Origin of the sequence: Aphanothece hegewaldii CCALA 016 (genome assembly GCF_003007785.1) — a bacterium.
Taxonomy (GTDB): Bacteria; Cyanobacteriota; Cyanobacteriia; order Cyanobacteriales; family Microcystaceae; genus Chroococcus; species Chroococcus hegewaldii.
On sequence record NZ_PXOH01000015.1, the window covers coordinates 57,672 to 114,299 of the forward strand.

General features: G+C 37.6%; 61 protein-coding genes and 1 tRNA gene (1 of these 62 cut by a window edge). 32 read left to right on the plus strand and 30 right to left on the minus strand.

Features of this window, described 5'->3' with window-relative positions; all coding sequences use genetic code 11:
- Positions 1-99: 99 nt before the first annotated feature.
- Both C7H19_RS14220 and C7H19_RS14225 read left to right on the plus strand, forming a co-directional pair.
- The gene (locus C7H19_RS14220; RefSeq protein ID WP_106457546.1) at positions 100-663 is read left to right on the plus strand and encodes a hypothetical protein; all 564 of its coding nucleotides are present in this window, start codon (positions 100-102) and stop codon (positions 661-663) included.
- Between the two features lie 27 nt (positions 664-690).
- A complete protein-coding gene (locus C7H19_RS14225) occupies positions 691-1,146 on the plus strand; it encodes a gamma-glutamylcyclotransferase family protein (RefSeq protein WP_106457547.1) in 456 nt (151 codons plus the stop codon).
- Here the strand turns inward: C7H19_RS14225 and C7H19_RS14230 are convergent.
- The 4 genes from C7H19_RS14230 to C7H19_RS14245 all read right to left on the minus strand — a co-directional run bounded on the left by C7H19_RS14230 (position 1,139) and on the right by C7H19_RS14245 (position 3,686).
- The gene (locus C7H19_RS14230) at positions 1,139-2,110 is read right to left on the minus strand and encodes a tetratricopeptide repeat protein (RefSeq protein WP_106457548.1); all 972 of its coding nucleotides are present in this window, start codon (positions 2,108-2,110) and stop codon (positions 1,139-1,141) included. The two genes, C7H19_RS14225 and C7H19_RS14230, sit on opposite strands and share 8 nt — an antisense overlap.
- 133 nt (positions 2,111-2,243) lie before the next feature.
- Positions 2,244-2,447, minus strand: coding sequence for a phycobilisome linker polypeptide (locus C7H19_RS14235; protein ID WP_106457549.1), 204 nt, complete (start codon positions 2,445-2,447; stop codon positions 2,244-2,246).
- A gap of 195 nt (positions 2,448-2,642) precedes the next feature.
- Positions 2,643-3,128: an allophycocyanin subunit beta gene (gene apcB, locus C7H19_RS14240; protein WP_106457550.1), complete on the minus strand. Its 486-nt coding sequence runs from the start codon at positions 3,126-3,128 to the stop codon at positions 2,643-2,645.
- Between the two features lie 72 nt (positions 3,129-3,200).
- On the minus strand, positions 3,201-3,686 hold the full coding sequence (locus C7H19_RS14245) for an allophycocyanin subunit alpha (protein WP_106457551.1): 486 nt from the start codon (positions 3,684-3,686) through the stop codon (positions 3,201-3,203).
- 529 nt (positions 3,687-4,215) lie between these two features.
- Between C7H19_RS14245 and C7H19_RS14250 the strand changes: the two genes are divergently transcribed.
- The 4 genes from C7H19_RS14250 (at position 4,216) to C7H19_RS14265 (ending at position 9,094) form a co-directional block, all read left to right on the plus strand.
- Positions 4,216-6,537, plus strand: coding sequence for a ribonucleoside-diphosphate reductase subunit alpha (locus C7H19_RS14250; protein ID WP_106457552.1), 2,322 nt, complete (start codon positions 4,216-4,218; stop codon positions 6,535-6,537).
- Positions 6,538-6,616: 79 nt separating this feature from the next.
- Positions 6,617-7,057, plus strand: coding sequence for a DUF29 domain-containing protein (locus C7H19_RS14255; RefSeq protein ID WP_106457553.1), 441 nt, complete (start codon positions 6,617-6,619; stop codon positions 7,055-7,057).
- A gap of 115 nt (positions 7,058-7,172) precedes the next feature.
- Positions 7,173-8,207 (plus strand): ribonucleotide-diphosphate reductase subunit beta, encoded by a 1,035-nt coding sequence (locus C7H19_RS14260; RefSeq protein WP_106457554.1) that lies wholly within the window; start codon positions 7,173-7,175, stop codon positions 8,205-8,207.
- Positions 8,208-8,308: 101 nt separating this feature from the next.
- The gene (locus C7H19_RS14265; RefSeq protein ID WP_219907655.1) at positions 8,309-9,094 is read left to right on the plus strand and encodes a hypothetical protein; all 786 of its coding nucleotides are present in this window, start codon (positions 8,309-8,311) and stop codon (positions 9,092-9,094) included.
- 101 nt (positions 9,095-9,195) lie between these two features.
- Here the strand turns inward: C7H19_RS14265 and sigC are convergent, their stop codons facing one another.
- Entirely contained in the window at positions 9,196-10,425 is a 1,230-nt protein-coding gene (sigC, locus tag C7H19_RS14270) for an RNA polymerase sigma factor SigC (RefSeq protein ID WP_106457555.1), read from the minus strand.
- A gap of 249 nt (positions 10,426-10,674) precedes the next feature.
- Entirely contained in the window at positions 10,675-11,556 is an 882-nt protein-coding gene (gene lipA / locus C7H19_RS14275) for a lipoyl synthase (protein ID WP_106457556.1), read from the minus strand.
- A gap of 257 nt (positions 11,557-11,813) precedes the next feature.
- On the opposite strand from lipA, the gene hemL reads away from it, so the two are divergent.
- A complete protein-coding gene (hemL, locus tag C7H19_RS14280; protein WP_106457557.1) occupies positions 11,814-13,115 on the plus strand; it encodes a glutamate-1-semialdehyde 2,1-aminomutase in 1,302 nt (433 codons plus the stop codon).
- A gap of 83 nt (positions 13,116-13,198) precedes the next feature.
- Here hemL and C7H19_RS14285 read toward each other — a convergent pair whose 3' ends face one another.
- Together C7H19_RS14285 and C7H19_RS14290 are read right to left on the minus strand one after the other, a co-directional pair.
- Entirely contained in the window at positions 13,199-13,861 is a 663-nt protein-coding gene (locus tag C7H19_RS14285; protein ID WP_106457558.1) for a C40 family peptidase, read from the minus strand.
- Between the two features lie 13 nt (positions 13,862-13,874).
- Positions 13,875-14,117: a S1 domain-containing protein gene (locus C7H19_RS14290; protein ID WP_106457559.1), complete on the minus strand. Its 243-nt coding sequence runs from the start codon at positions 14,115-14,117 to the stop codon at positions 13,875-13,877.
- A 139-nt stretch (positions 14,118-14,256) separates the two neighbouring features.
- Between C7H19_RS14290 and hpnR the strand changes: the two genes are divergently transcribed.
- Positions 14,257-15,801 (plus strand): hopanoid C-3 methylase HpnR, encoded by a 1,545-nt coding sequence (gene hpnR / locus C7H19_RS14295; protein ID WP_106457560.1) that lies wholly within the window; start codon positions 14,257-14,259, stop codon positions 15,799-15,801.
- Positions 15,802-15,872: 71 nt separating this feature from the next.
- Here hpnR and C7H19_RS14300 read toward each other — a convergent pair whose 3' ends face one another.
- Both C7H19_RS14300 and tatA read right to left on the minus strand, forming a co-directional pair.
- Positions 15,873-17,309: a slr1306 family protein gene (locus tag C7H19_RS14300; protein WP_106457561.1), complete on the minus strand. Its 1,437-nt coding sequence runs from the start codon at positions 17,307-17,309 to the stop codon at positions 15,873-15,875.
- A gap of 775 nt (positions 17,310-18,084) precedes the next feature.
- Positions 18,085-18,243 (minus strand): twin-arginine translocase TatA/TatE family subunit, encoded by a 159-nt coding sequence (tatA, locus tag C7H19_RS14305; protein ID WP_106457562.1) that lies wholly within the window; start codon positions 18,241-18,243, stop codon positions 18,085-18,087.
- Positions 18,244-18,322: 79 nt separating this feature from the next.
- Here tatA and C7H19_RS14310 point away from each other — a divergent pair, with 79 nt between their 5' ends.
- A complete protein-coding gene (locus tag C7H19_RS14310; protein WP_106457563.1) occupies positions 18,323-19,075 on the plus strand; it encodes a phycocyanobilin:ferredoxin oxidoreductase in 753 nt (250 codons plus the stop codon).
- Between the two features lie 129 nt (positions 19,076-19,204).
- Here the strand turns inward: C7H19_RS14310 and C7H19_RS14315 are convergent, their stop codons facing one another.
- Positions 19,205-19,447, minus strand: a complete 243-nt coding sequence (locus C7H19_RS14315; RefSeq protein WP_106457564.1) for a DUF4327 family protein — start codon at positions 19,445-19,447, stop codon at positions 19,205-19,207.
- 230 nt (positions 19,448-19,677) lie between these two features.
- On the minus strand, positions 19,678-20,652 hold the full coding sequence (locus C7H19_RS14320; RefSeq protein ID WP_106457565.1) for a Gfo/Idh/MocA family protein: 975 nt from the start codon (positions 20,650-20,652) through the stop codon (positions 19,678-19,680).
- Positions 20,653-21,131: 479 nt separating this feature from the next.
- Here C7H19_RS14320 and C7H19_RS14325 point away from each other — a divergent pair, with 479 nt between their 5' ends.
- Positions 21,132-21,425, plus strand: coding sequence for a ferredoxin (locus tag C7H19_RS14325; protein WP_106457566.1), 294 nt, complete (start codon positions 21,132-21,134; stop codon positions 21,423-21,425).
- 85 nt (positions 21,426-21,510) lie between these two features.
- Here C7H19_RS14325 and C7H19_RS14330 read toward each other — a convergent pair whose 3' ends face one another.
- The 3 genes from C7H19_RS14330 to C7H19_RS14340 form a co-directional block, all read right to left on the minus strand.
- Positions 21,511-22,437, minus strand: coding sequence for a class I SAM-dependent methyltransferase (locus tag C7H19_RS14330; RefSeq protein WP_106457567.1), 927 nt, complete (start codon positions 22,435-22,437; stop codon positions 21,511-21,513).
- A gap of 185 nt (positions 22,438-22,622) precedes the next feature.
- Complete coding sequence (locus tag C7H19_RS14335) at positions 22,623-22,892, minus strand: GlsB/YeaQ/YmgE family stress response membrane protein (RefSeq protein ID WP_106457568.1); 270 nt, start codon at positions 22,890-22,892, stop codon at positions 22,623-22,625.
- A gap of 139 nt (positions 22,893-23,031) precedes the next feature.
- Complete coding sequence (locus C7H19_RS14340; RefSeq protein ID WP_106457569.1) at positions 23,032-24,345, minus strand: hypothetical protein; 1,314 nt, start codon at positions 24,343-24,345, stop codon at positions 23,032-23,034.
- Between the two features lie 193 nt (positions 24,346-24,538).
- On the opposite strand from C7H19_RS14340, the gene C7H19_RS14345 reads away from it, so the two are divergent.
- Entirely contained in the window at positions 24,539-25,165 is a 627-nt protein-coding gene (locus C7H19_RS14345) for a TetR/AcrR family transcriptional regulator (RefSeq protein WP_106457570.1), read from the plus strand.
- A 77-nt stretch (positions 25,166-25,242) separates the two neighbouring features.
- The gene (locus C7H19_RS14350) at positions 25,243-26,367 is read left to right on the plus strand and encodes a WD40 repeat domain-containing protein (protein WP_106457571.1); all 1,125 of its coding nucleotides are present in this window, start codon (positions 25,243-25,245) and stop codon (positions 26,365-26,367) included.
- A gap of 13 nt (positions 26,368-26,380) precedes the next feature.
- On the opposite strand, the gene C7H19_RS14355 is transcribed toward C7H19_RS14350, so the two are convergent.
- The gene (locus C7H19_RS14355; protein WP_106457572.1) at positions 26,381-27,673 is read right to left on the minus strand and encodes an RNA-guided endonuclease InsQ/TnpB family protein; all 1,293 of its coding nucleotides are present in this window, start codon (positions 27,671-27,673) and stop codon (positions 26,381-26,383) included.
- A 250-nt stretch (positions 27,674-27,923) separates the two neighbouring features.
- Between C7H19_RS14355 and C7H19_RS25710 the strand changes: the two genes are divergently transcribed.
- The 4 genes from C7H19_RS25710 to C7H19_RS14370 all read left to right on the plus strand — a co-directional run bounded on the left by C7H19_RS25710 (position 27,924) and on the right by C7H19_RS14370 (position 30,202).
- Positions 27,924-28,097 (plus strand): hypothetical protein, encoded by a 174-nt coding sequence (locus tag C7H19_RS25710; protein ID WP_181280614.1) that lies wholly within the window; start codon positions 27,924-27,926, stop codon positions 28,095-28,097.
- Positions 28,094-29,140: a DUF3326 domain-containing protein gene (locus C7H19_RS14360; protein ID WP_106457573.1), complete on the plus strand. Its 1,047-nt coding sequence runs from the start codon at positions 28,094-28,096 to the stop codon at positions 29,138-29,140. Before C7H19_RS25710 ends, C7H19_RS14360 begins: the two co-directional genes overlap by 4 nt.
- 62 nt (positions 29,141-29,202) lie before the next feature.
- Complete coding sequence (locus C7H19_RS14365; protein WP_425428909.1) at positions 29,203-29,736, plus strand: CPBP family intramembrane glutamic endopeptidase; 534 nt, start codon at positions 29,203-29,205, stop codon at positions 29,734-29,736.
- Positions 29,737-29,755: 19 nt separating this feature from the next.
- On the plus strand, positions 29,756-30,202 hold the full coding sequence (locus C7H19_RS14370; protein ID WP_106457575.1) for a DUF3531 family protein: 447 nt from the start codon (positions 29,756-29,758) through the stop codon (positions 30,200-30,202).
- Between the two features lies 1 nt (position 30,203).
- Here the strand turns inward: C7H19_RS14370 and C7H19_RS14375 are convergent, their stop codons facing one another.
- A complete protein-coding gene (locus C7H19_RS14375) occupies positions 30,204-31,397 on the minus strand; it encodes a glycosyltransferase family 2 protein (RefSeq protein WP_106457576.1) in 1,194 nt (397 codons plus the stop codon).
- 208 nt (positions 31,398-31,605) lie between these two features.
- Between C7H19_RS14375 and C7H19_RS14380 the strand changes: the two genes are divergently transcribed.
- The 3 genes from C7H19_RS14380 (at position 31,606) to ftsH (ending at position 35,441) form a co-directional block, all read left to right on the plus strand.
- Entirely contained in the window at positions 31,606-32,343 is a 738-nt protein-coding gene (locus C7H19_RS14380) for a dienelactone hydrolase family protein (RefSeq protein WP_106457608.1), read from the plus strand.
- 95 nt (positions 32,344-32,438) lie between these two features.
- Complete coding sequence (locus C7H19_RS14385) at positions 32,439-33,302, plus strand: S1 RNA-binding domain-containing protein (RefSeq protein ID WP_106457577.1); 864 nt, start codon at positions 32,439-32,441, stop codon at positions 33,300-33,302.
- Between the two features lie 186 nt (positions 33,303-33,488).
- Positions 33,489-35,441, plus strand: coding sequence for an ATP-dependent zinc metalloprotease FtsH (ftsH, locus tag C7H19_RS14390; protein ID WP_106457578.1), 1,953 nt, complete (start codon positions 33,489-33,491; stop codon positions 35,439-35,441).
- A 72-nt stretch (positions 35,442-35,513) separates the two neighbouring features.
- On the opposite strand, the gene C7H19_RS14395 is transcribed toward ftsH, so the two are convergent.
- The 7 genes from C7H19_RS14395 to hemC all read right to left on the minus strand — a co-directional run bounded on the left by C7H19_RS14395 (position 35,514) and on the right by hemC (position 42,263).
- Positions 35,514-36,155: a Uma2 family endonuclease gene (locus C7H19_RS14395; protein WP_106457579.1), complete on the minus strand. Its 642-nt coding sequence runs from the start codon at positions 36,153-36,155 to the stop codon at positions 35,514-35,516.
- A gap of 89 nt (positions 36,156-36,244) precedes the next feature.
- Entirely contained in the window at positions 36,245-38,050 is a 1,806-nt protein-coding gene (locus tag C7H19_RS14400) for an aspartate kinase (RefSeq protein WP_106457580.1), read from the minus strand.
- 159 nt (positions 38,051-38,209) lie between these two features.
- The gene (locus C7H19_RS14405) at positions 38,210-38,605 is read right to left on the minus strand and encodes an ACP S-malonyltransferase (protein ID WP_106457581.1); all 396 of its coding nucleotides are present in this window, start codon (positions 38,603-38,605) and stop codon (positions 38,210-38,212) included.
- Positions 38,602-38,970 (minus strand): DUF433 domain-containing protein, encoded by a 369-nt coding sequence (locus C7H19_RS14410; protein WP_106457582.1) that lies wholly within the window; start codon positions 38,968-38,970, stop codon positions 38,602-38,604. Before C7H19_RS14410 ends, C7H19_RS14405 begins: the two co-directional genes overlap by 4 nt.
- Positions 38,971-39,014: 44 nt before the next feature.
- Complete coding sequence (locus tag C7H19_RS14415; protein WP_106457583.1) at positions 39,015-41,090, minus strand: AAA family ATPase; 2,076 nt, start codon at positions 41,088-41,090, stop codon at positions 39,015-39,017.
- Positions 41,087-41,260, minus strand: coding sequence for a hypothetical protein (locus C7H19_RS25715; protein WP_181280615.1), 174 nt, complete (start codon positions 41,258-41,260; stop codon positions 41,087-41,089). Before C7H19_RS25715 ends, C7H19_RS14415 begins: the two co-directional genes overlap by 4 nt.
- A 40-nt stretch (positions 41,261-41,300) precedes the next feature.
- Positions 41,301-42,263, minus strand: coding sequence for a hydroxymethylbilane synthase (gene hemC / locus C7H19_RS14420; RefSeq protein WP_106457584.1), 963 nt, complete (start codon positions 42,261-42,263; stop codon positions 41,301-41,303).
- A gap of 237 nt (positions 42,264-42,500) precedes the next feature.
- On the opposite strand from hemC, the gene C7H19_RS14425 reads away from it, so the two are divergent.
- Positions 42,501-43,118, plus strand: a complete 618-nt coding sequence (locus tag C7H19_RS14425; RefSeq protein WP_106457585.1) for a YdcF family protein — start codon at positions 42,501-42,503, stop codon at positions 43,116-43,118.
- Complete coding sequence (locus C7H19_RS14430) at positions 43,115-43,627, plus strand: hypothetical protein (protein ID WP_106457586.1); 513 nt, start codon at positions 43,115-43,117, stop codon at positions 43,625-43,627. The genes C7H19_RS14425 and C7H19_RS14430 overlap by 4 nt, the downstream gene beginning before the upstream one ends.
- On the opposite strand, the gene C7H19_RS14435 is transcribed toward C7H19_RS14430, so the two are convergent.
- Together C7H19_RS14435 and C7H19_RS27210 are read right to left on the minus strand one after the other, a co-directional pair.
- Complete coding sequence (locus C7H19_RS14435; RefSeq protein ID WP_106457587.1) at positions 43,613-43,828, minus strand: DUF6887 family protein; 216 nt, start codon at positions 43,826-43,828, stop codon at positions 43,613-43,615. The genes C7H19_RS14430 and C7H19_RS14435 overlap by 15 nt on opposite strands.
- An 83-nt stretch (positions 43,829-43,911) precedes the next feature.
- Entirely contained in the window at positions 43,912-44,022 is a 111-nt protein-coding gene (locus tag C7H19_RS27210; RefSeq protein WP_425428910.1) for a DUF6888 family protein, read from the minus strand.
- Between the two features lie 48 nt (positions 44,023-44,070).
- Between C7H19_RS27210 and C7H19_RS14440 the strand changes: the two genes are divergently transcribed.
- Positions 44,071-44,550, plus strand: coding sequence for a TolB family protein (locus C7H19_RS14440; RefSeq protein ID WP_106457588.1), 480 nt, complete (start codon positions 44,071-44,073; stop codon positions 44,548-44,550).
- A 97-nt stretch (positions 44,551-44,647) separates the two neighbouring features.
- On the opposite strand, the gene C7H19_RS14445 is transcribed toward C7H19_RS14440, so the two are convergent.
- Complete coding sequence (locus C7H19_RS14445) at positions 44,648-45,739, minus strand: mechanosensitive ion channel family protein (protein ID WP_106457589.1); 1,092 nt, start codon at positions 45,737-45,739, stop codon at positions 44,648-44,650.
- Positions 45,740-46,334: 595 nt separating this feature from the next.
- Here C7H19_RS14445 and C7H19_RS14455 point away from each other — a divergent pair.
- The 8 genes from C7H19_RS14455 to sppA all read left to right on the plus strand — a co-directional run bounded on the left by C7H19_RS14455 (position 46,335) and on the right by sppA (position 52,857).
- Positions 46,335-46,706: a roadblock/LC7 domain-containing protein gene (locus C7H19_RS14455; protein WP_106457591.1), complete on the plus strand. Its 372-nt coding sequence runs from the start codon at positions 46,335-46,337 to the stop codon at positions 46,704-46,706.
- Between the two features lie 120 nt (positions 46,707-46,826).
- Complete coding sequence (locus tag C7H19_RS14460; protein ID WP_106457592.1) at positions 46,827-47,366, plus strand: GTP-binding protein; 540 nt, start codon at positions 46,827-46,829, stop codon at positions 47,364-47,366.
- A 26-nt stretch (positions 47,367-47,392) separates the two neighbouring features.
- Positions 47,393-48,241, plus strand: a complete 849-nt coding sequence (locus C7H19_RS14465) for a DUF4388 domain-containing protein (protein ID WP_106457593.1) — start codon at positions 47,393-47,395, stop codon at positions 48,239-48,241.
- 35 nt (positions 48,242-48,276) lie between these two features.
- Complete coding sequence (locus tag C7H19_RS14470) at positions 48,277-48,615, plus strand: P-II family nitrogen regulator (RefSeq protein ID WP_106457594.1); 339 nt, start codon at positions 48,277-48,279, stop codon at positions 48,613-48,615.
- 182 nt (positions 48,616-48,797) lie between these two features.
- Entirely contained in the window at positions 48,798-49,277 is a 480-nt protein-coding gene (locus C7H19_RS14475; RefSeq protein WP_106457595.1) for an orange carotenoid protein N-terminal domain-containing protein, read from the plus strand.
- Between the two features lie 152 nt (positions 49,278-49,429).
- Positions 49,430-49,966 carry a bifunctional pyr operon transcriptional regulator/uracil phosphoribosyltransferase PyrR gene (pyrR, locus tag C7H19_RS14480; protein ID WP_106457596.1) on the plus strand — a complete coding sequence of 179 codons (537 nt, stop codon included), beginning with the start codon at positions 49,430-49,432 and terminating at the stop codon, positions 49,964-49,966.
- Positions 49,967-49,998: 32 nt separating this feature from the next.
- Positions 49,999-51,027, plus strand: coding sequence for a type 2 isopentenyl-diphosphate Delta-isomerase (gene fni / locus C7H19_RS14485; RefSeq protein ID WP_106457597.1), 1,029 nt, complete (start codon positions 49,999-50,001; stop codon positions 51,025-51,027).
- A gap of 30 nt (positions 51,028-51,057) precedes the next feature.
- Positions 51,058-52,857, plus strand: a complete 1,800-nt coding sequence (sppA, locus tag C7H19_RS14490) for a signal peptide peptidase SppA (protein ID WP_106457598.1) — start codon at positions 51,058-51,060, stop codon at positions 52,855-52,857.
- Between the two features lie 72 nt (positions 52,858-52,929).
- Here sppA and C7H19_RS14495 read toward each other — a convergent pair whose 3' ends face one another.
- The 3 genes from C7H19_RS14495 to C7H19_RS14505 all read right to left on the minus strand — a co-directional run bounded on the left by C7H19_RS14495 (position 52,930) and on the right by C7H19_RS14505 (position 55,182).
- Positions 52,930-54,045, minus strand: a complete 1,116-nt coding sequence (locus tag C7H19_RS14495; protein ID WP_106457609.1) for an RNA-guided endonuclease InsQ/TnpB family protein — start codon at positions 54,043-54,045, stop codon at positions 52,930-52,932.
- A 224-nt stretch (positions 54,046-54,269) separates the two neighbouring features.
- Positions 54,270-54,677: an MAPEG family protein gene (locus C7H19_RS14500; protein WP_106457599.1), complete on the minus strand. Its 408-nt coding sequence runs from the start codon at positions 54,675-54,677 to the stop codon at positions 54,270-54,272.
- 1 nt (position 54,678) lies between these two features.
- The gene (locus tag C7H19_RS14505; protein ID WP_106457600.1) at positions 54,679-55,182 is read right to left on the minus strand and encodes a DNA recombination-mediator protein A; all 504 of its coding nucleotides are present in this window, start codon (positions 55,180-55,182) and stop codon (positions 54,679-54,681) included.
- Positions 55,183-55,322: 140 nt separating this feature from the next.
- Between C7H19_RS14505 and C7H19_RS14510 the strand changes: the two genes are divergently transcribed.
- Positions 55,323-55,396: transfer RNA gene (locus tag C7H19_RS14510), tRNA-Val, on the plus strand.
- A gap of 562 nt (positions 55,397-55,958) precedes the next feature.
- Positions 55,959-56,628: the 5' portion of a three-Cys-motif partner protein TcmP gene (gene tcmP, locus C7H19_RS14515; protein WP_106457601.1), read on the plus strand. The gene runs 617 nt beyond the window's last position; only the first 670 of its 1,287 coding nucleotides appear in the window; its start codon is at positions 55,959-55,961; its stop codon lies off the right edge, out of view.

Consider the following 56,628-nt stretch of genomic DNA (forward strand, 5'->3'; position numbering starts at 1 on the left):
TGGGTCGGGTTGATTTGAATGCTACTACCACAATAACTCGCAATGAACTCGCAATGACCCCTCATATACTGAAAAAGTCAACATAAATAGAAAACAGTTATGGAAGACTTAATTCAGAACTCACAAGGTAAGTTAACCAATCTTCTACAACAAATTGAGAAAGGTCAATTTAAAAAGGCTAGAGAATGGGGCGGTGCGGATGTTATTATCACCACAACTCCTTTACAGCCTAGTCAATCTGAACAAAATTTTTATCCTGACCCTGCTACTTCAAACATCATTGTTATTACTCGTCATGCACAATGCTTAAGTTGGTTATTTTGTCAACTTGGCAGTATTCTAGGCTGGAGTTATGATTCTCTTACTAAATATGCTTTTTTTAGTAGTCTTGCGATCGCAGCCCTTCGTTATCAGTATGAACATCTACACCTTGACGTTAAAGAAAGTCTAACTAACCAAGAGCAAGAAATCTTAAGCAAAATACTAGCTAATCCTGAAGAAATTGCCGCTTATCAAAGTCAGCCTGTTATTATTAGCCATTTTGGCGTACAAATTCCCGCTTTAATGGCAGGTGATGGAACTCAACCACAAGGAATTTTACTTGCTGTTGTTCATGAAGCAGAGAAATGGCTTACACAAATTAATCAAGCTACGGAATATTAATCATTAATTATTGAGGAGACAAGCATTATGACTCATGCAATCTTTATGTACGGTTCAAATTTAGATCGTGAGCAACTCAAAACAAGAGCAAAAAATTGGGATTTGAAAGCTCAAAAAGCATACTTACCTAAACATGAATTACGTTTTAATAAGCGTAAACAGGATAAATCTGCTGCGGCTAATATTTGTCCTCATCCAACACGTTCAGTCTGGGGAATCATCGTAAAATTAAATAATGAGGATTTATATGAAATGGATTTTCGTGAAGGACATCCAAAGCATTATGCTCGTAAACCTCATACTGTTTACACATTTGATGAGCAAAAAGCGGTTGAGGTTGATATATATATTGCTCAACCTAAGTTTATTGATGATACTTTGCACCCCAGTCGAGAATATTTACAAAAAATAATTGATGGCGGACATTTCTGCGGGTTGCCTGGCGATTATCTTAAAGCGATTGAACAACAAAGACTTATTTAATCTGGACTAAATCTTTAACTATTAAATAGGGGCAATTTATGCGGTAGACAAACTCATTATTTTCCTGCCTATCGCATTTAATATTATTTTTATCTCCTAGTAAGTCATTAATAATTTTTTTGCAACGAGATAAGTTGCTCTCCCAACCTTTTTCATCTGCATTACTATCAAGGTATTTATTTTGCAAAGCTTGTAGTATTGTTGAACGTAAGGGGGTCTTTTTTTCAGCTATCAATGTGAAAAAACTTTTAACAACAGTGGGTCGTATTTTGTTATTGCTAGTCGCACTCGGTAATTGAGTTTCTTCAATTTTGGGCAAGCTTTTATCTTCTCTCATATCAAAAATTAAACAATTTTGCTGGTCTTGTATATCTTGTACTAGAGACTTTAATCGAAAGTCACTAATCGATTGCCATCTGTGAGGTCTCTGATTGGTTAGAATCAAATAAACTTTCATTGAACCATGTTTAAAGTAAGGATCTAAATCTTCATAAGATAAATCATCACAAGCATAGACAAGCATTTCTAAAAGATTATATTTTTGTTCTTGAACTAATCTTGATTCAAATTTATCTTGCTCTGGTTCTAAGCTAAGTTGTTTTGCTATTTTAGAAATTACTTGTTTGTCTCCTAACTTATATCTACATAATGCTATGTAAATCAAAGCTTCTGTTTGGTAATAAAAATTTTCATCTAGCTGATGTAATATGTTATCCGCTTTTTGCCAGTTTTTTTGTCTTAGATAGAGATGAGCCAAACGATAATATAAATCGTCTAGTGGAATCTTTTCTAGATAATTTTCAAATTTTTCAATAACTTCTTCTAACTGAGTGGTTAGCTTAGAACAATTAGTGTGTAATAATTTTTGCTCGAAAGTGTAATGTAAAGCATCAGCAGCCAATAGCTGTAATTCTATTTCAGATTGTTTTGATTGTAATTTTGACAGAACATTCGGTAAACTCATTGGAAATCTACTAAAACTCAATAAATTAGTCTATTTATAGATTTCCCAATTGCTGCCAACGAATTAACTTCAATACCTTAAAACAACAAAAAGAGGTCATTTGACCTCCCCTTGCTTCGTATCAAACCTAAGATTATAGTAATCCAGTGTTTGCACCTGGTTTACCAGTAGCTAACTGAACTTTAACAATTTTTCCGCCCATTTTCATAATGCGTTGTTGTTCCTGAAACCAGTTGTCATAAGGAACTAACTTAGTGAAATAGGTATTTTGTAATTCGCGTTGAGTTCGGATGCGGCTTTGGCTAGGAACACACGCAGTAATTTTAAACATCCGCATGGGTATAAATTCTCCTGATTCTGATAAAAGTCTTGTAGTGAGAGTCTATCTTAATCTTATATGACAAAGGTCGGGAGTCAGAAGTCAATACTAGATCGTCAAAACCGATAAATTCAGCCTTTAACCAGCTAGCACTCACTCTTGACTTCCCGAACCTTAATTGACTCCTTAATTACGGGGTCTTGCGCGGGTTGTCTAGCTTAAGCCAGAGCAAATGTAGTCGAAGTATACACCCATTTCTTTACCAGCATCAGCACCGGTTAAACTAGCGGTAACTTCTTTCATAGCTTGGATCGCTTGAACGGTGGAAGAAACGGGAACTCCTAATGAGTTGTAGGTTTCTTTTAAGCCGTTGAGAACGCGCTCATCAAGAATGGAAGGATCGCCAGCTAACATAGCATAGGTAGCATAACGGAGGTAGTAGTCTAAGTCGCGGATACAAGCAGCATAGCGACGGGTGGTGTACATATTGCCACCTGGACGGGTAACATCAGAGTACAACAGAGATTTAGCAACAGCTTCTTTAACGATACCAGCAGCATTAGCACTGATTACGCTGGCTGCACGTACGCGCAGTTCTCCAGAAGAGAAGTAGTTTTTGAGTTTGTCGATCGCAGATCCATCAAGGTATTTACCTTGAACGTCAGCAGAGTTGATTACAGAGGTGATTGCGTCTTGCATAGTTATGCTTCCTTATTTTTTGTCTAGTCTGAAAAATCGTTACAAACCAAAGTGACGGTCTTTCACAGTCAATTACTGCATTGCGCCGATCACATAGTCAAAGTATGAAGAAGCTTCTGAAGCATCGTCAGCAGACATTAAGCCTGTTGCAACTTCTTTCATTTCACGAACGCTTTGAGCAACAGCACCGATGTCAGTTCCCAAAGATTTGTACATTTCACGTACACCGACTAAACCAATTTCTTCGATGGGGGTGATATCACCTGAAACTACACCGTAAGTGATTAGACGGAGGTAATAGTCCATGTCGCGTAAACAGGTAGCGGTCATTTCTTCGCCGTAAGCATTTCCACCAGGAGAAACTACGTCAGGACGTTTTTGGAAAAGACGATCGCCTGCTTGCTTAACAATTGTTTCACGTGCGCCAGTTAGAGTTTCAGCGATCCGTAGGCGGCTTTGTCCGCTAACTACGAAAGCTTTGATTCTATCTAGTTCGCCCGGGCTGAGATAGCGGGCTTCGGCATCTGCATTCACGATAGACTTCGTGACGATACTCATTGATGAATTCCTCCCAGTAGATGAGAATTTAAAAACTTAAGCTGATATCTTATACCAGAATCGGCTACTGTGGCGAGCTAGTTAATATTAACTTTTGCCATATTTTTACTGAGTTGCTTGACAAATCTTTATTTTTGTGATTTGTTTCACTTTTCAGTTGTCTAGTCTCACAGCAGCCTGACCCAATCATTTTCAGGCATTCTGTTCACATTCGCTGTCATTTCGTAATACTTTTTAACATTTTCCTCAGAAAACCCAGAGAAGCTTTTAGCTCGTTTCAAAATTGAACGGATTAGATTAATGCTTTTGTACTATAATAATTGCGTCTTGACATATTGAAAATTGTTAAAAAATAATGCTGTATTCAAAACTACCATTTGTCCAAAAAACATCATTTAATTACCATCGCAATTTCTATATCTGGAGTTAGACACTACTCATTAACACTAGATACGTGGTATAACTAAAAAGCACTATTGATATCAGACGAAAACAATAGTACATATATATATTTTTTTTAGCGTAATCTATGCAACCGATTTTACTGACTCAAAACGCTATCAACAACAAGAGCAACAGAGTCGATACTCAGCCATCTCGTACTACATCTGGACAACACACAGGAACAGAAAACCAAATTCAAGTTATACGGCGAGATGGTTCTTGGACAGCATTAGATATCAGTAAAATCAGAACAGTTGTAGACTGGGCTTGTGTTGGGCTAGACGTTAATTCAATTGCCTTAGAAGCATCATTTAACACTCGTCTTCGTCATGGTATCACCACCAGAGACATACAAGATAATCTGATCAACTGCGCTTTAGAAATGTGTAGCCCCGATGAACCCGACTGGCGGTATGTCGCAGGAAGACTTCACATCTGGAGTTTATGGAAAGATACACTCGTCTCTCGTGGCTATTCCTATGGGAACTATGAAAAAACAGTACAAACTCTTGTAGAAACTAAACATTACGATCGCAGAATATTAACCTACTCACAAGAAGAATTAAAACAAGCGGGATCTTGGCTCAATCCTGATTGGGATACAGAATATGATTATGCAGGAGCCGTTTTATTAACCAGTCGCTACTTATTGGCGAATGAATTGCCCCAAGAAGCCATTCTGACTTGTGCTTTGCTTTTAGCTTCCCCTGAAACAGCCGAAAATCGTTTAATGTGGGCAAGACGTTTCTATGAAGCGATCGCAACTCGTAAAGTTTCCCTCGCCACGCCAATCTTAGCTAATCTTAGAGTGCCTAACGGTTCTTTGACCAGTTGTTTCATTGTGTCGATGGCTGACAATTTAGAAAGTATTTTCAGCGAAATCACTAACACAGCAAGGATCTCGAAAAACGGTGGGGGTGTTGGGGTTAATGTTAGTAGAATTCGGGCGACAGGAAGCGATGTGATGGGTAAACCTAACGCATCAGGTGGGGTTGTCCCTTGGATTAAACTACTCAATGATACAGCGATCGCCGTTAATCAAGGTGGAAGACGTGCCGGTGCAGTTACCATTAGTTTAGATATTTGGCATCTCGATGTACCCGATTTTCTGGAAATGCAAACCGAAAACGGAGATCAACGTCGTAAAGCTTATGACATTTTCCCACAACTTGTCCTCAGTGACGAATTCATGCGTCGGGTCATTAATAAAGAAGAATGGACATTAGTTGATCCCTACGAAATCAAAAGCAAACTAGGTATAGAACTAGCTGAACTTTGGGGCGAACAGTTTGAGCAAGCTTATAAATTAATCGAAGCTAAAATCGGTACAGAAATTACACTTTATAAAAAGATTAATGCTAGAGAACTGTTTAAAACTATCATGCGAAGTCAGGTAGAAACAGGAATGCCCTACCTAGCGTTTAAAGATACCATTAATAAAGCCAATCCCAATAAACATGAGGGCTATATTCCTGGGGTGAATTTGTGTGTTGAGTCTTTTTCTAACGTTACTCCAGGAAAATTAGCTCATTGTTGTAATCTCGTTAGCCTAAATCTTGCTAATATTGCCGATGAAGAATTAGAGCAAGCTTGTCGAATTTCTGTGCGAATTTTAGACAATACTATTGATATTACTAATCCTCCTTTAACTGAAGCAAAAGATCACAATAATCGTTATAGAACAATTGGTGTTGGTTGCATGGGGTTAGCCGACTGGTTAGCCAAACGAAAATTAAATTATGAACGTTTAGACGAGCTTAATCATCTATTTGAAGAAATTGGCTATTGGTGTACTCAAACCTCAATGGAACTTAGCCAAGAAAGGGGCGCATATGAAGCATTCCCCGGTAGTGAGTGGGCAAAAGGTAAATTAATTGGCTCAAAAAATGTAGAGTGGTTTACCCTGAATGCAAGTCAGCCCCAAAGATGGGTAAAACTATCCGAAGATATTCAAAAATATGGTATCAGAAATTCTCATATAACAGCGATCGCACCTAATACATCCTCATCTTTAATTCAAGGTTGTACAGCCAGTATTCTGCCAGTTTATAGCCGTTTCTTTTATGATAAATGGGCAAAAGGAACAGTACCGATCGCGCCACCTTTTATTAAAGATTATTTCTGGTTCTATCCTGAAAATAAATCTTTAGATCAGAAAAAAGTGATTAAAGCAGTTTCAGTTATGCAGCAATGGATAGATACAGGAATTTCGATGGAATTATTGTTTAATCTTAATCAAGGAACTTATTTTCTTGATGAACCTGAAAGAGTAATTACTGCAAAAGATATCTTTGAAGTATTAATTATGGCATGGCAAGAAGGATGTAAAGCCATTTATTATATCCGTACCGTACAAAAAGATAACTTTAAAGAATCTGACGATACTTGTTCTTCTTGTGCCAATTGAATCTTAAGTAGAACTTTAATTATGATTTTTTTTTGCTGGCGTTGATAGAATATCACTATACAGTGTCTGGTGGTGAAATATGAATCTTAATTCTAGTTTATACGAACAAGATTACTACCTATGGCTTGAAAAAACAGCATATTTATTAGAAAATCGTCAATTCACTGAATTAGATCTTGAAAATCTTGTCGATGAAATATTAGATATGAGTAGAAGTGAAAAAAAATCTTTAAAAAGTAATTTAATTGTTCTACTACAGCATCTACTAAAATATAGATATCAGCCAACAAAAAGAACAAAAAGTTGGCGATTAACAATAGAAGAACATCGATATAGAATTAAAGAAGGTCTACAAGATAGTCCAAGTTTAAAGCCATTTTTTCAAGAAGTTCTCAATGAATGCTATCAACAGGCTAAAAAAAGAGCTTCAATTGAAACAAAATTATCTATTGATGCTTTTCCTGATGAATCTCCATTTACTATAGAACAAATTTTAGATTCGGATTATTTACCAGAATAAAAAGATTGATTTTTTGTTTTAAAGTTGTTAAAATCATTGAGTTGTTTTTCAATAAATATTCATTTGAATATTTTGCTAAAAAATGGTATCAACTAACTCTAAATTAACGGCGAAAATGCCAATTAATCCCATTTTTAATCCTGGAGGCGATGATCGAATTGAAAATCGTTCTATTTGGTTTGGTAATACAACAAACCTAATGCAGCTTAATGATGTACGCTACTCTTGGGCAGTTGGTTTATATCAACAAATGAGAGAAAACTTTTGGATTCCGCACCGCTTAGATATTACCCAAGATGTCACAGATTATTGGAATTTGACTGATGATGAAAGATATGCTTATGATGGGATTCTTTCTTACTTAACCTTTTTAGATTCTGTACAAACTTGTAATATTCCTCATATCAAAAGTTGTGTAACTGCTCCAGAAATTAGCCTTTGTATGGCGGAACAAGTTTCACAAGAAGGAATGCACAATCAAAGTTATCAATACCTTATTGAAACAATTATTCCTGCTGAAAGAAGAAATGAAGTTTATGATTTTTGGCGAACCGATAAAATATTAAAAGAACGCTGCGAATTTATTGCAAAAATTTATCAGAAATATATAGATAGTCCAACAGCAGAAAACTACTTTGTTTCACTTTTGGCTGACTATTTATTAGAAGGATTATATTTTTATAATGGCTTTATTTTCTATTATAATCTAGCATCTCGAATGCTAATGCCTGGAAGTGCCGACATTTTTAAAATGATTAATAGAGATGAACTTTCTCATGTGCGTTTATATCAAAAATTAATTCCTGAAGCGATGCAGGTTTTCCCACATTCATTAGAGCAGATTTATGAAATGTTTGATACTGCGGTACGGTATGAATGTCGCTGGACAAATCATATTGTCGGTAATAATATTTTAGGAATTACAGAAACCAGTACCGAACAATATACAAAGTATTTAGCTAATATGCGTTTACGAGCGATCGGTCTTGAACCCTTGTACAAAGAAGAAAAGTATAATAAGAGTCTTTATAGTCATTTAGAACGTTTTTCGGATACCAAAAAAGAAGCTCACACTAAAGCTAATTTCTTTGAAGCAACTGTGACAAGTTATGTCATGTCTTCTGGGGTATCAGGATGGGACGATATTTAAAGATTTAGGGGTAATAAATCATGATTACTTCTGGATATATCACTCAATCTTTAGATACTCACATTGAGGCTGAGTTAGTACAATTTAGACTTTAGCGAAATATGTCTGATTCGGCAAAGTTAAACTTAGTAAAACGGATAGCTAAAAAAGGTTCTCAGTTAGCCTTAACAGGAATTTATCATCAGTTTCCTAATACGTCTAAATTTCAAGTTAGACAATTATATTTAGAAAAACGTTGGGGTTTCTTAGGGAGTCATATTGAAAAACTAATCAAGTATCAAGGTGAGTTAATGTTAGAAGAGCCAATTTGGTTAGTACATCAATTAGCGACTATTTTAGATTCCTTGAAAATTCCTTATTATGTAAGTGGTTCAGTAGCAAGCTCATTACAAGGAGAGGTAAGATTTACAGAAGATTTAGATCTAGCGATTGAAATTGAATCCGAACAAGTTCAGTTATTAATTGATGCTTTAAGTCAAGATTTTTATATCAGCGAGGTAGCAGTTTATCAAGCTATAGAAGGCGTTACTAACTCATTTAATGTAATTCACTTACAAACTACAGAAAAAGCCGCTATTTTCATCAGTAGAAAGACGAATTTTGATTTAAGCAAAATGTCGCGTCGTCAATTATATATTTCTGATGATCCAGCACAAGCATTTTATGTTTGTAGTCCAGAAGATACGATTTTACAAAAGTTAATTTGGTTTAAGATGACTGAGTCTCAATCTCAAAAGCAATGGCGAGATATTTTAGGAGTTTTTAAGTTACAAAGAGATAGATTAAATTGGTCGTATTTGGGATTATGGAGTAAAACATTAGGAGTTAAGGAAAATATCTTAAAAGCCATGAAAGAATCAGGTTTAACAAGAAGTTTATTAGATTGAATATTTGTGTGATAAAAAAATAACAGTTTAGTTATCAAAATTTAACCAAACTGCTATTATTAGATAGACCAAGATTCTATATTCTTTTAATTTAAATCAACTTAACTCAAGGCTTCAAAGTAATCTTTTACCTGATTTCTTCTACGAGGTTGACGTAACTTTTGTAATGCTTTGGTTTCAATTTGACGAACTCGTTCGCGGGATAATTCTAAAACACGGCCGATATCTGCTAAAGAATAAGATTTACCATCTTTAAAACCGTAACGAAGTTGAATAACTTCTTTTTCCCTTGTTGTTAAATCAGATAATAAACTTTCTAAATCTTTTTGTAATGCTTCATTAACTAAACTTTCTTCAGGGGAAACCTCTGTCGTTTCTAAAAGATCAACTAATTCTGTATCTTTTTCTTTTCCAACTTTAACTTCTAGAGAAACAGAACGAGGAACCCTCATTAAAATATCTCTAACTTGAGGTGGAGTCATTTCAAGTTCCTTAGCAACTTCCTCCATTGTTGCTGTTCTTCCCTTAGCTTGAGAAATTTTACGCTGTGCTTTCTTGATTTTGTTTAGTTTTTCAGTGATATGAACAGGTAGACGAATAATACGGCTTTGAGTGGCGATCGCTCTTGTAATCCCTTGACGAATCCACCAATAAGCATAAGTACTAAAACGATAGCCTTTTGTCGGATCAAATTTTTCAACGGCTCTCTCTAATCCCAACGTTCCCTCTTGAATCAGATCGAGGAGTTCTAAACCCCTATTTTGATATTTTTTCGCCACAGATACAACTAAACGTAAATTCGCTTTGATCATCTGGTCTTTTGCCCGTACTCCTAAAGCGATCGCTTGTTCTAACTCAGAAACCTCAATCTGTGCAACTTGCGCCCAAGAGGTTTTTCCTTGACTTACCGCCGCCTTTAATTCAAAGCTAGTCAGACCTACTGCAAACGCCCAACGTTCCCAAGAAGGACGATGACCGAGTTGAGAAGACAATTGATCATGAACCTCAACCAGTTGATTAAATTTGTATAAAACTGGATTAAGGGTTAGTGATGCCTCAGAACGCAGTTGAAGTAAATAAATATGACGCTGTACCTGTTGAGCTTTTTGTACTTCTTCATCTTTTTGAAGAAGAGGAACGCGCCCAATATCTTGAAGATACAATCTAACTAGATCAGTCGTCACGCTTCGACGAGGCTGTATTTCTCCTCTCGATGCTAAATTGTCGATTTCTATTTCGCTCAATGACTCTTCAAAAGGATCACCGATTTCTAGCTCGTTAGCAGAAGTAGCAACGGTATTGTAATCATACGAATAGGATTTTAGTGACATAGCTCTCTCTCTATGGCGACTGCGGAAACAAATAGCTTCTTGTACGATGCTTATTTATAGCTTTCCCAAGATGTTCACTAAATCATACATATCTAAAAAGTTTTTTATGAAAATATTTTTCACGTTTACTTTTTAACTTTACTGAGCAAGATAAGAAAAGCAAGCGATCGATTTAAAAGCTTCGTTTACAGTGATTTACTACAGTTTTTCCGTAGAGATTCCCTAAAAAGTTTTATTTTGTCATGAAATTTAATATGTAATATTACGGGGATAACGCGTCATTAATTCTTGAACTTGTTCGGCATGATAGGAACTGCGAGTCAGTGGCGACGAAACTACCTGTAAAAAGCCGATTTTTTCTCCGTAAAATTGCCAAGATGCGAACAATTCGGGGGTAATAAAGTCTTGTACACCTAAATGCTTTTGTGAAGGTTGTAAATACTGCCCAATGGTGAGAATATCACAATCAACCGAGCGTAAATCCTGCATCACCTGACGGACTTCTGAGTCTGTTTCACCTAAACCTACCATAATACCCGACTTTGTATAAACCCAGGGCGCAATTGTACGAGTTTGGTGTAATAATAAGAGCGATCGTTGATAATCTCCTTGAGGACGCACCCGACGATATAATCTGGGTATAGTTTCTGTATTATGGTTCAAAACTTCGGGCTTGGCTTCTAAAATGATTGCTAAAGCGTCCCAGTTGCCACACAAATCAGGAATTAAAACCTCTATGGTTGTTTTAGGAGAAATGCTACGAACTTCAGTGATACATTGCACGAATTGATTAGCCCCACCATCAGGTAAATCATCTCGGTTAACTGATGTTATCACCACATGGTTTAAATTAAGACGTTTTACCGCTTCAGCAAGACGTAAGGGTTCAGTCGGATCTAAAGCCTTTGGTTTTTTCTCAAAATCAATATCACAATAAGGACAAGCACGAGTACAAGCAGGCCCCATAATTAAAAACGTTGCTGTACCTGCAGAGAAACATTCCCCAATATTCGGACAAGAAGCCTCTTCACAAACCGTATTTAAACCCAGATCCCGTAGAATCTCCTTAACACTTCCCACTCTTTCCCACTGGGGGGCTTTTACTCGTAACCAACTGGGCTTAACCGTCATACTTTCTGTATTTACTATTTATATATCTTTACTTCCAAACCTATCCTACTGCACTAATGTCGATTCAGGGGATCTACATCAACATATTACAAAGCATTACCGAGGCTTGAATCAGTGTCCTCATTTGGGTGATAACTAATAAAGTCTGTGGGTTTTAGTCTTGTTGTCGGCATCAAGATTCGTAGAATAATAAGATAAGTACAGATTAAAGCCATCTTAAGCGCAAACTCACACACTCAAGTTAAAAGGAGATTCTATTGGTTAGTACAACATCGTTTAATACCGCCAAATCAAAAGAAGTTTTTGCAGCCGCACAACAATTAATGCCAGGGGGCGTTAGTTCTCCTGTTCGTGCTTTTAAATCAGTTGGGGGAGAACCGATCGTATTTGATCGCGTTAAAGGGGCTTATATTTGGGATGTAGATGGAAATCAGTATATTGATTATGTTGGCACTTGGGGTCCTGCCATTTGTGGTCATGCCCATCCTGAAGTGATATCCGCCCTACATGAAGCTTTAGATAAAGGTACCAGTTTTGGCGCACCCTGTGTTCAAGAAAATATCTTAGCGGAAATGGTCATCGATGCTGTTCCGAGTATTGAAATGGTGCGTTTTGTCAACTCTGGAACCGAAGCTTGTATGTCGGTTTTACGTCTAATGCGGGCGTTTACTGGCCGTGACAAAATCATTAAGTTTGAAGGCTGCTATCATGGTCATGCTGATATGTTCTTGGTTAAAGCAGGTTCTGGAGTCGCTACTCTCGGTTTACCCGACTCTCCAGGTGTTCCAAAAACAACCACCAATAATACTTTAACTGCACCCTACAATGATCTAGAAGCAGTTAAAGCCCTCTTTGCTGAAAACAGTAACGCGATCGCAGGTGTAATTCTTGAGCCTGTTGTGGGAAATGCTGGCTTTATTCCTCCTGAAGCTGGGTTTTTGGAAGGATTACGCCTATTAACTCAAGAAAACGGCGCATTGCTCGTATTTGATGAAGTTATGACGGGTTTTCGGATTGCCTATGGTGGCGCACAAGAAAAATTCGGCATTACTCCAGATTTAACCACTCTCGGTAAAGTCATTGGTGGTGGTTTACCTGTTGGGGCTTATGGTGGACGTAAAGATATTATGTCACTGGTTGCACCAGCAGGGCCAATGTATCAAGCAGGAACCCTATCAGGAAATCCTCTGGCAATGACGGCGGGAATTAAAACCTTGGAATTATTACAACGTCCTGGAACATACGAACAATTAGACCGTATTACCAAGCGTCTTACAAATGGTTTATTACAAGTAGCTAAAGATTTAGGCCATGAGGTTTATGGTGGACAAATTAGCGCAATGTTTGGGATGTTCTTTACTGGAAAATCCGTACATAGCTATGAAGATGCAAAAACATCGGATACCGCTAAATTTGGTCGTTTCCATCGTGGAATGCTCGAACACGGCGTTTATCTAGCTCCTTCTCAGTATGAAGCGGGATTTACGTCTCTAGCCCATACAGATGAGGATGTAGAGCGGACGATCGCAGCAGCTAAAGCCGTTCTCTCTAATTTGTAAATTTTAGTTAAATATACTTGACAAGTCAGCTATTTTATAAATTTGAATAGCTGATTTTTTTAACTGCTTCGATGATAAAACTGCTAAAATTTTTCAATTTTTAACCATTCTACTGGTACGTCAGTAAGTTGATTGGTAAAGCTTAAAAAAGCTGGAGTAATCTCGCCAGAACGTAAATTTTGGAGAACTTTCCCAGTAATAGGACTATAGGCATCGGCATAAAGTTGAGAACATATTTTAGCCTTTTCGGGTAAACGAGTTTGATCTGGAGATAGTTGGCCAAAACCGGATAAAGCGAGTTTTCCAAGATCGAGTAAATACTCAAAAGCATAACGTTGCCGTAACCGTGTCAGGGAGCGTATTGCAATACGCCAGCGTTGCTCAATAGATAAACTCATATCTCTTCTTACTCTAATTAAATGCGAACCAGTTAAATATCTCTCAATAATTCGACATTCAACCCCAGGTAGATCTGCTTCACAAATATGAGCGTCTCCTACATATATAGCGGCATGATGCCATCGTGCATCATCTTGAGAGTAACCCCCTAATAACTGAACCTTTTCAATAATCTTGTGAGAGAAATTAGGTTTAATGTTACTCACTAGAATTAAATCCGCAGGTAATAAATCCTGAAGATTAGGATAAAATCCAAATGCTCTGACAGATGGAGAGATCGGAAATTCTGGAGTCCATTGCTTGCTAGTTCTGGGGTCTCTAGGATCGAAAAAAAATTGAGAGGACATATTCACATCTCAATTATGAATTAATTCTTAGAGAAACGACTTTTTGATCTTCTACTTCAAACACAACTTTAGAACCAGGTTTTAAATTTAACTCTTTTGCCGTTTGACCATGATAATCGGGAATTGTGTTAAGTGCGAATACATATCGCTCGTTAGAACCTTCAGGTTGAACAAAGCCATATCCATCTTCTAAAACACGACAAACTTCTCCAACCCAAACTTTAGAACTTGTCTTGCTATTTTCTGCTTCTTTCATAAGAATATAATCTAAAAATATAAAGCTTTTCTTCTATAGTATATCTTGTAATAATAGCCAGAAATGAAGAAACTCTGTAATAATCGTTCCTAGTTTGCAGAAATGGGCTAAATTGATGGCATAACAGAGGAGAGATTGCATGAAATTTTTAGCTGTTCATCCTGGCCCTTTAATGTATACTAAGGTTTTCCTACGCTTGGAACCACTAGGATTAGAGTTAGTGGCTACCGCAGCAGAACAAGCAGGACATGAGGTTAAAATTATTGACCTGCAAGCGGAAACCCATCAAGACTACTTCCGTATGATCAATAGATGGAAACCTGATGTAATTGGTTTTTCCTGTAATTATTTGGCGAATGTCCCTGAAATTATTGATTTAGCCAAAGCAACCAAAGAAAAATTACCCAATAGCTTTATCTTTGTCGGGGGACATAGTGCGTCTTTTATCGCTCATGAGTTCTTAGAACAAGCTCAAGGCGCGATCGATTGTATCCTTAAAGGAGAGGGTGAAGCAACAATTACAACCCTTCTAGAAGCCATTAAACAGGGACACAGAGCGATTTTACAAGTACCCGGTGTGGTGACTTTAGACGGACAAGGGCCACCACCAATCTTTGTCGAAAATCTTGACGACATCACTGCAAATCGTAACTTATTGCGTCATCGTCGTAAATATTTTATCGGTGTGTTAGATCCTTGTGCTTCAATAGAGTTTAGTCGCGGTTGTCCCTGGGATTGTGTTTTCTGTAGTGCTTGGACATTCTACGGACGTAGTTACCGAGTAAAATCAACAGAATCGATCGTTGCAGAACTCGAACAGATCAAAGAACCAGGGATCTTTATTGTCGATGATGTGGCATTCGTTCAAGCAAAACACGGTTTTGAAATTGGAGAAGCGATCGCACGTAAAGGCATCAAAAAGAATTATTATTTAGAAACACGAGGTGATGTATTACTTAGAAATACTGATGTTTTTCGCTTCTGGAAAACCCTAGGACTAAAGTATATGTTCCTTGGTGTGGAAGCAATAGACGAAGAAGGTCTAAAGAAATTCCGTAAACGAGTTAGCCTATCCAAGAATTTTGAAGCGCTCGAATGTGCTAGATCTCTTGGAATTACAGTCGCTATTAATATTATCGCCGATCCAGATTGGGATAAAGAACGTTTTGAAACGATTCGCCAATGGTGTTTAGAAATTCCTGAAATCGTTAATATCAGCGTTAATACACCCTATCCAGGTACAGAAATTTGGCGTACTGAATCTCGTCAACTCACTACCCGTGATTATCGCTTGTTTGATATCCAACACGCTGTATTACCGACTAAATTACCCCTCAATGAATTTTACGAGGAATTGGTCAAAACGCAGCAGGTATTAAATAAGAAACATTTAGGGATGAAAGCACTCAAAGCAACTGCTAAAATTGCCGCACGACATTTACTCAAAGGTCAGACGAACTTTGTTAAAATGCTATGGAAGTTTAATAGTGTGTATGATCCTAAACTCTTATTAGCGGATCACGAAAAACCTGTTAAATACGAGATTTATCTACCTCCTAAACCCGACGAAAAAGTAGATCGAAATACCCTTTTTATCCATACACCAGCAGGAAGACAAGGACGTGCGATCGATAATTCTACTGAAGCTTTCGTCGATGAAACTCGTATGAATAGCAATGTTTAATAATTATTACACTTTCAAAGATTTCACTTTTCCTTAAACAAAAAAGGTGGGTTATTCCCACCTCTTTCTAGTTAACTTACAGTTGTTGCAGTCTTATCCAAAGACAATCGAGAAATAGCCTGTTTAACAAAACTTTGTAAAAACGCCATTCTTTGATTATCATCGAACACTTGTTTTAGTTTTTGTCCCAAAGACTCTACATTAAGATTAGCTTCAGGATCGAGTACAATTTCTTGTTCTTGGAAATATTCGATTAAGCTTAAACCTGCTAACCGAGTTAGATAAGCTGCGCTAATTCCTTGAACCGTACCACCAGCGACATAAGTTAACGCATGACTTTTTAGGAAAGCTCCCACCGCGTGAGTTGTCAATTCTACTATTCCTAATTGCACCATCAGTTTACCAATTGTACTAGCGGCGGTTTGCGCTTGGGAGAGAGAAAATTTCTGTTGATAGACTGTACCTAAATCTACTAACATTTGAGCATTAATCGCAGCAGTTGCCAGTAAATCTAAACTTGCGACTGGGTTAGCAAAAGCAGCAGCAGCAGCAATCCATTGATATTGTTCGACAACTGGTAAAGCTTTTTGTTTGCGAACTTGATTATAGATCGCTTTTCCTTGTTGTTTAACATTCATGGTTTTACGCCATGCTGAACCCCACAGAAGTTGATCTTGTTCTTTTTGACAGATATATTGAATACGCTCAGTTAATTCTTTTATTTCCGGATTAGGTTTTTCTGTCCATTCTTTGATTGTTCCATCTACTTGATGTTGACGGACAATGATTTCTTTGGGTGCCGCCGCTACGGGAATAATTTCATAAGATGGAATATATGATTTAACCCGTTGTTGTAGCTGTTGTATAACAATTGCTCTTTCTTCAGGTTGATATTGATCTTGTTTATTGAGTAACAGTATAATTCTTTGATGGGCGGCGGTTAATTGTTTAATAATTCGCCATTCTGAATCCATTAAATCGCCATTGACCAAAAATATTACCAGATCTGAAGCTAATGCTAAATCTTGGGCTTTTTGTTCGTCGGCTTCGATTTCCGTCAATAATGGTGGCGTTTCGACAAATGTAAGATTATCGCCGAGTTTTTGGGCTTCTAGTTGTTGTTTTAGGCTCGTTTTACCAACTTTTCTCGCACCAGTAATAGCGATTTGTAAGCTTTCTCGTGTAAATTCTGTGTTGATTTGAGTGATTTTTTCACGCAAAGGTAAAATTTCTTTTTCGGGAACCTCTGAAGTCAAAGAATTGATCATCGCTTCGGTTTGTGTCATTGCTTGATCAACGGTTTCTTTGGTTAGAGAAGGGGGTAACGAAAAATCAATAGAAGAAGATTTAGGACGCATTAACCAAGCTCCTGTACCTACTGCGATCGCTCCTAATATCCCCCATTCTCCCATATGGAAAAATCTACTATGAAAAGTTTCTCCAAGTCCAAAGAGAGCAGTTACTCCGAGCCCAGTTACTAAAATCGGCTTTTGCAACTTAACGACCATTTATTTACGCTATCCTCTGCAAACGCAATCTGCATCAATTCTAACGTTTTTGGGTTACGTTTTTTAAAGCCTATAGTGTGGTCTTTCCCACTGTCTTAATACTTAAAGAGCGTAAAGTTTTACTACATTTTTTTGACAAAAATTCCCTAAGCATAGCTTTTTCTCTCTTTTATTTAAAGCCATTTAAGAGAGAGTAGAATTACTAATGAGCAACAAAAAAAGATTTAAAAACCCTAAATACATAAAAGACGCACCTCATAAAAAGTGCATCTTTACAATTTGTAATTATTTTCATGGCGGGAGGCGGATTTGAACCACCGACCTTCGGGTTATGCTTACCATCTACAACTTTCGTTGCCTGACACTTATATCAGTTTGTGGTCTGGACTTTCTCTTCACCCTCAGCTTTTCTGTTAGGGTGTCTCCCATCAAGTCTCTACACCTTCCTCTTATCGAGGCTTGGCTCGGGATTACCAGCTTACAGGCTTCCCCGAATTTGAGAGATAATCACGCACAAGTTTCCTCACGCGCAGCCCTTTGCAAGATTATTCTTTGAGCTTTGTACTCATTTAATCTTGCGACTTGAGCCCGACGAGCTACCAGACTGCTCTATCCCGCGTCGCTTTATCTAGTATAGCGACAAAATAATTTTTTTACAAGTTTTTCAAAAACTTTTTTTTAAACGGGCTTTTTTGAACATGAGCAAGTAAGAGCGATCGCTTACTGATCATGTACTATCGACGCTTTAACAATCTTTAACATTCCGTGACAGAATTTATTCGTCGTCGTCATCTGAAGGATTATTAATTTCTTCCTTGAACCCACGTAGCGTTTTCCCTAATGCTTTGCCCATTTCGGGGATTTTTTTCGGTCCAAAAATCAAGAGTCCAACCAGTCCAATGATTGCTACTTCGGGCCAACCTAAACCAAACATATTTTTTATCCTTAAATTGCATCCCTTTCTCTTCTATAGTAGAGGATGAAGCGTAGCAAACTTGTATTGTAAATTTGATATGTTAGAGCTTTCCCAGTCTGCTATCTATAAAGAACTCAACCCTTTGATCGCAAAACTAGCAAAAATTATTCTTGCTCATTGGCAGCAGTCTTTAAGCTTATCCTTGTATGAGTTGCCAGAAGGATTAGGCTATGTAGAGGGACGACTGGAAGAAGAAAAGCTAGTGATTGAAAACCGTTGTTATCAAACGCCTCAATTTCGTAAGCTTCATCTAGAATTAGCCAAGGTGGGAACTCATTTAGATATTCTCCATTGTGTGATGTTTCCTCGACCTGAATATGGCTTACCGATGTTCGGCTGTGATATTGTAGCAGGACGCGGGGGAATTAGTGCGGCGATCGTTGATTTATCTCCCACCAGTCCCGAAAGAAATTTACCTGAGTCCTATCAAAAGTCTCTTTCTGCTTTATCACCATTGGAGTTTTCTCAACCTCGAACTTTGCCGACTTGGGGCGATATTTTCTCGGAATTTTGTTTATTTATTCGTCCCCAAACTCCAGAAGAAGAAAATCTTTTCCTTACTAGGGTTGATGATTATTTATCGATTCATTGTCGTCAAGCTTTGGAGGCGAAACCTTTACCCCCTCAACAACAGACTTTACATTTAGAGGGTCAATATCATTATTGTAGTATGCAGCAACAAAATGATAAAACTCGTCGTGTGCTAGAAAAAGCTTTTGGTAGCGAATGGGCTGATAAATATATGACTTTGGTTTTATTTGATTTACCAAAAATAGCAGTTAGTTATTAGGAAAGACGCGATCAACTCGCGTCTCTACAGATTATCTAAATATATTGTGACCAACAAAATTTATTTATTAACTTGAAAGGCTCAATCAGTTGTTAGTTAATGTGTGTTCAGTCTCAAGGGATCTCGTTTTTAATCGTTGTCCCAATTTTCGCTCGCAATGAGATCGCCAATTTGATCGCGTAATAAGTACTCACATCTTTCTAGTTCGCATTCAACACAAACCCACTCTCTAGGAGGTATGTACTGACAAAGAGTGTATATCGGTTGATAACGATTAATCGTTCCTTTCTCCACCATTTGACGGACTTCATCTTTGATCATTTTGATGGAGTATTCAACGGTGGGCGCGGGTGACAGGGTGCTAAGACTCATCTGAGGTTTCCTAGATCAATTATTGAAGCTTACTATTACTATAGTCTAACTGTTGAAAAGAATAAAGAGATTTCGTGCTGTATACGTCATTACATTTTTTTATGAAATCGAAAGACTTATCTCTTCTGGCTTTTAAGGAGATTAGGTACACATTAAGAAATCTAAAGATATACACTGTGTGTTGTTTCCCGATGCACATTTTGCATTATGGGGACAGTTCAGCACTTATGCTAAAGTAAAACGGTTTTTATTGTGATGGAAGATTGTTCAGCCGCTTGAGCTACTTTCAGGGCATACAGGCTATCTTCGACGTTGACATATAACGGTTGTTGCTCGAATAAATAATCTAACACAAGTTGTGTATCTTTTTTGAATAAGCCGCGACGAGTTCCACTTAAAAGCGGAATTTCTTCTTGATCTCGCATTAATTTTCCCTCTTCTCCCCAAAATATTAAGCTTCCTTGTGTGCCATGTAGTTCAAACGTGCGATCGCTATACCGAAATACTTCACCTTTGCCATAGGTTGCCTGAGCAATGATCCCACTTGTAAACTTAATTTGGGCATCAGACAAACAAGAGGTGAAATAGCCTTCTTCTGGTGCATCCCAGAAGCGAGACTGACAAGAAACAGAAGCAACCTCCCCAAAAAGATTGGTTAAACGATGAATACGAGAAAGTGCGGCAATAAAAGGAAAACCAAATAATTCTTTATGATAAGTCCAACGACGCGAGGCAATATGTTGTATGGCAGTTGTATTATAGCGAGCAAAGAATACCTCGCCTATTTCGCTAAGATACTGACGTATCGTGTTATGAAGTCCTCCGAGTAACTCAATATGTTCGACGTGAAGCAGTTTATTTTGTTGTTTGGCTATATTTATTAATTCTTGACCTTCATAGGCTGTAAAAGCCAGAGGATATTCAACGATGACGTGTTTCCCAGCTTGTAGGGCAGTTTTGGCGATTTGTGCGTGATCTCGGTTGATGTTGGCAATAATGACTAAATCTAATTCTGGATGTGTAGCGAGTTCTTGCCAAGAGTTTAAAACGGGGATGCTATAAGTCTGGCTAAAGGTTTTAATGCTTTCGGGACGATTTCCGGCAAAATAGAGTAACTGCGATCGCTCATCTTCTTGTATTGCTTCGGCGCGTCTTTGGGCTGCGTAACCCGTTCCCACGATGCCAACTTTTAAGGGTGAATTCATTTTAATTAATTATCAGTGATCAAAGTTTATTTAATTTATTATTTTGAGTAAAACGACTCAAGATAATTGATTGACTTTAACATTTATCCCTACTTAACTATCTTTGGATTATTATTGATTTTTTTCTATCATTTTTGGCTAATTGAAAAGACAATTCATTAATTCTAGATATAAATATAACTAATACTGATTGATGTTTTTGTCAACAAACCTAAGAATATTTCGTAAAGATTGTGCAACACTATTGTTTCAAGACGATAAAGAGTATATAGTTTTGCAAATATTTTGTTTATTCTGACTAACATATAATAAGAAAAACTTATTTTAAGTTTATTTAAGAATTTCATTACTAATGCGAGTCAAACTCTGGAGACTTTTCCCGTAGTATCAAAAATGAGGCTCACTCAAAAGCTTTAAAAAACAATCAAGCTTTAATGATCTGCCGTTTTACCTTGAATACACTATAAGAGGAGTAACACATGGCAACTTACAAAGTAACTCTTAAAACTCCCGATGGAGATCATACAATTGATGTTCCGGATGATGAGTACATTCTAGACGTAGCGGAAGAGCAAGGTTTAGATCTTCCTTATTCCTGTCGTGCTGGTGCTTGTTCTACCTGTGCTGGTAAAATCACAAGTGGTAGCGTTGATCAGTCAGATCAGTCTTTCTTAGATGATGATCAAATTGAAGCAGGTTATGTTCTAACTTGTGTAGCTTACCCTACCGCAGATTGTGTGATCGAAACTCATCAAGAAGAAAATCTATACTAAAAAAATTTGGAGTATTTATACTTCAAGTTCTATAAAAAAAGCAGGGAAAATGTATCATAGTCCCTGCTTTATTATTGCTCATTATTTAAAAAACCTGAGCGACGATCGCACGATGACGCGGACTAATGATGGTAATATGAGGAGTCTTAAACCCAGCTTCAAGTAACGCAGAAGTAATATCTAACGTAAAATATTGATCGAGATATGGTTCTGTACTTTTGAGTAAAGTAAAAATATAAGGCGGCATTTTAGAGTAAGCTTCTGATTTTGGATTCATATCCATCATGGTAAAATATCCATTAGGACGTAAAATCCGCCGTACTTCTTGTAAAGTCTCTTTTGCTGTTATTTGGGGTATTTCGTGAAACATCAAAAAAGAGGATACTAAATCAAAGGATTGATCCGCTTTTGGAATTGATGTAGCATTAGCGTGTATCCAGTTAAGATCTGTATTACGTTCTCTTGTTCGATATTGAGCGACTGATAAATGTAATGGTGATAGATCTAATCCTGTAATTTTTGCTTTTGGATAATTTTCTTTTAGTGCAAAAGTACTCATTCCGACACTACAACCAAGATCAAGAATAGTTTGAGGATTGAGTGAGAGTTGAGATTTTAAAACATTATGATAAGCTTGACGCAGTTTGGGATCACCATTAACACTAATTCCGTCTGTATCTTTCCAAATAGTAGAATGTACGGTATAGGAAGCAGACTCCGCTTCTAATGCTGCTAACCAGTCTAAATCTCCATTTTCGTAAGCATGAATTGAACCGAGATAATAATCAGGATAAACCAAATTTGGGGATTCTATAGAAGCTTTTTCTTTTTCCCAATCATGCGATCGTAATTTATTTACATTATCACGCCAAGGTACACCAATTTTCTCGGCTCGTGTAATCATCATTTGACGAGCTTGATGTTTGGCAACATTATATAACGGTTTAACTGCAAAAATCCCATTGATTAAACGAGAAACTAAACTCGGTTGTGTTTGATGTGTTGCTATCATGCTTTTTTTAATTAAGTTCTCCACATGAGATCCTAAAACTTAGACGAGTCGCAACGCAATACATAAACAAATTATTTAACCTTTAAGTTAATAGACTCCCCTTACAAAAGAGAGTCTATCAAAAATGCTAAGTATCTTCGTTCACCATTCAATCGTGTTTGCATAACAGATTAGTCAACCTAATTCTAGGTAGCATTTCTGCTAATTAAGCCCCATAGGAAAATTGCAACCAAAGCACCTAAAATAGCAATAAATAAACCAGGAATACTTAAACTTGTTGCGGCAAGCTGCAACGTTCCCGTACTAAAGAAAGTATATAGTGTTCCACCGACGAAAGCACCAATAATACCTAAGATAATTGTAGCTAGAATGCCACCACCTTGATAACCTGGATAAATTGCTTTTGCGATCGCACCAGCTAACAAACCTAATACAACCCAAGCGATAATATTCATTTTTTTAATCTCCTTATCTCGTAACTTTTTAATTACATTCCTATGATCACTTACACCATCGGTTTATCGCGTCTATCGCCAGTTGGAATCGTGGACTATCTAAAGATAGATCACCTCTATTACTCTTACTTAAATAGAATTAAAATCCTTTATTAGTTGTTTTTTTACTAGATTTATTTTTGGATTTATCCTTATTAACTTCCATTACAGCATCTTGAAAGAGTGTATGTAAATGAATGGGAACACTCGCACTTTCTGGTAATACGGGTTCAATCGGCTTTTTAAATTCTTTCATTAAAGACTTTAAATCTATTTCTAAATCAAAATTTGGACTATTTAAAACTTTTTGTAAAAGTGATTCTATTTGCTTAGAATACTGTGTAACAAGTTTTTCCCAGACAAAAAAACTAATTTCAGATGATTTTAAATATTCCATGACTAATCCTTCTGATTTTTTAACACTTTGCTCATCTTCTAATAAAAGTGATTTTTTAAACTCAGAATAGTTAGCTAAAAAGCTTTGTCCCCAACGCGGATGACTAAAAGCAGTAACTTGTTCAGCTTTTTTTAGATGTGGAGGTAATTCTAACTTAGGTTGTACCATTTTCGTGATTTTATTGCTATTTAATGCAGTTGCATCAACGCCCATTTCAGCAGCTATCGAATCTATTTCATCTGATGATATACCTGCTTCTTGTGCTAAATCTTGAATTGTTTTCGAGCCATCTAAACCCGATGCTTCTAGTTTTTCTTGTAGGTTAGCGTTTTGATATTCGGCAAACTTCTGATTCAATTGATAACCGGGTAAAGTAATTTCATCACTCCCAAAAAAGTTAATAAAATCCTGATGGGACTTTTCTACAGATTTCCAAGCTTGTTCTAATAAATCAGGTGCATCACTATACAAATGATTGCCATAATTTTGTTTAAAGTTTCCAATAGCAACCGCCAGTTTAGGTTTACCGAGTCTTCCTAATGTTGTACAAGGACTAGAAAACATCCAATAATCATCTACAGGCGCAATTTGTGTCAGTAATATTTCGCCGATTTTATATCTTTTCATGCTTTCTAAGATTTTGGGGTTATTGGGTTTGACGATATAATGTTTAGCGGTTGTCCAGTTCATCAACTCAAAACCATCATCCAAAATAGCAATAATTTCAAATAAACCGATAAAACTCTTATGCCAACGCTGTATAAGTTGTTGATCTTCTTGCGATAAATCTGTGTTATGTTCTATAAAAAGAGCAATCGGTGTTTTTTGACCAACTTTCCCTTCAAAAATAAAACGATCGACTAACAAATTCCGTTGATTCATTTCTTGTTGAGTTGCTGTAGCCATTTGTTCCGCGCTAAAAGTTTCTAGAGCAACAGCTAATTCCCCTTCTGCATCAAAAACAAAATCCGTTAGCGCTTCTTTAAGTTTTCCCGCTCTTAATAACATTGAGTCCATTAGACAAACCCTCTTAAACCTTTCCTTCGGTAGTCTAGCCAATTTAATCTCATGTAGTCTATCCCAAAAGAAAGAAGGCAATTTTTACCGCTTCATGATTTGAAATGTCAAGATTTAGGTAATCATTGGAATTAGATCAAGCAATCAATGTCATGATGGAAAATATCTTTATGGGTGTTCTTATCTAATCTCTATGCAAAGTATTCATCAACGAGGATCATCAGAAACCGGAAATGCAGAAGAAGCAACCCGTAAGCGTATTTTAAACGCCGCCTTGCGATTATTTGCGGCTAAGGGGTATGATGGCACAACGACAAAAGACTTAGCAGCAGCAGCAAGTGTAGCTGAGGGAACACTTTTTAGGTATTTTCCCAACAAAAAAGCCATTTTAATTGACGTAGCAACGGCGGGCTGGGTTGATATATTAACCGATTTATTGACAGAATTAAGCGAAATGGGCAGTTATAAGGCAGTAGCTCAAGTCATGCGCCGTAGAATGCTACGAATGCGAGAAAATAAAGATTTATTACAAGTTTGTTTTGTGGAAGCGCAGCATCATCCAGAATTACGAGAACGGATACAAATAGAAGTGATTGAGAAAATGACAGATGTAGCCGAAGCTTTTTTCCAAACGGCAATGGATAAAGGAATTTATCGTCAAACTAACCCGAAAATCGTCGCTCAAGTCTTTTTAGGAATGTTTGCGATCGCGGGTTTTTCTGATCAAACTATTTTACCCGATTCTTCTCCAGCATCTCTACAAGAAATGGCTGAAGGTATTGCCGATATTTTTCTTAATGGAGTTTTAGTCAAAGAATAACTCGAAAAACTTGGCAAAAGGAACCTAATAAAGATAAGATCAAACCCAAAATCTGTTCTAGGATCGGCTGTTGGCTTATGAGGTTCATCGACTCAACACATAAAAACGCTTTGATGTTAACTGGAATAGCATCGCTATTAATCATCTTTGGGAATCATCACATCGTTAAAGCGCAACTTCCCCCCAGCCCACCAAAACCCGAACCTCAGTACAGCCCGACGAATGAACAACCAAAAGAAATTTTACAGACAAATCCTGAGCAATGGCAATCAGTTGATTTAGTGCGAATTGTTGGAAATCAAGAAGGAACCATTAATACTCTGCTATTTTCTCCCGATAATCGCTATATTATGGGCGGAGGATATCGCAATCAACCCAATTTAAAAATCTGGGATCTCAGTAATGACAGAAGACAATCAAATATACGAGCGCAACGTAGAGGAATACAAGCTCTTGCCATTAATTCTACTGGAGAAACTTTAGTTAGTGGGGGAGAAGATGGCGGAATCAATTTCTGGAATTGGAAGAATGGAGATTATATCGGAATTGCTGTCGATCATCGCACTCATATCATGGATTTAGCAATCTCTCCAGATGGTCAAATTTTGGTTAGTGCGGCTTTAGATGGGATTAAAGTTTGGAGTTTATGCGATCGTCGTCCCTTATATACTTTAACTCGAATTGGTGAGCCAGCCTATGCTCTAAGTATGAACCCAAATGGCACAACTCTAGCCAGTGGTGATGGGGAAGGAAAAATTAAATTTTGGGATATCAGACAAGGGGTTTTTCTTTCAGAGTTTGTCGCTCATAAGGAAGCTATTACAGGAATTATTTACACTCCCGATGGTACAAGATTAATTACGAGTAGCGCAGATCGTACCGTTAAAGTTTGGGATGTTCAGAGTCAACGCTTGTTATATACTTTCATTGGACATTCAGCCCAAATTAGATCCATCGCCTTACATCCTAATGGAGAAGTCCTCGCCAGTGCCAGTAACGATGGTGTAAGACTTTGGGATGTCGTGACAGGAGAAACTCTCGGATGGCCAGAAAAATGTCGAGATTGGGTGGAAAGTGTCGCTTTTAGTCCCAATGGGCGTTATTTAGCTACAGGTGGCTATGATTTCCAAGTCCGTTTGTGGCAACCTACTGCATTAAGTCCCCAAACTTCCCCTAATAATCTACAAACAAAAAAATATTGACATACTCCCACCGTCAAGCTCCTATGTCGCTATGACGGGGGATTCTCTCCACATCACTGTTAGAAATTCCTGCTTCAACGAGACGGCTTAAATTCTCAATGTCTCCATTGAAAACCCAGAGGTCGGACTCTCGACAGGCGTTTGGGTCGGTTTGCGGATGCCCTCCGCTACCGTTGAGATATGCTCCCAATTGCTGCAACCCTTTTGATAAAATATTTCGCGCTGCATTATGATCTCTATCCAAGACCGTTTTACAACTAGGGCATTGATGTGTCCTAGTGCTTAAAGTCTTTTCGACTTTTGCCCCACATACTGAACAATCAATAGTCGTGAAATGCGGTGCTACAGCAATACAAGTTATCTTGTGAATCTTGGCAAAGTAGTTAACCCATTGGGTGAATTGATACCAAGAAGCGTCACTTATACTTTTAGAAAGTTTATGGTTTTTGACCATATTTGATACTTTCAAAGCCTCATAGACTACCAGATCGTGAGATTGGACTAACGCCAAAGCATCTTTAATTGCTCTGTCTTTACGTTGTCTTGAAACTTTTAAGTGTAGTTTGGCCACTTTTCGTCTTTGTTTGTGATAATTTTCCGACTGTTTCTGGCCTTTTTTAAAACGTTTAGATAGTCGTCTTTGCGCTTTCTTTAAGCGTTTCTCTGACTTTCTAAAATAACGGGGGTTTTCAACCGTATTTCCGTTGGATTCTGTTAAAAATTCTTTCAACCCCAAGTCTATCCCCGTTATATTTCCCGTGAATTCGTGTTTCTCTTCTCGTTCGTAGTCAATCAAAAACTGGCAATAATAACCATCAGCGCGTCTCACTACTCGGACTCGCTTAATTTGCTGTTCCGAGTAATAGACAAGCGTCTTTTGGCTACACCAAAGGTCAAATGTTCCCGCTTTGAATCCATCAATAAAAGTGATTTTCCTTCTATCATTGGATAGTTTGTATCCCGTCAATTTATATTCAACGGAACGACTATGCTTTTTGAATTTAGGGAATCCCTTCTTTTTGATAGCAGGGTTACGGCAATTAGCATAAAACTTTGATATGGCTTGCCATGCTCTATCTGCACTTGATTGACGAGCTTGGGAGTTTAACTTATTTGTCCAAGGGGTTGTCTTGTCGGCAGCCAAAACAGAACATAGTTTTTGAAGATCATTTCTTGTGGTTCCTTTATTTTCCATCCAAAACTTAACGCATTTATTTCTAATAAACTGTGCTGTTCGGATAGCATCATCAAGTTTAGAGTATTGATCTTTAGTTCCGTTTTTTAATTTAGCTTCGACAACTAACATTTAAATATCCTCGACCTTTGGACTATTTTAGTTTCTCATACTTTACCCGTTATTGGTAGAATTAAACTATTGTGCTACGCTGTTTATATATTGGTTGCCATTCATGAGGTCGCGTCATCGGAACCTGCGTCCGATGCTTGAGCGAACGTCCCCCGCTAATTTGGGTGAGCGTTTTGCCCTTAAAATTTAGCGGGGGCAATAAGAGCAACATTCTTGGTAAACTGTTACCATAAGCTTAAAAAAAAACGCGATGACGACTCATTTTATTACCGCAGAAATCGATCTCCAAGAAAACCCCCTCAAACTTCAGCAAGAAATCGAAGCTGAACTTCAAAAACAAGGTAAACCGCTACGTTGGGCTATTACCAAAGTAGATCGAGAAACCGAAACTGTACAAGTCGAAGCGATCGTAACAAAAGAGTGAAACGCCCTTACACCGTCGTTTTAATTGTACCTACGGGAATTGGTGCTAGTATCGGTGGCTATGCGGGTGATGCTTTACCCGTCGCCCGTGCGATCGCCCAAACTTGCGATAATTTAATCACTCATCCCAATGTTTTAAATGGCGCACAATTGTACTGGCCAATCCCTAACGCTTATTATGTCGAAGGATACGGTTTAGATCAATTTGCAAAAGGACTTTGGGGCTTACAAAATGTTCATCAAAACCGCATCGGCTTAATTTTAGATCGCGCCATTGAGCCAGAATTGAGGCTTAGACACCTGCAAGCCGCCGATGGTTCACGGGCTACATTAGGTCTGTCTTTGACCGATTATATGGTCACTGATGCCCCACTGGAAGTAGAATTAAGAACCTCTGCATCTGGAGCAAGTTGGGGAACCATCGGCAACCCAGACAGTTTACTGAGAGCCGCCGAAAAGCTGATCCAACAAGCCCAAGCCGAAGCTATTGCGATCGTTGCGCGTTTCCCCGATGATCCTGATAGTCTAGCTTTAGAAAATTATCGACATGGAAAAGGTGTCGATCCTCTTGCGGGTGCAGAAGCTGTCATCTCTCACTTAATCGTCAGACAATTCAGTATTCCTGCCGCCCACGCCCCGGCTTTATCTCCCCTTCCTATAGATCCCGCGCTTTCCCCAAAATCGGCAGCCGAAGAAATAGGTTATACTTTCTTACCCTGTGTTTTAGTCGGTTTAAGTCGTGCGCCTCAATTTGTTACCCAAAATACCATAGAAAGTATTTGGGCGGATCAAGTCGATGCTGTAATTATTCCTGAAAGTGCTTGCGGTGGTAGTGGGATCATCAGTTTTAGTCAACAAAAAAGTCTAATTATTGCCGTAGAAAATAATCAAACCCAAATGCAAGTTTCACCCGAACCCATAGGGATCAAAGCAATTAAGGTAAACTCTTATATAGAGGCACTTGGTCTTTTAGTCGCCCATCGTGCGGGTATTAGTTTCGAGTCACTCAATCCCTCTATATCCTCTCTTCGTTGTTTAGCCTAATTGTGAGTAGTTCTGACAATCCCGAATTTGAACCCTTAACCCGTAAACAAATTCTCATTATTATGGGAGTTACGGCGGTTATTTTATTACTGGTAGCCCGTATCTGGCAATATTTCGGCTCAATAAAGATTCTTGATGTTCAATTTTCTTTACAAGCTGTCTGGCTGAGTTTAGCTCTTGCTTTTGGCATTAGTTTAGGAAGTGGTTTGATGTATCGAATTTGGCCCGCTTATCGCCAGAGTGCTGATACTTATTTAGAATTAGTAATTAAGCCGTTAGTTTGGCCCGATTTAATTTGGTTAGGACTTTTACCTGGGTTAAGTGAAGAATTACTCTTTCGGGGAGTTATGTTACCCGCGTTAGGACTTGATTTAACGGCGGTTATTGTATCAAGTTGTTTATTTGGTATTCTACATTTTAGCGGTTCTCAACAATGGCCATATGTCTTGTGGGCGACGGTGGTCGGTCTGGTTTTAGGTTATAGTGCAATGGTCACAGGTAATTTATTAGTGCCGACTTTAGCCCATATTGTGACGAATTTAGTGGCGAGTTATTTATGGAAAGCGCGACAATCTTTGAATCCTCCTTCTTTGTAATTTTGTTGGAAATTAATCTATGAAAATTGAATTTAGAGAATTTAATCCTTTTGATCTGTGGATTTGGTTAGAATTTGAGACAACCCCTTCTGGGATGGAACAGCAGTATATAGAAGAGGTTTTTGATTCTTGGTTTTATCTGGGAAAATTGGGCGCTTTTAATGCTGAAAATCTCCAAGTACAAGACACGGGAATTGATATTAGTTACATGAACTATGATACAGATTCAGCAGAAAATGTTCTAATGTCTCCCATGCACAATATGTCTGATTTTGAATATCAGGAAAGTTGGGGGCGCTGTTGGTTCGATTTAGGAACGAGTGATTTAATTGCGATCGATATTTTAATCAATGCACTAAATCAACTGAGTAAGGAATTTGTCACCATTAAGCGTATGATTGTTGGTGGAGAAAATGAAAATTGGCCTGTGGTTCGACGCAATCAGGATTTGTTTATCGAAAATTAAGTTAGGATAAATTATCTCGTTGGGTTTTGATCCATTTGTTTTCAGGACGAATGAGAAAAGCAAAATAAAGGGGAATTTTCCAGACTAAATAAAAAGGAATACTCAGTAACGCTTTTTTTTCAATCATCGGACGACCAAAACGATACCAAGCCATTAATATAGCAACAAAGAGTAATAATCCCGCCAAAATAATTAAGAAAACTGGTAGCCAAATTCCGCTTATTATTCCTGCTAATAATCCGATGATAATTGCTATTCCCCAAAGCAGGACTAAAAACGATAGTGGGGGTACGCCCAATTCTAACGCTAAACTTAATAAATCTAAACGTTTTTGGCTAATAGCTGCTTTTAGTAAACGAGGAACTTGTGTTAGAAGTGTGTTTAAGTGTCCATGTTCCCATCGCGTTCGTTGAGTTTTGGCGATTTGTTCAACACTGGGAAATGTACCCGTTACTTTAGCATTGGGACAGAATAAAGCGGGATATCCAGCGATCGCTAAATCTACACCCAACTGCATATCTTCAACAATATTGCCACTATTAAGCGAGACTTGCTGTAAGATAGACCAAGGAATCGCCATTCCTGTACCGCAAAGCAGACAAGGTAAGCCTAAACGCGATAATCCAGTTGATCTAACTCGATTTTTGACTAAAAACGCTAAAGCTGATATTGTCTCTTTCGCGCTTGGATTACTCGGTGGTTCTAATAAATCGATTCCTTGTACTGGACGACCCGACGCATAGCACATATTAGCTAATTCGTCAATAGAATTTGTCGCCGTAATCATATCCGCATCGATGACGATCACGACATCTGGGGGATCAGCTTTGAGAAATTGTAGAGCATAATCTAAAGCGTAACCTTTGCCCCGTTGTTCTAAATTTTGTCTTTCGATGACTGTAACGCCTAACTGACGTGCCAGATCAGCCGTTTGATCGATGCAGTTATCAGCAATGACAACTAAACGATCGCTTTTTTGCAGTTGAGGTAACAAATTCGTGATAGTCTTTTCGATCACCGTTGCCTCATTATGAGCCGGCATTAAAACCGCTACAGTTGCGGAGCGTTTTTCTGTGGCACTTGCCTCATGATGAGCAGGTAAGCAAGCGGCTAAACATTCAATAAACAATACTAGACAAGGAATGAAGAGTAATAGTGCCATTCCCCAAAGCAGTAGCATTAATATTACAGTCATAAAATCTGTGTATTGAACTCGGATTACTCATTTTTATCATACCGAGCCGCGATCGTCTTTTTCTTTGAAGCATATTTTTATTATTTTGTCAATATATAAATTATCCCAAATCCAAATAAATCCTACAGTCCCTCATATATCACGTCTCTACAAAATAATTGTAGGGGTTTAAAATTGAATGAATTCTCTTTATAGCAATAAAAATTTTATGTATGTTGACACCCAACAAATAAAAATCAAAAATGGAGATTTAGCGATCGATGCTTATCTCGCCATGCCACAACAACAGGGTATATTTCCCGCTATTATTGTGGTGCAGGAAATTTTCGGTGTAAATGATCATATTCGAGATGTCACCAGAAGAATAGCACAAGAGGGATATATTGCGATTTCCCCTGCCATTTATCAACGTATTGCCCCTGGTTTTGAGACAGGATATACACCCGAAAGCGTGACAATTGGTAGAGAGTATAAAAGTAAAACCAAAGCTGATGAATTACTGAGCGACATTCAAGCCACAATTGACTATCTTTATACCTTACCCCAAGTCCAAAAACAAGGAGTCGGAAGCGTCGGGTTTTGTTTCGGGGGTCATGTGGTATATTTAATTTCTATCCTAAACCAAATCAAAGCTACAGCCTCATTTTATGGCGCAGGAATTACTACAGGAACACCTGGAAACGGAAAACCGACAATTTCTAGAACTCCAGACATCAAAGGAACCATGTATGCTTTTTTTGGGATGCAAGATGCTAGTATTCCCCTAGAACAAGTTGATCAGATCGAAGCAGAATTACAAAAATATCACATACCTCATCAGATTTTCCGATACCCCCAAGCAGATCATGGCTTTTTCTGTGACCAAAGAGTAAGTTACAATGCAATAGCCGCCCAAGATGCTTGGTATCATGTGCTAGAGTTGTTTAAGACAACTTTAAAAAATTAGTGGGTGACGCTCAGAGGTAATTAGACGTACACTGGAAACGAACCCCAATTGAAACGTTTAGGATTTTTGTAATCATGCCATCGCCATCTTTTTCAATGGATGATTTTGTACAAGCTTTGGATCAATATGATTATCAATTTGCCAAAGGACAAATCGTCAAAGGTAAAGTTTTTCAACACACATCAGATGGCGCATTTGTGGATATGGGGGGAAAATCTCCAGGTTTTGTTCCATTGCGTGAAGCTTCTGCACAATATATCACTAATATTGCTGAAGCCCTACCCCTACAAGAAGAAATGCAATTTCTTATTATCGCTGAACAAAATGCCGATGGGCAAGTTACCCTATCGCGTCGTCAATTGCTACTAAAACAAGCATGGGATCATGTCGAAGAAATTGCCGAAAGTGATACATCTGTTCAAATGCGAGTGAGTGGAGTCAACAGAGGGGGAGTCACCGGAGAAGTAGAAGGGTTAAAAGCATTTATACCTCGATCGCACCTCATCGAAAAAGATGATTTAGATGCTTTAGTTGGGCAACTGCTAACCGCTAATTTTCTTCAAGTCGATCGAGAAAATAATAAGCTAGTATTATCTCAACGACAATTAGCTAAAGCCGCCGCTATGCGTCATCTCATTGCTGGGGCATTAGTTGAAGGAACAGTTGTCAAAATTCAGCCTTATGGAGTTTTTGTAGACTGTCAGGGCGTTACAGGATTATTACATATTAAACAGGTGAGTAATTCCCATGTTGATGCTTTAACAACTGTATTTAAAATTGGACAGAAAATTAAGGTAGTTGTTGCTGATATCGATGAATATAAAAATCGGATTTCTTTCTCGACTAAAGTGTTAGAAGCTTATCCAGGGGAAATTTTAGAAAAAATGGATGAAGTTATGGAAAATGCCGATGTAAGATTACAAGAAGCAAAAGAAAGACAAGCCCAAAATCCAGAATAAAGCATTTTGTAGGGGATAGGGCAACCCAACCCTTACAAAAAAAACTAATATTAAACAAGCCAGCTAAAAAAATGACGATCAACATCCTGAAATTGTTAACATAGTTTTTAGGACAATTAACCCATTGAATGTCATATTAAAAACGAATTAGCACCATTAATCGAACCTTTAAGGTAGGAAGTAATCATGGGTATGAAAGATAAATTTCAATTTCCCCGTGTTGGGAATCTTCTTTTAGTTTTAGCCGGTGCTTCGTTTCTAGCTTATTTATTTTTTCCTCGTTCCAATAATATACCCGAACGGACTTTAACACCCTACAGCGAATTTTTAGAAAGAGTAGACAAAGGAGAAGTCAGTCAAGTAAAAATAGCTAATCAGTTGATCCTTTATCAGTTAAAATCACCCTTAGAAGGCTTAAAAGCTCCAGATAGTTTTAATATTCCCGAGCAACCTCTTTCGGTTACCAAAAACGCTCAAAATCCTTTTCATACTTACCCCGAAAACAATCAAAGTCAGTATCCATCTAGACCACAAGGAACTATTTTAGCAACGATTCCCATTGATGATCCAAATTTAGCTAAAACGCTCCAAGCAAGAGGGGTTATATTTGAAGCAGCGCCACCCCCCCAAAATGCTTGGTTTAGTACACTCCTCGCTTGGGTTGTGCCTCCTCTAATTTTAGTCGCAGCAATGCAATATTTTCTCCAAGATGATAGTCGTCGTTCTTTGGCTTTTAATAAAAATCTGGCTAAAGTGTATGATGGGGAATCAACGCGAATTACTTTTAGTGATGTTGCAGGTGCAGAAGAAGCAAAAACCGAATTAAAAGAGATTGTCGAATTCCTCAAAGAACCCGATCGCTTTAATCGAATTGGGGCTAGAATCCCTAAAGGAGTTCTTTTGGTCGGGCCCCCGGGGACAGGTAAAACACTACTGGCTAAAGCCGTTGCAGGTGAAGCAGAAGTGACATTTTTTAGTATATCGGCTTCGGAATTTGTTGAATTATTCGTCGGAACGGGTGCAGCGAGAGTTCGAGATTTATTTAAACAGGCTAAAGAACAAGCTCCCTGTATTATATTTATTGATGAGTTAGATGCGATCGGTAAGTCTCGCAGTTCGGGTAATGTCGCTAGTGGTAGTAGTGATGAACGAGAACAAACTTTAAATCAGTTACTTACCGAAATGGATGGCTTTAATGCCAAAGAATCAGTGATCATTCTCCTAGCAGCAACCAACCGCCCCGAAACGCTAGATCAAGCTTTATTACGTCCGGGCAGGTTTGATCGTCAAGTATTAGTAGATCGTCCTGATTTGGCGGGAAGATTGGCAATTTTAGAGATATATGCCCAAAAAGTACAAATCGGAGAAAATGTAGATCTAAAAGCGATCGCCACTCAAACCCCTGGTTTTGCTGGTGCAGATTTAGCGAATCTTGTCAATGAAGCGGCTTTATTAGCGGCCCGAAATCAACGGGAACAAGTGTTACAATCTGATATTAAAGAAGCCATCGAAAGGGTGATTGCAGGTTTAGAAAAGAAAAGCCGAGTTTTAAATGAACAAGAAAAGAAAGTCGTCGCCTATCATGAAGTGGGACACGCTTTAGTCGGGGCGGTGATGCCTGGTGGTGGTAGAGTCGAGAAGATTTCGATCGTACCTAGAGGTTTATCGGCTTTGGGTTATACCCTGAGAATGCCCACAGAAGATCGATTTTTGATGAGTGAAAAAGAATTTGCCGAACAAATTGCAACTTTATTAGGTGGAAGGGTAGCCGAGGAAATAGTCTTCGGAAGTGTCACCAATGGGGCTTCAGATGACCTACAACGGGCGACAGATATCGCGGAAAAGATGGTTACTCTTTATGGCATGAGTAAGGTTTTAGGCCCCTTAGCCTATGACAAGCGACAAGGCAATAATTTTTTAAGCAATGGCAGCAGTAGCCCGCGTCGTTTAGTTAGTGAAGATACAGCGAAGACAATTGATGATGAAGTAAAACAATTGATTGAAAAAGGGTACGCACAAGCTAGAACGATTCTGACTCAAAATCGAGAGTTATTAGAAATAATTACACAAAAACTTTTAGTAACAGAAGTTATTGAAGGAGAAGAATTACAAATGTTATTAGAAAAATGTAAGTTATAACATACAGTAGGGGTTTGGTCTCCAAACCCAATTAACTGATCCGTAAAATGAAAGAGAACTTATAAAATATAATTATTTTTGAAACTCAGATAATAGCCATGAAGTCACTTTACCATGATTCATTTGACGACTGCGGCGTAATGCTTCTTCGAGTAAAGAGATTTCTAAGCCTGAAAGAACTTGCGATCGTTCTATTCGACGACTACCTTGATTTTCGATCATGAAAGCGATGATTTGAGCATTTTGTACATCGATAATCCAATATTCACGAACGCCTATTGATTCATATAATAAGCGTTTTTCACCTTTATCATCTGCTAGAGAACTATAGGCAACTTCAATTACTAAATCTGGCGGTGGATAGTCATCTAGACTAATAATTGTGGTATCCCAAGGAATGATTTCAGCTTTATCACCAAAATAAAATGATATGTCGGGTTGTATTTCTGTGTATCCTGTTTTTCGATATGTACAATTATCGTGTCCATCGATGTCTATTCCTTTAACACTTGCAAATAGAGCAACTCCAGCAATAACAATATAATGATCTCTTGAATGGGGGTTTCCAAGGGCTGCCATTTCTATTCTCATCCGTCCGTTGTAGTAGTAGACTTTCGCTTTTTCGTAAGCTGGATCTTCAGTAACTTGTAAATATTCCTCCCAAGTCGCTGGTACCCAAGTATCTGTTATTGGTTTAATTTGTAGCTGGCTCATATTATTTTTCTCTTGCTACTTGTACTTCTTATATTAAAGCAATTTTAATTTTGATTAATAATAAGGGTTTGGCAACCAAACCCCTACATTTATGCAGGTACTTCGATTTTTTCGTGACCTGCTAATTCAAAGGCAGCATGAGCAGCTTTTAAGGCTTTTATTCCTTCTTCAATACTGACGACACAACTAATTTTAATTTCGGAAGTGGCGATCATTTGAATGTTGATTTTTTCTTTAGCTAATGCTTCAAAGAAACGAGCCGCAATTCCTGGCTGTCCGACCATTCCTGAACCGACAATACTGATTTTTGAAATATTATTATTAATTAAAACTTCTCCTGTTCCCAGTTTAATCGCTAATTCTTCTAGGACAGTTTGTGCCGCAGATACATCATTTTGGGCAACGGTAAAAGCGATATCTCGTGTTGGCAAGCCATTAATGATACGACATCGTTGCGATTGAATGATCATATCAACACTAATATTTTTCTCGGCTAGTGTATTAAAAATGAGGGCTGCCATACCAGGACGATCGCTAACATGACGGATCGCTATTTGGGCTTGTTTTGTATCTAAAGCAACACCGCGAACAGGAACCCCAGATTTAGCCACATCTATTGTAGAGGTAGCGGGAGACTGTTCAACATCAAAGGCTTGACAAAGAGCTTGAATTGCTTTTTCTCCTTGGCTTTCATCAATAACGCAACTCACTTTTACTTCAGAAGTCGAGATCATTTCGATATTAATTCCCGCATCCGCTAAAGTTTTAAACATTTTCGCCGCGATTCCCGGACGACCAATCATTCCCGCACCAGCAATAGATATTTTAGCGACTTTTTTCTCAACCATTACTTCAGCTTCTTCAGTGTTAGCGGGATGGCTGCGGAGGGCGGGCGCGATCGCTTCGGCTACTGCTTCAGCCCCTTTGAGCATTTTTTGAACAACGGTGAAGGCGATATCATTGCTATTGCCTTCGTGTACTGATTGAATAATCAGATCTACATCAACGTTTTGATGGGCAATTTCTCTAAATAGTCTTGCCGCAATACCAGGACAGTCAGGAACCCGCAATAAGGCGACTTTAGCTTGATCTGCGTCGTATTCAACCGCATCAACCGCTTTAGTGAGTTCTAACCCTTGTAGAGATCGGGGTTTCGGTTGGGGTGAAACGACTTTGGTTCCAGGGTGATCGCTCCAACTCGATCGCACCACTAACGGTACACCAAAATTTTTAGCGATTTCGACGGCTCTAGGGTGTAAGACTTTTGCCCCTAAACTAGCGAGTTCTAACATCTCATCACAAGTGATCTGCTCCATCAATTTAGCCTCTGGAACGATACGAGGATCGGTTGTGAGGATGCCTGGAACATCGGTATAGATTTCGCAAAAATCTGCTTTAAGGGCTGCTGCAAGGGCTACAGCCGAAGTATCCGAGCCTCCTCGGCCGAGGGTGGTAATCTCTAATTCACCACCGACACAAATTCCTTGGAATCCAGCGACGACGACGACTTCCCCATCATTGAGGTGACGTTGAATGCGATCGGGTTTTATTTCCAGAATTCTAGCGCGTGTGTGTTCAGCTTCGGTTACTATACCGACTTGCGCCCCAGTCAGGGAAGTAGCGGGCTGTCCTATTTTATGTAGTGCGATACTGAGGAGAGCGATCGTAACTTGTTCACCCGTCGAGAGTAACATATCCATTTCCCGACGCGAGGGGTTTGGGGAGATATCTTTGGCGAGATTGACTAAACCATCAGTTGTTTTACCCATTGCTGAAACGACGACAACGACTGTATTTCCCTCTTTTACGGTTTGAGCGATGCGTTGGGCGACAGATTTGATGCGTTCAACTGATCCGACGGAGGTTCCCCCGTATTTTTGTACAATCAAGGCCATATCACTTACTTCAAAGGGTGTGTTACAAATATGATTTAGATTAATACTGATAGTATTTTTGGGCTAAGGAATGCAGGTTTTATCTTTTCCTAATTCCGTTCTTCATCTTAACTTACCAAATTTTAAGTCGTATATGTAATCGAGTTTACATTCGATCGCTCAGGGGATGAAAAGCCGACTTACGCCTCTATAGCCATCAATGTCAAGCACAATTTCAACCAGCCGAACCGCACAACGCTCTCGATATTCAGGTTCATTTAACAAACGGTCAGGATCGCCGATGGTAATCACAGGCAATGATGCAGGTGTAATTTCCTCACGCATCACTTGTTCGAGGGAGTTCTCGCCCTTCATACTCCGATTGGCTGTCAACAGAATCATCTGATTTGATTGAGCTAACTGCCATACTACTCGATCATCGCTATCGACTGGCAAGCTGATCTCATCAAACGTATTAAATCGAATTGGAACCCAATCCAGCCAGCCACCACTTAAAATACTACCTAGGAGCAGTACGGCGTGTCCTCTCAAGTTATGGTCAACCAAAAAATTCAAGACCGATCAAACTTGGCTTTTGCGGCCTGAAGTTTTGCTCGAACAGCTTCTTGACTAGGTTTTGGTGGCTGGGCGGCAAGTCTGACAATGAGATTGCGATTTTTTTCTTCGTAGTATTGCTGAAGCTCTTGGGCTTCTTTGAGAACCATTTGATACTCAGCTTCAACGGTGGTGCGATTTGCCTCAATATACTCTAAAGCAGCGTTAATTTGTTCCTCTGTCAGTTCAAACAATCCCCGGATAAACTTAGGCGGATATTGAGCCGTCACATAATCCATTACATCATAAATAGTGATGCGAGTTCCTGCAATTGTTAGACCGCGTTCGGTACGGATAATTGCTATTTTTCCATTCGTTGATGTCATCTTTGTTTACCTGTGCTTTGTCTTTAAGTTAACTGCTCTTTATACTAAAATTCTATTTCTTTCTCGACTTCGATAATTTCTGTGTATTCATATCCATTAGAACTACGAACGACGAGAGGATAATTTTTACCATCAATATTAATCGAATCTTCTTCGCAATCGGGTTTAGGAGAGTGATACACTAAAACATATTCTTTTCCGATGTAGTTTCTCATTTCTGTTTCGACTTCGCCACGCCATTGAGTTTTAGTGACTAAGACAATTAATTGATTAGCAATTTGAGGTATTGCTTTAGCGACTTGTCTACGATAAATTTCATCTAAGCTACCAAACGGTGAATCCATGACCATCGGAAAGGTGCTACTATCTAAACCAATAAAGGTATTTTTTTGACTCCAATCTCTGACACGATCAATTATTCCACCAATAAAAGATAAACTCAAAATCTGATTTTCTCCAGTGGATGCAGCAACAGGAACCGCTACCCCCGATGTATTTTCGACCAGTCTTATTTCATAGTCACTATTAATTCTGGGAATATAAGGCGTAAAAGAAATAGTATTAAAAATTTCTTGAACTCGTTTTTCTAAGGATAATCTAAACTGATTTTCTACTCGTTTTCTTACTTCGATTAAGCGTTCTATTGCATCTTGTGTGCTAGTCAGTCTTTTTTGAGCAAGTATTTGTTTTTCTTCTTTAATTTTCTGTCTACTAATTTGTTTTTCTAAAGTTTCTAAGTCTTTTAATAATATTTCTTGCTGTTGTTTAATAACACCTTGTTCTAAAATTACATCTCTAATTGATATTTCGATTTCATCTAATCTTTTTTGGAGATTTTTGAGATCTTCATCTGGATAGTGTCTAAATTTATTTCGTATATCATCTAATTCTGTTTCAACTTGAGATAATTCGAGTCTCCATTGTTGAATATTAGCTTGTTCACTATCAATATCATGCCAAAAATCTTGCATTTGTCTTTCTAATTCTATAACATTAGATTCGAGTCTAATAGCCGCTTCTTCTACATCAGCCATTCCCGCTTTATTTTGCCAGCTTTGGACTTGTAAATATTGTTCTGTCCCTTGATTAAGTTGACTTCCGCAAATACATTGTTGTCTGTCTAAAAGTTGTTCAATAAACTTTTGTTTAATTCCACTGGGTAACTCTCCTCGATTTCGTAATTCTTCAATTAAACCATAAAAGTAAGAATTAACGTCTGTTAGTAAAGTTATGTAACCTTTACTCGATAAGACTTTTTTAATTTTCTGTTTAGTATTAACTAAATTATTGCGTAAATTTTTTTCTTGTTTTTCTAGCTTTTCTTTTAGTTGTTTTAATTCTTCTGCACCGCTTAATTTGAGTAACTGTTCTGAGATATTTTTCTTCAGTTCTTCATACTGAGTGAGTTGTTGATTCAAATTTTCTTTACGTTGAGTTGTTTTAAGTTTTTCTTGTTCTAAGTTATTTTTTTGTTTGATTAAAGTTTTAATATCTGAGTCACCCAAAACATTTAATTCATCTTGCAACGTTTTTTTAGCTTTTTTCAAATGCTCAATTGCTCGATCTAATATTTTGACTCCTAATAATTCTTTGGTATCTTCAGCAATGGTATTTTTTTCATGACTACGAAAGATATGATCAATATGTTCCCCATCAAAGAAAAAGTATTGATGTAAGCTTTCTGGTAAAATTCGATTAATAATTTCTTCGGGTTGCTGCATTGGGTGATACCAACATCCATCATCAGCAGCAATTAACATAAAAAATTGATTTTGTCCATATTGAATTTGACCATTATTATCTCGATAAACGAAACATCTTCGTTTAACTTGATAACGTTTACTTTCATGTTCAAAGATAATTTCTGCATAACATTCTACCGATGTTCCTAAACTAACTTCTGTAATTGCTCGTTTATTAATTAATAATTCTGGTGAAGCAAAAGCCGCCGTAAATTTCTCATAAAGTACCCAAGTAAAAGCATTTAAAATTGTGGTTTTTCCTGCTCCATTATTTCCATGTATAATCGTCGCATTTTTTAGCCCAGAACTTAAAATAATTTCGGGTGTTTTTCCATAAAATTGTCGAAAATTACAGAGTTTAAGGGAAAGCAGTTTCATGATACAATTTCTTTGATAATCGTTAGAATATCGTCATTAATATTTCTTGGATTTTTCTGATAAAGTTTATCTTTTTCTAATTTTAGAACTCGTTCAATAATTTGGCGGACTTCGGGCGAAGCTGTAATAATAGGTTCTTGAATATTATTGAAATTATCATCAATAGTCATCGTTTTAAGGTGGGACTTGCCCACCCAATAAAAACATAAGTTACTGTCGGTTTACTTGAATAAAGATTTCAGATAAAATTTCACCAGCACCAGCATCTCTAACTTTGTTTGCTAATTCTTTACCTAGTGCTTCTGCTTCGCTGGGTAGCCCTGAAACAGTATCTTTAATTAATCTTTGTCCATCCAAACTTGCTACCATTCCAGTTAGCGTTAAAACACCATTTTCGATTTTTGTATTAACGCCGATGGGAACTTGACAACCTCCCTCTAATTCTCTTAAAAATGAACGTTCGGCATAACAACGATCGCGTGTTTCTTCGTGTTCTAATGGTTTTAATACTTCCAAAATTTCTGGATCTTCTGTTCGACATTCTATCCCTAAAGCACCTTGTCCTACAGCGTGTAAAGAGATTTCTGCGGGTATAACTTGATGAATGCGATCGCTCATTCCTAAACGTTGTAAACCAGCTACGGCTAGAATAATTCCATCATATTCACCCGCTTCTAATTTAGCTAAACGAGTATTCACATTTCCCCGTATATCTTTAAACGTTAAATGAGGAAAATGATGACGCAATTGTGCTAAACGTCTCAGAGAAGAAGTTCCAATAACCGCACCTTCGGGTAAAGTATCTAACTGTTTATCTTGATTTTTTTCTGAGACGACTAAAGCATCAGCAGGATCTACTCTTTGAGTAACACATCCTAACATTAATCCATCGGGTAAATTAGTTGGTAAATCTTTCAAAGAATGAACCGCAAAATCAACTTGTTTATCTAACATTGCGACTTCTAATTCTTTTGTAAATAAACCTTTATCACCAATTTTTGCTAAAGCGACATCTAAAATTTTATCCCCTTGGGTACTCATAGTTTCGACATCAAACTGACGAGTAGGAAAATGCTTTTGTAGTTCTTCTTGTACCCAGTAAGTTTGAACTAAAGCAAGTTGACTTTTACGCGAACCAATACGAATTGTGCGAGTTGAAGGAGAAACGACCATATAAGGTTTAACCTAGAAAACATCAATACTAGCGACTCGATCTAGGGTATCGCAGAGATCGACCTCATTTCGTAAATCTATCCCCTTCTAGTCTGAAATAGTTACATCTTGTAATATTTTTCTCGTTGGTTTTTTTTACCATGTAATTAATGACAACACCTAATCACTCTAATAAGATAGCCTATAATCTAAGACGGTGTGAGTAGAGACGTGCCAAGGTGCGTCTATACAAAGTATATGATTCTTCGATTGAGTCCAATTCGCAAAAAAAAACCGTCTCGATCCATTGCTCGTTCGGGATTCCATCAACTATGGTTAATGGTAGGATTAACTTTTACAACAGGTGTATGGTGGGGTTATCGGGAAGTAAAAAGTTTTTTTACCCCTCCAGAAGCTATCCTAGTTTTAGGCGGTCATGAATCTCGTGAGCGATATGCGGCAAAGTTAGCGCTAAAATACCCAAATCTTCCTATTTGGGTGTCTTCTGGTAGTCCGAAAGCATACGCGAAACGTATTTTTACTTCATCGGGTGTCAACACTAACCCTGAGCATCTGCATTTAGATTATCGTGCAGTTGATACCGTCACTAACTTTACAACATTAGTAGAAGATTTTAAAAAACATGGCATTGATAGTGTTTATTTAGTCACCTCAGATAATCATATGCGTCGTGCGCGTATTGTCGGCGAAATTGTTTTAGGAAGTCAGGGTATCTTTATTAGACCCCTTTCGGTGCCTTCTGATGCACCCTCGGAACCCATTGAGAAGAGTTTACGAGATGGAGCCAGAGCAGTACTATGGTTAATAATGGGATCAACTGGCGAAGATTTAAAAAAATACCCGACACCCCGATGAGTGAGCTAATTATTTGGCAAGTGGATAGCAATAATCCCCAGAAAGCTGTTTATTTTACACAGATTGAGCAATGGTGGCAAGATCTGAATTTAAAAGAGGTTTCTTGGCAACAACGTCTTATTCCTGAGACTGGGCAAATTAACTGGGAACCGCAACGGTTTGATGAAAATTTGACCCTTGTGAGTCCCCAAATTCGCGGAATTACGCTCTATTGGCATAAGCTCACTTTTGAAGATGAACGCAGTATAACGCCTCAGAAGCTCATTCTAGACCCCGTAGCGGAGACGTTAGATATATACCCCCAATCTCAATCTAATTTGGCGATTCGCATTAGCAAACTGGGTATTATTTATCAAAAGTTTGAGCTAACCGATCCGTTGATTGTTAGTAAAAACACTGAAGATGGCACGATTCTTTTATTGCGGGATAAACAACAACAACTCGAAATTAAAATTAATCTGAGTCAAAACAGTTTAAAGCAATTGCTAGATAATTTACAAGCTGACTAGGACTAAATGTTTTTTTTGAATTTTTTGTTTAATTACTTCTTCAATTTGTTTTTTTCCCTCATCAGTATTGGGAAAGTTGTAGCGAGTTGCTTGTAGGTTGCGACGACTCATCAAACTCCGCAATGCTTCTAGATCTTCTTTATGTTCTAAAACGTATTGTCTTAATTCCGATTTACTCATTTTTGCAAAATCTTTATTCATTTTCTAAAAACTCCCAGTATCAATCCTGATTAATAATAATTTCGATATTTTATCCAGATAAAATATAAATTTTTCCTGTTATATTATCGCGCACGAAACAGACGAATATCTTGGTAAAGATTAGATAAGCTTTGACAAACTAAGATACACTTTAAAGCTTGTTTAACGGTTGGTGAAATAGTTTTGCTTAAAATCCTACAACTTTTATTCTACAATAAACACTGGTAAAGAACCCCAATAAAATGAGACGAGCACTCGTATTTATTCTCACTTTAAGTCTAAGCAGTTGTAATAATGCTTTATTAATTACTCCTCAAATTCCTGTAGGTGGGTTAAATAGTGGTGTATCCGAAGAATATCCATCTTACAGCAGTGATGGGAGATATTTAGCATTTGCATCCGATCGCAATGGTAGACGCAGTATTTATTTATACGACTTACAACAACGTCAATTAGTCTCTCTTCCTAATCTTAATCGACGTGATTCTATGCAAGATCAACCAGATTTAAGTTTAGATGGTCGCTACATTGCTTATGTTTCCACAGAACGCGGTAAAACTGATATTATGATTTACGATCGCCTCTCTCAACGTTCAGAATTATTAACTGCAAATGTTCGCGGATCGGTACGTCATCCGACAATTAGTGGGGATGGTAAAAAAGTTGCTTTTCAAACCAGTCAAGGGGGACAATGGAATATTGCTATTGTTGAACGAAAGTAATTAAAATATATATGGATTATATGTAACAAAGGTGTAGGGGTTTGGTTGATCATTAAATTGAGGATAAAAATTATATTTTTTACGCCATGAAATAAGATTAATTACTGTTTTCTATATTTTCTGACTCTGATTCATCAAGACTAGGATAATCATTAGTTTTAGGAAAGTAGGCTAATTTTAAAGGAAAAGGTATATTGATGTTTTGTTTTTTATATTGCTGATGGAGCTTTTTTAAAAAATCGTGTTTGAGCTTAATATGTTCAAAAAATTCCTCTTCTTTAATTTTTAGATAAACGGTTAATTTAATACTAAAATAATCAAATTGTTGATAACGAATGAAAGGTTTATCGTCATTTTTAAAAGCTTGAATAGTTTCTTGGGCGACTTGCAATGTTACTTTTTCTACTTTTTCTAAATCACTATCATAACTAACCGCTAATTCTATGGGGATAATAATAGATTTGTCAGGTAAACTATAATTTCTAAAACTCGATGTAATAATCTTAGAATTTGGAATAACCATTAAATTATCGGTAATTTCCTGAATAATAGTATATTTTAATTCTACATCTATAACATAACCATTTTCTCCCGATTTTAATTGAATATAATCACCTGGACGCACTTTTTTTGAAGTAATAATATTAATGCCAGACATTAAATTAGATAAAGTATTTTGTAAAGCTAAACCAATTGATACACCACCAACACCAAAAGCTGTTAGAAACGGAGTAATACTAACTCCAACAGATTGTAAAATTAGCAAAAAGCCTATACTAAATACAATGACTTTTAAAAGAAAATCAAAAAGAGTTGTTAAAGGTGATATTCCATCATCTTTAGTTGTATAAACTCTTAGAATAGTCACTGATACTTCGGCAACAAGAACGGTAAATGAGCCTAAAAAAGTCGCCAATAAAAGTTTTTGAGCAACTAAAATAATATTAATTTGAAAAGGTAAAAGCCGCAAGGAAAGAGAAATACCGCCTAAAAGAAACCAAAAAATACTAATTTTTTCTAAGGGTTCAACTAGAATAGTATCTATTTTCCAGCCTTGGAGAGTTCGACTTTTAAATAAACGTGAAAAAAAGTATTTTTTAAATAATATTCCTATAATTAAGCTAGTGACAATAATGCTTAAAGGAAGAAGAAGAGTTATTAAATTATTAATTTGTAAGTTTTGAATCATAAAAATTAGTGGAATTGAACATTAATTTTATTGTTTAAGTTATATATTAAAATCATGAGTCAGAACACATCTTTATCAATAAACCATCATATTGTAAATCTTTATTAACTTTTATAACAAAATAAGTTTAACATCAATTTAAAAAAATCTATAATTTTTTAAGGTTTAATTCAATATATGAGAGATGTAAGACCGAGACAACACCAAAAGCGATGTTTTATTTTCTTTAAATTCTTTAAAAATCATTATATTTTGATATACAAATTTATTTTTCTTAATATACAAATTGAGTTAGCACAAATTACGACGAAAAAATCAGTAAAAATGCGGTTACATGAAAAAGCTTTATTAGGGCTAAATAGAATTAGTGAAAACACACTGATCATGTTTTTCAAGTGACAAGCATTAATTACGATCAATCCTTTAAAAGCCAAAAGCTTTCAGTCAAGCAAAAACACTATGAACTTAACTTCTCATGAATGTAGGTAAACAAGAGAACATGGTCGTTGAATTGCTACAGGTGCAGGCGCAATGAAATCACTTACTGTTTGAATTTACTTTTCAGATTTATTTTGAATCAAACGAGGAAAAAACGATGGGCATTAACACAGGCAAATTAACTAATGTATTACAAAATTTTGTGACAGGAACCAATGATGTTCAGGGTGCGGCTGTGGTTACTCCTGATGGACTTTCTTTAGCTTCGGCACTTCCACCAGGTATGGATGATGAACGGGTTTCCGCCATGTCAGCAGCGATGTTATCTTTAGGAGAAAGAATTGGTAGTGAACTTGCTAGAGGTGGCGTAGATCGGATTTATGTGGAAGGTAATGAAGGATATGGAGTCCTCACAAGCTGTGGTAATGATGCTGTATTTCTTGTCCTAGCAAGTAAAGCAGTAAAACAGGGTATTTTAATGTTAGAAATTAAACGCGCTTTAGAAGACTTGAAAACACTTTTGATTTAATTAGTTTCTCTTAGCCGAATCCTGATTATCAAATAGAGGAGGTGTCATAAACTTGTGTTCATCTTCTCATTTTTTATAATCTTTTTTTGTTTAATTCCTGTTCAGGAGACAGATAGATTTATGGAAATAATGCGCTTAGTTATTACTGGGCCAGTGGGAGCGGGGAAATCGACTTTTATTCGTTCGGTGAGCGAGATAGAAGTAGTCGATACAGATCGAGCGGCCACAGATGACACGAAACTGTTAAAACCTAAAACAACAGTAGCTTTTGACTTTGGTCGTTTACAATTTAGCCCGAATATGGCTTTACATCTTTATGGAACGCCAGGACAGTCTCGTTTTGATTTTATGTGGGATATTTTGATATGTAAAGCCCATGCCTACATGATTTTGATTCCTGCTAACCGACCGAGTGAATTTCGTTATGCTCGTCGTATCATTAATTTCATGGAACAACGCGCTAAAATTCCAATGGTCATCGGTTTAACTCATACAGATTGTCCGGGGGCGTGGTTTCCCGAAAATATGTCGATCGCTTTGGGTTATACAAACGAAAAAACTCGACCACCTATTATTACTGTTAATGCCACCAAAACAGGATCAGTTGCTCAAGCGGTAATGGTTTTGGTTAAACAATTAATGCAAGAATGTCTAGTTTAGTCTATTGTATTCATTTGTGACTGATTATGACGATCACAGGACAATTATCAGAATTTTCTTTACCCGAACTTTTTCAATTCCTTGAACAAGGACAAAAAACGGGGTTACTCACGCTTAACTCGATGATCCGAGAAACCAAAAAACATTATATTTGGTTCCGTCAGGGTCGTATTATAGCCGCAAGCGATCGCAATGATCAACAAGGTTTACTGACTCTAATTCAGAAACGAGGCTGGCTCAAAAATATTCCATCAATAACAGAAGAACAACTACAAACCACACCTGTAGGACTATATTTCAAAGCCAATAATCTGTTACAAGCCGAGCAGCTTAAACTCTTATTTTATGCCCAAGTGATGCAGCAAGTCTGTGCTTTATTTGAGTTACCCGATGCTCACTTTGCTTTTGAGACAAATACGCCCATTCCCTCTCTAGAATTGACTGGGTTAAGTAGTCCAGGGGCAGAAGTTACTTTAGCTGGTTTACGTGCTTTGCGATCTTGGAGTGCTTTACAAGACAAGCTACCCGAAACCAACTCAGCTTTAACCAGTCGTAATGAAGGAAAACCCTCACTTCATCTTAATCAATCTGAGTGGAAAGTTTGGGAATTTACTGATGGGAATGTTACTCTTAAAGCGATCGCCGAACAACTACAAATTCCTGTAGAACAAATTCAACAAATCGCCTTTCGTCTAATTGTCGTAAATCTTGTGGAAGAGTTGCCGATGGTGGTTGCTTCTGCTAACCCCATACCGCCGATTAATTCTCTCGAATTTAATTCAGAAGAGGCGAAAACTAGCACCAGTAATCATCCTAGTGGTCTAAGTGCTGCTTTTTTAGAAAATTTAATGAGCTTTTTGCAAGGGAAAGCTTAATCTAAATAAAAGAGGCTAACGGATGATCTTGAGCAATGAAAAAAATTACAGCTATTATTCGATCGCACAAACTAGAAGAAGTCAAAACTACCCTGATTAATTCGGGGGTTATTGGTTTAACTGTCTCAGATATGCGCCAATTTGGTCGATTTAAGAAACAAGAGATTCTTTATCGGGGTGCAGAATATACTATTGATTTTGTGAACCGCATTAAACTAGAAATTATTGTTGATGAGCATCAAGTCTCTTCTTTATTAGACGCTTTAGTTAACAGTGCTAGTACGGGAGAAATTGGAGATGGCAAAATTTTTATTTCTCCAATTAATGAAATTGTCAGAATTAGAACGGGAGAAACCAATATAGAAGCGATCTAAAACCATCTATCTAGAATGGTATCTTTAAGTGTTTATTTTTCATTCCTAAGATATAAACCTCATTTTATTGACTAATTTTCTCAAACTATGTCAAGAGTATGATGTATTAAAAAATTAGACTAACTAAGATTTATCAAGAACAATTAAAAAAATTGTTTTGATGAATTTAGAGGTTTAAAGTTATGGCTTCTCCAGTTTCAGAGCAAACAAATCAATTAAGCGATCAATTTAGACAATTCGGTGTAGACGAACAATTAGCCTTACTTTGGTTTGTCTATAAAAAAATGGGTTCTTCTATCACTGTAGCGGCTCCTGGGGCTGCTGAATCGGAAATTTCAGGCGGCTTATTTAAACAAGTTCAAGAAAAATCTCAAGAAGAACAGTTACAAATTCAGCGTGATATATTGAATGGAATTTCGACAGAGATTACCCGTGAATATGGTTCACTTAGAGCAAATAGTAAACTCGCTTTCTGGTATTTTTTAGCGCAGGGAATGGATGAAGGAACAATTATTCCTTTTCCTGAAGATTATTCTTTATCTGGTCAAGGTGAACAATGGATCACGGCACTTGAAGGCGAAGAGTTTCAACAACAAATTACAATTTTAAGAACGATCGTCGATCGCTCAGGTTCCGCACCCGCATCGGGATCGGCAATATAATTTATAGCATTTATTAATTGACAAAATTAAGATTATATGCAGGGGTTTTCAAACCCTCCAAAACGGACGTACAAGAAGTGCGTCTTTTTTTTTTGCTAAAACTCAAGCTAATCTAGTAGGTGGGTGCTATTCTTTGTCCCAAATAAGAGTCTATGTCAGAACAACTGATTTCAATCCTTTCCGCCGATGAAATTCGTAGAACCATAACCCGTCTTGCTTCAGAAATCATTGAAAAAAATAATGATTTGTCGCAACTGATCTTACTGGGAATTTATACTAGGGGCGTTCCTCTAGCTAATTTGTTGGCGACTCAAATTGAAATTCTAGAACAAGTTAAAGTTCCAGTTGGTGCGATCGATATTACATTTTATCGAGATGATCTTGATCGCATAAAAACCCGTACCCCCGAAAAAAGCAAAATACCCAAAAGTCTCACGGGTAAAACAGTTATTCTAGTCGATGATGTAATCTATAAAGGACGCACAATTCGAGCCGCTTTAAACGCTGTTACAGAATATGGTCGCCCTGAAGTGATTCGTTTACTTACTTTAGTCGATCGAGGACATCGAGAATTACCGATCCATCCTGATTTTATCGGGAAAAAGCTACCCACTTCCTCCGAAGAACAGGTTAAGGTCTATTTACAAGCGATCGATCACAGAGATGCGGTGGAGTTAATAAAAAGCTAAGATCAATGTAGTTTGACGCGCTAGGATGGAATATGAGTAATACCCAGATTCGCAAAGACGATCATTTGCGGATTTGTTTAGAAGATGATGTTCAATTTCATCAAACGACCAATGGTTTAGAAAAGTACCGTTTTACACATTGTTGTCTTCCTGAATTGGATCTCAAAGAAGTAGATCTATCTACAACATTTTTCGGTAAAACCCTTGATGCACCTCTACTCATTTCCTCGATGACTGGAGGAACCGCAAAAGCAAAAGAAATTAATTATCGTCTCGCAACGATCGCACAAACCCATAAATTAGCGATGGGAGTCGGTTCACAACGAGTTTTAGTCGAAAAACCAGAGGTAGCGGATACCTTTGCCGTGCGCTCATTTGCCCCAGATGCCCTCATTTTTGCCAATTTGGGAGCCGTACAGCTTAATTACGCTTATGATTTAGAGCAGTGTTTACGCATCGTTGATTTACTTGAAGCTGATGCCCTGATTCTTCACTTTAACCCGCTACAAGAATGTATTCAACCTCATGGGGATACTAATTTTAAAGGTTTACTTGACAAAATAAACAATTTATGCTGTAAAATTTCCGTTCCTGTGATTGCCAAAGAGGTTGGGAATGGAATTTCAGGAAAAATGGCCGAAAAGCTCCTACAAGCAGGGGTAAAAGCGATCGATGTCGCGGGTGCGGGGGGTACTTCTTGGGCAAAAGTGGAAAGTGAGCGATCGCAAAATAACTTACAACGACGTTTAGGGGAAACGTTTCGAGATTGGGGAATACCGACAGCAGCTTGTATTGTTCAAATTCGTCAAGGTTTTCCTGATGTACCTCTAATTGCTTCAGGAGGGTTACGCAATGGCTTAGAAGTGGCTAAAGTCATTGCTTTGGGGGCAGATTTAGCGGGTTTAGCATTACCCTTTTTACAAGCTGCCGATCAATCTTTGGATGCTTTACACGAATTAGTCCAACTTCTGAGGGCGGAAATCACAACGGCTCTATTTTGTACTGGAAATAAAAATATAGCTGATCTTAAACATTCTAATGTATTAGAAACGATAACATGAAAACACAGTACTAATTATCGATCGACTGCAATGGGTCAATTCACTAAACAAATTTTTTCGAGTTGTCTAGGTAGTTTAGCGGCACTATTTTTCCTCCTGATTTTGGGAACTGGGGGACTATTAACCCTTTTATTTGTTTCTGCGGGACAAAATACAGGCCCATCAGTTGAAGATCAATCAATGCTTGTCTTTGATTTATCAACTACAATCAAAGATACTCAACCGGCTTCAACCTTAGCTCAAGCTTTGCAGGAAACTGGAACCACCTTAACACTACGCCAAGTCTTAGAAAGTATCGAAAAAGCTAAAGAAGATCAGCGCATTTCGGGTATTTTTCTCTATGGAAAAGGGGGGATCGATGAAAGTGGTTATGCAACTTTGAGTGAAATTCGCCAAGCGTTAGAACAATTTAAGAAATCAGGTAAAAAAATTATTGCTTATGATGTGGAATGGAGCGAGAAAGAATATTATTTAGGTTCAGTTGCGGATCAAATTTTTATTAATCCGATGGGTGGGGTTGAGTTTAATGGTTTGAGTGTACAACCTCTATTTTATGCTGGTGCGTTAGATAAATATGGTGTTGGTGTTCAAGTAGTGCGGGTGGGTAGTTTTAAATCGGCGGTTGAACCCTATACTAGACAAAACATGAGTCCTGAAAATCGTCTACAAATTAGGACTTTATTAGATAATCTTTGGGGTGATTTTATCACAAAAGTTTCCACCAGTCGTAAGATTGAGCGCACAACATTACAAGCGATCGCAGATAATATAGGTATTCTTAATCCACAGACGGCGAAACAAGTGGGTTTAGTCGATGAAGTCGCTTATTTTGATGAAGTATTAGCAGAATTGCAGAAAATGACGGGAGAATCTAAAGAAGAAGGACAATCTTTTCGTCAAGTCGGTATAGATAGTTATGGGAGTGGTGTTTTTACTTCAGTCACTGACAAAAATTCGACGAATAAGATTGCGATTCTTTATGCAGAAGGTACAATTGTTGATGGCGCAGGAGACGCAACAGAAGTGGGGGGCGATCGCTATGCGCGAGAACTGCGTAAAATTAGGGAAGATGATCAGATTAAAGCGGTCATTTTAAGGGTTAATAGTCCTGGTGGTAGTGCAACAGCATCAGAAGTTATTCTTCGAGAAATTAATCGTTTGAGTAAGGAGAAACCCGTTATTGTTTCGATGGGTGATGTCGCTGCTTCGGGGGGTTATTGGATTTCTACAGGGGGTAAGCGCATTTTTGCCGAAAAAAGTACTATAACGGGTTCGATTGGTGTGTTTGGCATTTTGTTTAATTTACAAAAAATTGGTAATAATAATGGTTTAACGTGGGATAGTGTAAAAACAGGTCAATTAGCTGATCTTAGAACGAATGTTAGACCGAAAACGGAGAAAGAATTAAAAATTTATCAAGACTTTGTGAATCAGATCTATAGTTTATTTATTGATAAGGTTTCCCAGTCGCGTAATTTACCCCCAAATAAGGTCAAAGAAATTGCACAAGGTCGAGTTTGGTCAGGTCAAGAAGCTCTAAAAATTGGTTTAGTTGATGAAATTGGCGGATTAGAAGCAGCGATTCAATATGCCATTAAAACTGCTAAATTAGACCAAGATTGGAGTTTAGCAGAATATCCTAACCGAAGATCTTGGGAAGAAAAGTTAATCGAAAGACTTTTTAGTACTGAGATTACGGATTTAAGTTCATCTTCGGCTCAATTAACTCAAGATTTACTAAAGTTAAAAGAAGAATTGATTATTTTTCAGAGTTTTAATGATCCAAAAGGAATTTATACTCGTTTGCCTTTTTATTTACGAATTCAATAAATTTCCGTCCATAATTTACTAAAGTTTACGCTCCAAACTGAAATTTTCCTGCTTCAATCTGGATAAGTCGGCTTAACCCAGTCCACAGGCTGAAACGGTATGACTTACCGCCATATTCTTTAAGTTGAGGCTTGCGTTATAGTCTCTATCGATAACTAAACCACACTCACAACTAAAAATTCTTTCACTTAAAGAAAGAGATTCTAAAAGATGTCCACAGCTAGAACAAGTCTTAGACGATGGGAGCCAACGACTAACAACTGTTAATGTAGAACCGTAGATTTTGCACTTGTACTCAAGCTGTCTACGGAACTCGTAAAATCCCATATCTTGTATCGCTTTAGCCAATTTATGGTTAGCCATCATGCCAGACACATTTAAATCCTCAATTACTATCTCGCTGTGGTTCTTAGCTAGATATGTAGTGATTTTATGCAATGTATCTTTACGGATGTTGACTATCTTCTGATGAAGCCTAGCAATCTTGATTTGAGCTTTTTTCCAGTTGGCTGAACCGATAACTTTATGTCGATTAATCCACTGTAACCCTTGCAATTTGGCTGAGTATTTTTTAGAGGATTTAGCACCCTCAAATGTTTGACCAGTCGAGAGTGTAGCCAATGATTTAACCCCTAAATCAACCCCGACGACATCAACTGTTTTTGGGGTAATTTGTGGGTCAACCTGTATCTTAAAACTAATAAACCATCTATCGGCAGTACGGCTAATGGTGACAGATCCCCGAGTGTAGCCAGTGGGCAACATTTCATAGGTTTTTAACCAACCAATAACAGGTACTTTTATTCGTCTCGGTTCTACTTTGATACACCCATCAAGGGTAAAAGAATCATGTTTCCCTTTCTTCTTAAATTTAGGTACACCAGAGATTTTCTTAAAGCATCTATCCCAAGCTTCTCTAAGATATCTAAGAGCATATTGTGGAGGACATTTAGAAACCTCGTAGTACCAAGTATTTTCAGGCTTAAGTAATGCTACTAACCATTTATGCAAGTCAATCGCACTTGGAAATTTAATCTTGTCATTTGGATTGGCTTTATTATGGTCAAGGATTTGTTTTGTTAAACCCAAACCCCAATTATAGGCATGACGAGCCGTACCCGCGTGCTTTAAAAAATCTGTACGCTGGACATTATTGGCTTTGATTTCTGTCTTGAATCCAAGTAAAATAGTCATCTAATTATTCTACGAAAGATTTACGGAAATGGAAAGACTTGAAATCCAGTTACCAAAAAAAGAAAAGGAGATTTTAGAAAAGTATTGTGGGCAAACTAACAGAACCATGACGGATGTACTTCGTAGTTATATTAGGGGACTAAAGCAAAGATTGTTAGTAAATTAGTAGCTAGTTAGCAACCCCCTGATGCGGGGGATCTGGTGTGCCAAAAACTGGGTTACTGAATTTTTAAGATACTCAAAATAAATAGAGTAAAAGTACTCAGTGAACCAATCCCAAACATGAGAGAACGGAGAATCGGAATATTAGCAATATAAAACACTGGGTAGAAAGAACGGGCAATTACAAAGGCGATCGCGGTAATGGCTGCTAAATTAGAGTTAACACCTGTTACATAAGCTAAAATAGCTGCGGCTGCAAAAGGCATAAACGTTTCAAAAGCATTTTGATGCGCCCAAGTTGCACGCTTTGCATAATTGGGTAGTTTATCAAACATTTCACGAGGAGCCGACGTATCATATCCTATCTTCATCCGAGCGTATCCTACGACCATAAAAGGAATATAGATAAGGATAAAAGCCGCCAATATAGAATAAAGCAGAATCGCACTAACTGATAAATTCATCTTAGTCAAAGTAAAATAAGGTGACTAATTTTCTTTGGTCTTCTGCTTCTTGACAAGTTTGCAAAAGTGTGCTGCTGTCATGAAAAGCAAAACAGATTAACTGCTGACAACGAGAAACGATCTCGCGGTTACAAATTGAACTCGCCTCCCCCAGAGAAAGAACATCATTTTCTGGACTTTCGATTAAATGAATAACTTGTCGTAATTGATCTTGGGATTCTCTCGGTTGTCTTTCTAAACTTTGGGGCAAGATAACCGTTAAAAGATTAGGATCTGCTCGCATCGCGCCTTTAATGACGGCAGAATTTGTTCCTGTGGCACCAGAAGTCATGACTCGATTACCACCTAATGCAAGAGCATAAGTCATCATTTCAATCAACTGCTGATGAGTGATGGGAACATGACGCGAACCAAGTAAAGCAATACGCTTAGAACCCGTCTGCTGAATCGCCGCGAGTTCCTGCGACAATGTATCTAAACTAAGTGTTTCGATGGATTGACTCAAAGATTTTTACGCTTCGTAAGTAGGGTCATTAACAGTTCGTTATTTTAGCAAACCTCGGTAGTCTTTAGGAAATGAGTATAGAAAAAGTATCGCAAAGTTGTACATTTTCTTAAAAGTATGCTATATTTAATGATCTGTGCGGACGTATAGCTCAGTTGGTTAGAGTACGTCGTTGACATCGACGGGGTCACTGGTTCGAGTCCAGTTACGTCCATAAAATTAAATAAGCTATTTATAATATTGAGTGTAATTTAAAGTTTGTTTTTGCCGTTGCGGCAAAGTAATGCCTTAAAAATGTAGCGGCAAGATTATGCTTTAAAAATTTAAGAGAAAAATAATGTGCATTATCAACTATCTCCGAAATGAATGTACAGGTCACTTTGCTACGATGACAGGCTTATGTTCTAAAATGAATGCGACACAGCTATGGTTTAATACGCAGTCTGCATTTAGCTTGATGTAACACCTTACATTCTTGAAGTAGCCTAGAAACAAAGTAGTCAAAGCTGTTGAGAGATAGAAATCTTACTGTAATATACCTCTTAAGTCTTTAATCTTAAAGCGGTTTAGATAAGTATATTTTTTATAAAGAATATATAAAGCTTGAGTAGGAAATGTTGAATAGTATCAGTGTATTATCAGAAAAGTCCAGAATTTCAATGAATTAAAGCGGATGTTGTCAGTTATTGAAACGAAAAATCTGTTTTTAAAATTAATGTTTATCTATATCTTGTATACTTATCTCAGTTAATTACCGAACTTTTGTCAAAAAGGTTATGAGGAGACAAAATATTGCTTGGAGTGCTGATGGAAGTGTCATACCAGAAGCAGAGCCTCACACTAAAGCTAAACATTACATTATAGAGACTTATGTTGTAAATCTCATTCATACCCTATATGGAAAGAGTAGACACGGAGTAACTAATTTTACATTTATCGATGGATTTTGTGGAGGTGGACTATACAAAGATCCTCAAGAGAAAGATATGTGGTATGGTTCTCCAGTTAAAATCATACAAGCAGTCAGGGAAGGATATAAAAAATCTCGAAGAAATTATCCTCTTAATGTTCAATTTATTTTTATAGATAATCAAAAAGAACATTTGGATTATCTTAAAAACCATGCTATGCCTCGTGCCGGATTAGATGAATTATGTGATGGAGTCGTTCACACTTTTACAGATGAATTCGGAACAAGAACTGAAAAATGTGAATTCATTCAGGGCGAGTTTGAAGAATTAATCGATCTCTGCATACTGAAGGCCGATCTTTTTAAAGGTCATGCATTTTTTCTACTCGATCCGTGGGGTTGGACTGATGTATCAATGGAGAGTATTAGAAAAATACATAGTTTGACTAAATCTGAAATTCTTTATACATTCATGATTGATTTTATTGCTAGATTTATTACAGAACGAGATACAAATCTTCAGAAAGCTTTCCGTG

Excerpts from the sequence above, each read along its gene's own strand:
- C7H19_RS14220 (WP_106457546.1), top strand. The coding sequence starts at position 100 with ATGGAAGACTTAATTCAGAACTCACAAGGTAAGTTAACCAATCTTCTA.
- C7H19_RS14225 (WP_106457547.1), top strand. The coding sequence starts at position 691 with ATGACTCATGCAATCTTTATGTACGGTTCAAATTTAGATCGTGAGCAA.
- C7H19_RS14230 (WP_106457548.1), bottom strand. The coding sequence starts at position 2,110 with ATGAGTTTACCGAATGTTCTGTCAAAATTACAATCAAAACAATCTGAA.
- C7H19_RS14235 (WP_106457549.1), bottom strand. The coding sequence starts at position 2,447 with ATGCGGATGTTTAAAATTACTGCGTGTGTTCCTAGCCAAAGCCGCATC.
- apcB (WP_106457550.1), bottom strand. The coding sequence starts at position 3,128 with ATGCAAGACGCAATCACCTCTGTAATCAACTCTGCTGACGTTCAAGGT.
- C7H19_RS14245 (WP_106457551.1), bottom strand. The coding sequence starts at position 3,686 with ATGAGTATCGTCACGAAGTCTATCGTGAATGCAGATGCCGAAGCCCGC.
- C7H19_RS14250 (WP_106457552.1), top strand. The coding sequence starts at position 4,216 with ATGCAACCGATTTTACTGACTCAAAACGCTATCAACAACAAGAGCAAC.
- C7H19_RS14255 (WP_106457553.1), top strand. The coding sequence starts at position 6,617 with ATGAATCTTAATTCTAGTTTATACGAACAAGATTACTACCTATGGCTT.
- C7H19_RS14260 (WP_106457554.1), top strand. The coding sequence starts at position 7,173 with ATGCCAATTAATCCCATTTTTAATCCTGGAGGCGATGATCGAATTGAA.
- C7H19_RS14265 (WP_219907655.1), top strand. The coding sequence starts at position 8,309 with ATGTCTGATTCGGCAAAGTTAAACTTAGTAAAACGGATAGCTAAAAAA.
- sigC (WP_106457555.1), bottom strand. The coding sequence starts at position 10,425 with ATGTCACTAAAATCCTATTCGTATGATTACAATACCGTTGCTACTTCT.
- lipA (WP_106457556.1), bottom strand. The coding sequence starts at position 11,556 with ATGACGGTTAAGCCCAGTTGGTTACGAGTAAAAGCCCCCCAGTGGGAA.
- C7H19_RS14285 (WP_106457558.1), bottom strand. The coding sequence starts at position 13,861 with ATGTCCTCTCAATTTTTTTTCGATCCTAGAGACCCCAGAACTAGCAAG.
- C7H19_RS14290 (WP_106457559.1), bottom strand. The coding sequence starts at position 14,117 with ATGAAAGAAGCAGAAAATAGCAAGACAAGTTCTAAAGTTTGGGTTGGA.
- hpnR (WP_106457560.1), top strand. The coding sequence starts at position 14,257 with ATGAAATTTTTAGCTGTTCATCCTGGCCCTTTAATGTATACTAAGGTT.
- C7H19_RS14300 (WP_106457561.1), bottom strand. The coding sequence starts at position 17,309 with ATGGTCGTTAAGTTGCAAAAGCCGATTTTAGTAACTGGGCTCGGAGTA.
- tatA (WP_106457562.1), bottom strand. The coding sequence starts at position 18,243 with ATGTTTGGTTTAGGTTGGCCCGAAGTAGCAATCATTGGACTGGTTGGA.
- C7H19_RS14310 (WP_106457563.1), top strand. The coding sequence starts at position 18,323 with ATGTTAGAGCTTTCCCAGTCTGCTATCTATAAAGAACTCAACCCTTTG.
- C7H19_RS14315 (WP_106457564.1), bottom strand. The coding sequence starts at position 19,447 with ATGAGTCTTAGCACCCTGTCACCCGCGCCCACCGTTGAATACTCCATC.
- C7H19_RS14320 (WP_106457565.1), bottom strand. The coding sequence starts at position 20,652 with ATGAATTCACCCTTAAAAGTTGGCATCGTGGGAACGGGTTACGCAGCC.
- C7H19_RS14325 (WP_106457566.1), top strand. The coding sequence starts at position 21,132 with ATGGCAACTTACAAAGTAACTCTTAAAACTCCCGATGGAGATCATACA.
- C7H19_RS14330 (WP_106457567.1), bottom strand. The coding sequence starts at position 22,437 with ATGATAGCAACACATCAAACACAACCGAGTTTAGTTTCTCGTTTAATC.
- C7H19_RS14335 (WP_106457568.1), bottom strand. The coding sequence starts at position 22,892 with ATGAATATTATCGCTTGGGTTGTATTAGGTTTGTTAGCTGGTGCGATC.
- C7H19_RS14340 (WP_106457569.1), bottom strand. The coding sequence starts at position 24,345 with ATGGACTCAATGTTATTAAGAGCGGGAAAACTTAAAGAAGCGCTAACG.
- C7H19_RS14345 (WP_106457570.1), top strand. The coding sequence starts at position 24,539 with ATGCAAAGTATTCATCAACGAGGATCATCAGAAACCGGAAATGCAGAA.
- C7H19_RS14350 (WP_106457571.1), top strand. The coding sequence starts at position 25,243 with ATGAGGTTCATCGACTCAACACATAAAAACGCTTTGATGTTAACTGGA.
- C7H19_RS14355 (WP_106457572.1), bottom strand. The coding sequence starts at position 27,673 with ATGTTAGTTGTCGAAGCTAAATTAAAAAACGGAACTAAAGATCAATAC.
- C7H19_RS25710 (WP_181280614.1), top strand. The coding sequence starts at position 27,924 with ATGACGACTCATTTTATTACCGCAGAAATCGATCTCCAAGAAAACCCC.
- C7H19_RS14365 (WP_425428909.1), top strand. The coding sequence starts at position 29,203 with ATGGGAGTTACGGCGGTTATTTTATTACTGGTAGCCCGTATCTGGCAA.
- C7H19_RS14370 (WP_106457575.1), top strand. The coding sequence starts at position 29,756 with ATGAAAATTGAATTTAGAGAATTTAATCCTTTTGATCTGTGGATTTGG.
- C7H19_RS14375 (WP_106457576.1), bottom strand. The coding sequence starts at position 31,397 with ATGACTGTAATATTAATGCTACTGCTTTGGGGAATGGCACTATTACTC.
- C7H19_RS14380 (WP_106457608.1), top strand. The coding sequence starts at position 31,606 with ATGTATGTTGACACCCAACAAATAAAAATCAAAAATGGAGATTTAGCG.
- C7H19_RS14385 (WP_106457577.1), top strand. The coding sequence starts at position 32,439 with ATGGATGATTTTGTACAAGCTTTGGATCAATATGATTATCAATTTGCC.
- ftsH (WP_106457578.1), top strand. The coding sequence starts at position 33,489 with ATGGGTATGAAAGATAAATTTCAATTTCCCCGTGTTGGGAATCTTCTT.
- C7H19_RS14395 (WP_106457579.1), bottom strand. The coding sequence starts at position 36,155 with ATGAGCCAGCTACAAATTAAACCAATAACAGATACTTGGGTACCAGCG.
- C7H19_RS14400 (WP_106457580.1), bottom strand. The coding sequence starts at position 38,050 with ATGGCCTTGATTGTACAAAAATACGGGGGAACCTCCGTCGGATCAGTT.
- C7H19_RS14410 (WP_106457582.1), bottom strand. The coding sequence starts at position 38,970 with ATGACATCAACGAATGGAAAAATAGCAATTATCCGTACCGAACGCGGT.
- C7H19_RS14415 (WP_106457583.1), bottom strand. The coding sequence starts at position 41,090 with ATGAAACTGCTTTCCCTTAAACTCTGTAATTTTCGACAATTTTATGGA.
- C7H19_RS25715 (WP_181280615.1), bottom strand. The coding sequence starts at position 41,260 with ATGACTATTGATGATAATTTCAATAATATTCAAGAACCTATTATTACA.
- hemC (WP_106457584.1), bottom strand. The coding sequence starts at position 42,263 with ATGGTCGTTTCTCCTTCAACTCGCACAATTCGTATTGGTTCGCGTAAA.
- C7H19_RS14425 (WP_106457585.1), top strand. The coding sequence starts at position 42,501 with ATGATTCTTCGATTGAGTCCAATTCGCAAAAAAAAACCGTCTCGATCC.
- C7H19_RS14430 (WP_106457586.1), top strand. The coding sequence starts at position 43,115 with ATGAGTGAGCTAATTATTTGGCAAGTGGATAGCAATAATCCCCAGAAA.
- C7H19_RS14435 (WP_106457587.1), bottom strand. The coding sequence starts at position 43,828 with ATGAATAAAGATTTTGCAAAAATGAGTAAATCGGAATTAAGACAATAC.
- C7H19_RS14440 (WP_106457588.1), top strand. The coding sequence starts at position 44,071 with ATGAGACGAGCACTCGTATTTATTCTCACTTTAAGTCTAAGCAGTTGT.
- C7H19_RS14445 (WP_106457589.1), bottom strand. The coding sequence starts at position 45,739 with ATGATTCAAAACTTACAAATTAATAATTTAATAACTCTTCTTCTTCCT.
- C7H19_RS14455 (WP_106457591.1), top strand. The coding sequence starts at position 46,335 with ATGGGCATTAACACAGGCAAATTAACTAATGTATTACAAAATTTTGTG.
- C7H19_RS14460 (WP_106457592.1), top strand. The coding sequence starts at position 46,827 with ATGGAAATAATGCGCTTAGTTATTACTGGGCCAGTGGGAGCGGGGAAA.
- C7H19_RS14465 (WP_106457593.1), top strand. The coding sequence starts at position 47,393 with ATGACGATCACAGGACAATTATCAGAATTTTCTTTACCCGAACTTTTT.
- C7H19_RS14470 (WP_106457594.1), top strand. The coding sequence starts at position 48,277 with ATGAAAAAAATTACAGCTATTATTCGATCGCACAAACTAGAAGAAGTC.
- C7H19_RS14475 (WP_106457595.1), top strand. The coding sequence starts at position 48,798 with ATGGCTTCTCCAGTTTCAGAGCAAACAAATCAATTAAGCGATCAATTT.
- pyrR (WP_106457596.1), top strand. The coding sequence starts at position 49,430 with ATGTCAGAACAACTGATTTCAATCCTTTCCGCCGATGAAATTCGTAGA.
- fni (WP_106457597.1), top strand. The coding sequence starts at position 49,999 with ATGAGTAATACCCAGATTCGCAAAGACGATCATTTGCGGATTTGTTTA.
- sppA (WP_106457598.1), top strand. The coding sequence starts at position 51,058 with ATGGGTCAATTCACTAAACAAATTTTTTCGAGTTGTCTAGGTAGTTTA.
- C7H19_RS14500 (WP_106457599.1), bottom strand. The coding sequence starts at position 54,677 with ATGAATTTATCAGTTAGTGCGATTCTGCTTTATTCTATATTGGCGGCT.